The organism is Zooshikella sp. RANM57, assembly GCF_050749885.1.
Taxonomy (GTDB): Bacteria; Pseudomonadota; Gammaproteobacteria; order Pseudomonadales; family Zooshikellaceae; genus Zooshikella.
This window is the reverse complement of the sequence record NZ_JBOIUB010000012.1, coordinates 1-57,671: the sequence shown is the minus strand read 5'-3', so window position 1 is coordinate 57,671 and position 57,671 is coordinate 1. Positions and strand designations below refer to the sequence as shown.

The 57,671-nt window shown below is 38.4% G+C and carries 48 protein-coding genes (1 of these 48 running past the window's edge); 25 read left to right on the top strand and 23 right to left on the bottom strand.

Annotation, left to right across the window (positions count from 1 at the left end; genetic code table 11):
* Positions 1-246, bottom strand: partial view of a CBS domain-containing protein gene (locus ACQ96U_RS21120; protein ID WP_431723255.1) — the start only. 300 nt of this gene lie to the left of the window's left edge; the window shows 246 of its 546 coding nt (coding positions 1-246); its start codon is at positions 244-246; the stop codon falls past the left edge of the window.
* A gap of 307 nt (positions 247-553) precedes the next feature.
* Between ACQ96U_RS21120 and ACQ96U_RS21115 the strand changes: the two genes are divergently transcribed.
* From ACQ96U_RS21115 to ACQ96U_RS21095, 5 genes are all read left to right on the top strand, one after another.
* Positions 554-2,407: an ATP-binding protein gene (locus ACQ96U_RS21115; RefSeq protein WP_431723254.1), complete on the top strand. Its 1,854-nt coding sequence runs from the start codon at positions 554-556 to the stop codon at positions 2,405-2,407.
* A gap of 105 nt (positions 2,408-2,512) precedes the next feature.
* Entirely contained in the window at positions 2,513-3,913 is a 1,401-nt protein-coding gene (locus ACQ96U_RS21110; RefSeq protein ID WP_431723253.1) for a sigma-54-dependent transcriptional regulator, read from the top strand.
* A gap of 354 nt (positions 3,914-4,267) precedes the next feature.
* Positions 4,268-5,254, top strand: a complete 987-nt coding sequence (locus ACQ96U_RS21105) for a TRAP transporter substrate-binding protein (RefSeq protein WP_431723252.1) — start codon at positions 4,268-4,270, stop codon at positions 5,252-5,254.
* A 201-nt stretch (positions 5,255-5,455) separates the two neighbouring features.
* Complete coding sequence (locus tag ACQ96U_RS21100) at positions 5,456-6,064, top strand: TRAP transporter small permease (protein ID WP_431723251.1); 609 nt, start codon at positions 5,456-5,458, stop codon at positions 6,062-6,064.
* Positions 6,061-7,443, top strand: coding sequence for a TRAP transporter large permease (locus tag ACQ96U_RS21095; RefSeq protein ID WP_431723250.1), 1,383 nt, complete (start codon positions 6,061-6,063; stop codon positions 7,441-7,443). Before ACQ96U_RS21100 ends, ACQ96U_RS21095 begins: the two co-directional genes overlap by 4 nt.
* A gap of 96 nt (positions 7,444-7,539) precedes the next feature.
* Here ACQ96U_RS21095 and ACQ96U_RS21090 read toward each other — a convergent pair whose 3' ends face one another.
* Entirely contained in the window at positions 7,540-7,890 is a 351-nt protein-coding gene (locus tag ACQ96U_RS21090; RefSeq protein ID WP_431723249.1) for a hypothetical protein, read from the bottom strand.
* Between the two features lie 187 nt (positions 7,891-8,077).
* On the opposite strand from ACQ96U_RS21090, the gene ACQ96U_RS21085 reads away from it, so the two are divergent.
* Positions 8,078-9,238: a phage tail protein gene (locus tag ACQ96U_RS21085; protein ID WP_431723248.1), complete on the top strand. Its 1,161-nt coding sequence runs from the start codon at positions 8,078-8,080 to the stop codon at positions 9,236-9,238.
* A gap of 81 nt (positions 9,239-9,319) precedes the next feature.
* Here the strand turns inward: ACQ96U_RS21085 and ACQ96U_RS21080 are convergent, their stop codons facing one another.
* The 3 genes from ACQ96U_RS21080 to ACQ96U_RS21070 form a co-directional block, all read right to left on the bottom strand.
* Positions 9,320-9,979 carry a VOC family protein gene (locus tag ACQ96U_RS21080; protein WP_431723247.1) on the bottom strand — a complete coding sequence of 220 codons (660 nt, stop codon included), beginning with the start codon at positions 9,977-9,979 and terminating at the stop codon, positions 9,320-9,322.
* A gap of 223 nt (positions 9,980-10,202) precedes the next feature.
* Positions 10,203-10,376 carry a hypothetical protein gene (locus ACQ96U_RS21075; protein ID WP_431723246.1) on the bottom strand — a complete coding sequence of 58 codons (174 nt, stop codon included), beginning with the start codon at positions 10,374-10,376 and terminating at the stop codon, positions 10,203-10,205.
* Positions 10,377-10,427: 51 nt separating this feature from the next.
* Positions 10,428-10,643, bottom strand: a complete 216-nt coding sequence (locus tag ACQ96U_RS21070; protein WP_431723245.1) for a hypothetical protein — start codon at positions 10,641-10,643, stop codon at positions 10,428-10,430.
* A 178-nt stretch (positions 10,644-10,821) separates the two neighbouring features.
* Between ACQ96U_RS21070 and ACQ96U_RS21065 the strand changes: the two genes are divergently transcribed.
* Positions 10,822-11,187, top strand: coding sequence for a VOC family protein (locus ACQ96U_RS21065; RefSeq protein WP_431723244.1), 366 nt, complete (start codon positions 10,822-10,824; stop codon positions 11,185-11,187).
* A 216-nt stretch (positions 11,188-11,403) separates the two neighbouring features.
* Here the strand turns inward: ACQ96U_RS21065 and ACQ96U_RS21060 are convergent, their stop codons facing one another.
* The gene (locus ACQ96U_RS21060) at positions 11,404-12,213 is read right to left on the bottom strand and encodes a pentapeptide repeat-containing protein (RefSeq protein ID WP_431723243.1); all 810 of its coding nucleotides are present in this window, start codon (positions 12,211-12,213) and stop codon (positions 11,404-11,406) included.
* A gap of 623 nt (positions 12,214-12,836) precedes the next feature.
* Entirely contained in the window at positions 12,837-13,175 is a 339-nt protein-coding gene (locus ACQ96U_RS21055; RefSeq protein WP_431723242.1) for a PEGA domain-containing protein, read from the bottom strand.
* A 738-nt stretch (positions 13,176-13,913) separates the two neighbouring features.
* Between ACQ96U_RS21055 and ACQ96U_RS21050 the strand changes: the two genes are divergently transcribed.
* Positions 13,914-15,248: an RCC1 domain-containing protein gene (locus tag ACQ96U_RS21050; RefSeq protein ID WP_431723241.1), complete on the top strand. Its 1,335-nt coding sequence runs from the start codon at positions 13,914-13,916 to the stop codon at positions 15,246-15,248.
* A 123-nt stretch (positions 15,249-15,371) separates the two neighbouring features.
* Here the strand turns inward: ACQ96U_RS21050 and ACQ96U_RS21045 are convergent, their stop codons facing one another.
* A complete protein-coding gene (locus ACQ96U_RS21045) occupies positions 15,372-16,292 on the bottom strand; it encodes a diguanylate cyclase domain-containing protein (RefSeq protein ID WP_431723240.1) in 921 nt (306 codons plus the stop codon).
* 986 nt (positions 16,293-17,278) lie between these two features.
* On the opposite strand from ACQ96U_RS21045, the gene ACQ96U_RS21040 reads away from it, so the two are divergent.
* The 4 genes from ACQ96U_RS21040 (at position 17,279) to ACQ96U_RS21025 (ending at position 21,879) form a co-directional block, all read left to right on the top strand.
* The gene (locus ACQ96U_RS21040; RefSeq protein WP_431723239.1) at positions 17,279-18,223 is read left to right on the top strand and encodes an ABC transporter ATP-binding protein; all 945 of its coding nucleotides are present in this window, start codon (positions 17,279-17,281) and stop codon (positions 18,221-18,223) included.
* Positions 18,223-18,957 carry an ABC transporter permease subunit gene (locus ACQ96U_RS21035; protein WP_431723238.1) on the top strand — a complete coding sequence of 245 codons (735 nt, stop codon included), beginning with the start codon at positions 18,223-18,225 and terminating at the stop codon, positions 18,955-18,957. The genes ACQ96U_RS21040 and ACQ96U_RS21035 overlap by 1 nt, the downstream gene beginning before the upstream one ends.
* A gap of 11 nt (positions 18,958-18,968) precedes the next feature.
* Positions 18,969-21,044, top strand: a complete 2,076-nt coding sequence (locus ACQ96U_RS21030) for a Gldg family protein (protein ID WP_431723237.1) — start codon at positions 18,969-18,971, stop codon at positions 21,042-21,044.
* 100 nt (positions 21,045-21,144) lie between these two features.
* The gene (locus ACQ96U_RS21025; RefSeq protein ID WP_431723236.1) at positions 21,145-21,879 is read left to right on the top strand and encodes a substrate-binding periplasmic protein; all 735 of its coding nucleotides are present in this window, start codon (positions 21,145-21,147) and stop codon (positions 21,877-21,879) included.
* A 61-nt stretch (positions 21,880-21,940) separates the two neighbouring features.
* On the opposite strand, the gene ACQ96U_RS21020 is transcribed toward ACQ96U_RS21025, so the two are convergent.
* A complete protein-coding gene (locus ACQ96U_RS21020; protein ID WP_431723235.1) occupies positions 21,941-22,207 on the bottom strand; it encodes a hypothetical protein in 267 nt (88 codons plus the stop codon).
* A gap of 240 nt (positions 22,208-22,447) precedes the next feature.
* On the bottom strand, positions 22,448-23,776 hold the full coding sequence (gene brnQ / locus ACQ96U_RS21015; RefSeq protein WP_431723234.1) for a branched-chain amino acid transport system II carrier protein: 1,329 nt from the start codon (positions 23,774-23,776) through the stop codon (positions 22,448-22,450).
* Positions 23,777-24,861: 1,085 nt separating this feature from the next.
* On the opposite strand from brnQ, the gene ACQ96U_RS21010 reads away from it, so the two are divergent.
* A complete protein-coding gene (locus ACQ96U_RS21010) occupies positions 24,862-26,256 on the top strand; it encodes a cellulase family glycosylhydrolase (protein WP_431723233.1) in 1,395 nt (464 codons plus the stop codon).
* 131 nt (positions 26,257-26,387) lie between these two features.
* On the opposite strand, the gene ACQ96U_RS21005 is transcribed toward ACQ96U_RS21010, so the two are convergent.
* The 5 genes from ACQ96U_RS21005 to ACQ96U_RS20985 form a co-directional block, all read right to left on the bottom strand.
* Positions 26,388-26,867 (bottom strand): hypothetical protein, encoded by a 480-nt coding sequence (locus ACQ96U_RS21005; RefSeq protein ID WP_431723232.1) that lies wholly within the window; start codon positions 26,865-26,867, stop codon positions 26,388-26,390.
* A gap of 205 nt (positions 26,868-27,072) precedes the next feature.
* Positions 27,073-27,447 carry a class I ribonucleotide reductase maintenance protein YfaE gene (gene yfaE, locus ACQ96U_RS21000; protein WP_431723231.1) on the bottom strand — a complete coding sequence of 125 codons (375 nt, stop codon included), beginning with the start codon at positions 27,445-27,447 and terminating at the stop codon, positions 27,073-27,075.
* Between the two features lie 77 nt (positions 27,448-27,524).
* Positions 27,525-28,655 carry a class Ia ribonucleoside-diphosphate reductase subunit beta gene (gene nrdB, locus ACQ96U_RS20995; protein ID WP_431723230.1) on the bottom strand — a complete coding sequence of 377 codons (1,131 nt, stop codon included), beginning with the start codon at positions 28,653-28,655 and terminating at the stop codon, positions 27,525-27,527.
* A gap of 150 nt (positions 28,656-28,805) precedes the next feature.
* Positions 28,806-31,076, bottom strand: a complete 2,271-nt coding sequence (gene nrdA / locus ACQ96U_RS20990) for a class 1a ribonucleoside-diphosphate reductase subunit alpha (protein WP_431723229.1) — start codon at positions 31,074-31,076, stop codon at positions 28,806-28,808.
* Entirely contained in the window at positions 31,045-31,254 is a 210-nt protein-coding gene (locus ACQ96U_RS20985; protein ID WP_431723228.1) for a hypothetical protein, read from the bottom strand. Before ACQ96U_RS20985 ends, nrdA begins: the two co-directional genes overlap by 32 nt.
* 525 nt (positions 31,255-31,779) lie before the next feature.
* On the opposite strand from ACQ96U_RS20985, the gene ACQ96U_RS20980 reads away from it, so the two are divergent.
* A complete protein-coding gene (locus ACQ96U_RS20980; RefSeq protein ID WP_431723227.1) occupies positions 31,780-32,514 on the top strand; it encodes a response regulator in 735 nt (244 codons plus the stop codon).
* Between the two features lie 414 nt (positions 32,515-32,928).
* A complete protein-coding gene (locus ACQ96U_RS20975; protein WP_431723226.1) occupies positions 32,929-34,533 on the top strand; it encodes an ATP-binding protein in 1,605 nt (534 codons plus the stop codon).
* 365 nt (positions 34,534-34,898) lie between these two features.
* On the opposite strand, the gene ACQ96U_RS20970 is transcribed toward ACQ96U_RS20975, so the two are convergent.
* Positions 34,899-35,816, bottom strand: a complete 918-nt coding sequence (locus ACQ96U_RS20970) for a LysR family transcriptional regulator (RefSeq protein ID WP_431723225.1) — start codon at positions 35,814-35,816, stop codon at positions 34,899-34,901.
* Between the two features lie 147 nt (positions 35,817-35,963).
* Between ACQ96U_RS20970 and metE the strand changes: the two genes are divergently transcribed.
* The 4 genes from metE to ACQ96U_RS20950 all read left to right on the top strand — a co-directional run bounded on the left by metE (position 35,964) and on the right by ACQ96U_RS20950 (position 40,445).
* Positions 35,964-38,270 carry a 5-methyltetrahydropteroyltriglutamate--homocysteine S-methyltransferase gene (gene metE, locus ACQ96U_RS20965; RefSeq protein WP_431723224.1) on the top strand — a complete coding sequence of 769 codons (2,307 nt, stop codon included), beginning with the start codon at positions 35,964-35,966 and terminating at the stop codon, positions 38,268-38,270.
* Positions 38,271-38,389: 119 nt separating this feature from the next.
* A complete protein-coding gene (locus ACQ96U_RS20960) occupies positions 38,390-38,605 on the top strand; it encodes a hypothetical protein (RefSeq protein ID WP_431723223.1) in 216 nt (71 codons plus the stop codon).
* A 141-nt stretch (positions 38,606-38,746) separates the two neighbouring features.
* Positions 38,747-39,820: an oxidoreductase gene (locus ACQ96U_RS20955; RefSeq protein WP_431723222.1), complete on the top strand. Its 1,074-nt coding sequence runs from the start codon at positions 38,747-38,749 to the stop codon at positions 39,818-39,820.
* A 109-nt stretch (positions 39,821-39,929) separates the two neighbouring features.
* Positions 39,930-40,445, top strand: a complete 516-nt coding sequence (locus ACQ96U_RS20950) for a GNAT family N-acetyltransferase (protein ID WP_431723221.1) — start codon at positions 39,930-39,932, stop codon at positions 40,443-40,445.
* 165 nt (positions 40,446-40,610) lie between these two features.
* Here ACQ96U_RS20950 and ACQ96U_RS20945 read toward each other — a convergent pair whose 3' ends face one another.
* The 4 genes from ACQ96U_RS20945 to ACQ96U_RS20930 form a co-directional block, all read right to left on the bottom strand.
* A complete protein-coding gene (locus ACQ96U_RS20945; RefSeq protein WP_431723220.1) occupies positions 40,611-42,062 on the bottom strand; it encodes a PhoPQ-activated protein PqaA family protein in 1,452 nt (483 codons plus the stop codon).
* 219 nt (positions 42,063-42,281) lie between these two features.
* A complete protein-coding gene (locus ACQ96U_RS20940) occupies positions 42,282-42,803 on the bottom strand; it encodes an exonuclease domain-containing protein (RefSeq protein ID WP_431723219.1) in 522 nt (173 codons plus the stop codon).
* Positions 42,804-42,824: 21 nt separating this feature from the next.
* On the bottom strand, positions 42,825-43,310 hold the full coding sequence (locus ACQ96U_RS20935) for an N-acetyltransferase family protein (protein ID WP_431723218.1): 486 nt from the start codon (positions 43,308-43,310) through the stop codon (positions 42,825-42,827).
* 178 nt (positions 43,311-43,488) lie between these two features.
* Complete coding sequence (locus ACQ96U_RS20930; protein WP_431723217.1) at positions 43,489-44,001, bottom strand: hypothetical protein; 513 nt, start codon at positions 43,999-44,001, stop codon at positions 43,489-43,491.
* 570 nt (positions 44,002-44,571) lie between these two features.
* Between ACQ96U_RS20930 and ACQ96U_RS20925 the strand changes: the two genes are divergently transcribed.
* From ACQ96U_RS20925 to ACQ96U_RS20915, 3 genes are all read left to right on the top strand, one after another.
* Positions 44,572-45,933 carry a beta-propeller fold lactonase family protein gene (locus tag ACQ96U_RS20925; RefSeq protein WP_431723216.1) on the top strand — a complete coding sequence of 454 codons (1,362 nt, stop codon included), beginning with the start codon at positions 44,572-44,574 and terminating at the stop codon, positions 45,931-45,933.
* A gap of 1,102 nt (positions 45,934-47,035) precedes the next feature.
* On the top strand, positions 47,036-50,542 hold the full coding sequence (locus ACQ96U_RS20920) for an alpha/beta fold hydrolase (RefSeq protein ID WP_431723215.1): 3,507 nt from the start codon (positions 47,036-47,038) through the stop codon (positions 50,540-50,542).
* A 12-nt stretch (positions 50,543-50,554) separates the two neighbouring features.
* Positions 50,555-51,763, top strand: a complete 1,209-nt coding sequence (locus ACQ96U_RS20915; RefSeq protein ID WP_431723214.1) for a metallophosphoesterase family protein — start codon at positions 50,555-50,557, stop codon at positions 51,761-51,763.
* An 80-nt stretch (positions 51,764-51,843) separates the two neighbouring features.
* On the opposite strand, the gene ACQ96U_RS20910 is transcribed toward ACQ96U_RS20915, so the two are convergent.
* The 3 genes from ACQ96U_RS20910 to ACQ96U_RS20900 form a co-directional block, all read right to left on the bottom strand.
* Positions 51,844-52,371, bottom strand: coding sequence for a GNAT family N-acetyltransferase (locus ACQ96U_RS20910; RefSeq protein WP_431723213.1), 528 nt, complete (start codon positions 52,369-52,371; stop codon positions 51,844-51,846).
* Between the two features lie 209 nt (positions 52,372-52,580).
* Positions 52,581-53,144: an NADPH-dependent FMN reductase gene (locus ACQ96U_RS20905; RefSeq protein WP_431723212.1), complete on the bottom strand. Its 564-nt coding sequence runs from the start codon at positions 53,142-53,144 to the stop codon at positions 52,581-52,583.
* Between the two features lie 65 nt (positions 53,145-53,209).
* Positions 53,210-53,626, bottom strand: a complete 417-nt coding sequence (locus ACQ96U_RS20900) for a VOC family protein (RefSeq protein ID WP_431723211.1) — start codon at positions 53,624-53,626, stop codon at positions 53,210-53,212.
* Positions 53,627-53,817: 191 nt separating this feature from the next.
* On the opposite strand from ACQ96U_RS20900, the gene soxR reads away from it, so the two are divergent.
* The 3 genes from soxR to ACQ96U_RS20885 all read left to right on the top strand — a co-directional run.
* Positions 53,818-54,258: a redox-sensitive transcriptional activator SoxR gene (soxR, locus tag ACQ96U_RS20895; RefSeq protein ID WP_431723210.1), complete on the top strand. Its 441-nt coding sequence runs from the start codon at positions 53,818-53,820 to the stop codon at positions 54,256-54,258.
* 1,078 nt (positions 54,259-55,336) lie between these two features.
* The gene (locus ACQ96U_RS20890) at positions 55,337-56,833 is read left to right on the top strand and encodes a M4 family metallopeptidase (protein WP_431723209.1); all 1,497 of its coding nucleotides are present in this window, start codon (positions 55,337-55,339) and stop codon (positions 56,831-56,833) included.
* A 664-nt stretch (positions 56,834-57,497) separates the two neighbouring features.
* A partial coding sequence (locus tag ACQ96U_RS20885) for a transposase (RefSeq protein ID WP_431723357.1) occupies positions 57,498-57,671 on the top strand: 174 nt, incomplete at its 3' end.

Genomic DNA, 57,671 nt, shown 5'->3' with positions numbered 1-57,671 from the left:
TAATGCCGGTATATATTCATGGCGAATGATATCGGACATAGTGACAACACCACATATCTTTCCTTGTTGATTTAATACGGGTGCCCCAGAGATATGGTGGCGTGCAAAAAAGTTAGCAAGAACTGCGAGAGACCAATGTTCCGACACTGTCAGCACCTTACAAGTCATAATATCTTGAGCTTTAAGTGACGTGTCAGAATGTACTGTTGATGCACGAAGTGCTTCAATAGTGAAATTGCTGCTCATTGTTCCTTTCCTGATTTTGTTAACCGCAATTATGTGACTGACCTTTCCCTGGCCACATTGAACAGCTGTAATCTCAATAAGTGGCAGCTCAATAATATACTCTCTTTAGAACGATCGTTGCAAAGTAATTGTGCAGGTCTTGTACAAATTTGTGGTGGTCAGCAAACAGTAGTTGTTTTAAGTGTAAAAGGTATTCATTTTGCTTGTTTGGGTTGTCTATGGCTGGTTAAACTGTTCCTGATAATAATGAGCGTAAAAATTAACAAAAAGCTTGATGATGAGCGTGCTAGAAGCAGGAAGTACTGGCATGAAGGGGTTAACGAGTAAAGTTGGTTGGTTGTGGGTGTTACTAGTATGGTCGGCAGGTTTAGTGGGATTATTAGCCTGGCAAGAACCTGTTGTTCGACAACAGGTACTGGCAACCTCTGCAAGTGAAATGCAAGGGGAACTCTATCGGTTTAGAGCAACCCTACGAGGCATGCTGTCGACGTATGAAAATTTACCAGAGCTGTTAGCACAACAGCCAATAGTGACTGAATTTTTGAGTAGTTCCAGACAAAAAGCTGAGTTACAGCCTATCAATCGTTATCTAGAACACACTAATAGCATAATGGGGGCAGCAGATATTTATTTATTGGATCAGCAGGGAACAACTATTGCTGCCAGTAACTGGAAAAAGCCACAAAGTTTTTTAGGCCGCAACTTTAGTTTTCGTCCTTATTATCACAAGGCCAAAGAGGGGGATGCAGGACGTTATTTTGCGCTTGGTACAACCTCCTTACAACGAGGCTATTATTTTTCTTATCCGGTGTTTCAGCGTAATAAATTGCTGGGCATTGTTGTAGTTAAAGTGGATTTGGCTAATATTGAACAATCATGGCAAAGTGCTTTTCGCCATGGTGCTGCTCGATTATTGGTAACCGATACGATGGGAGTCGTCTTTATCAGCAGTGAAAAACAATGGTTATTTCATTCTCTGGGTAAACTGACAGCTGAGCAGCACAATCAATTAAAGCAGGAACAACGTTATGCACGACGTACAATTTCTACCTTTGTACAACAAGTGATTCCTATTGGTGAAGATTCTGCATCTGTGTTTGCAGAACTTCATAAAATTACCCTTATAGGTGAATTTGCTGAGCCTCATTCTTCGTACTTGCAACAACAATTAATAATGCCTGAAGCAGGTTGGGTATTACATATTTGGTATAACTGGGATGAGATCCAGCAGCGAGTGAATGAAACACTGTTAGTGTATGGATTAATTGCTTGGGTACTATTGCTTGTTGGGTTATTTATTTGGCAACGTTATCGAACGGAACGTCAGCTTCGTGTGGCTAGAGACCGGCTTGAAACACGGGTATTAATGCGTACACAAGACCTAATGAAAACAAACAGACGGCTTGAGCAGGAGATAGAAGAACGACAATATACTGAAGCACAATTGAGACAAGCTCAAGAAGAGCTTATCCAAGCCGCAAAACTGGCCGTTTTAGGACAAATGTCAGCCAGTATTAATCATGAGCTGAACCAGCCCATTACTGCGATAAAAGGTCTGACAGAAAATAGTATAGTATTCCTTGAAAATCAGCAGACGCAATTAGTTGCTGGAAATCTTCAGCGAATTAACCGACTGTGTGAACGTATGGGATATATTGTTGCTCAGTTTAAAGTGTTTGCACGAAAAACGCCTGGAGAATTAGCAACGATAAATGCTGTTACTGCGATTCAAAGTGCAATTGATTTACTTAATCAGCAGTTAGAGAAGCAGCACATCAGTGTCATAAGTCAGTTGCCAGAGAATGGACTATGGGTTAAAGGGGATAGTGTCTGGCTAGAACAAGTGGTGGTGAACTTATTGATGAATGCAATGCATGCGTTAATTAACCAAACAAATGGTGTCATTAATGTAAGTCTTGTACGAGTTCAAGAAGAAATAAAATTAGAGGTTCATGATAATGGCCCTGGCATACCAGAACATTTATTGGATAAAGTGTTTACACCATTTTATACAACGAAAGGTAATGGTCAAGGATTAGGGTTAGGGTTGGCCATTTCCCAACGTATTATTGAGTCTACTGGTGGGTGTATTACTGTAAGAAATCATGCTCAAGGTGGCGCTGTGTTTAGTGTTTGTATTCCTGCTGTAAAGAATGGGTAAGGTGAAAATTAAAACCGTTTTAAAAACAGTGAGATTTAGAAGTCGTATTCCTGAGGAAGCAAACTGTTGTAAAAAAATAAGTGAAATGTAGTAGAGAATTATTATATGGAAAGTAGTCTGACCCATAATTACTCCACATCGCCAAGCGATATGCTTAATCAGATTTTTTTTATTGATGATGATGAAGATATTCGTGTTGTTGTCGAGCAAACTTTAACCTTAGCGGATATAAATGTAAGGTGTTTTGCAACCGCTCAAGAGTGTTTATCATTAGTTCACGAAAACTGGCATGGGGTAATAGTCACGGATTTGCACATGCCAGACATGGATGGTATGACGGTATTTAGGAAGTTAAATCAGTTAGATTCTGAATTGCCTGTTATCCTATTGACTGGACATGGAGATATCAGTACAGCCATTGAAGCCATTCGGGCTGGAGTATACGATTATATAGAAAAGCCATTTACTCAAACACATTTTGTTGAAGTCATCCGTAGAGCTGTAGAAAAGCGCAGTCTGACTCTGGAAAACAGGGCATTAAGGGAAGAAATATCTGCGCAGGGTGGCCCAGGTCCTCGTATTCTGGGTAATACACCTGCAATCAAGCAACTTCGTCGCTTAGTACAACAAGTGCTTGATGCACCAGCTGATATTTTACTACAAGGTGAAACAGGAGGTGGTAAAGAACTTATTGCCCGCTTTTTACATGAACATAGTATCAGGCAGACCTGTCCTTTTGTTGCGATTAACTGTGGGGCGTTACCAGAAGCGTTAATTGAAAGTGAGTTATTTGGCCATATTCAAGGTGCATTTACGGGGGCAAACAAAAGTCGAAAAGGAAAATTTGAATATGCAAATGGTGGTACTTTATTTTTAGATGAAATTGAAAGCATGCCAGTTAACTTACAAGTGAAACTTTTGCGTGTTTTAGAAGAGCGGCATGTTGAACGGCTAGGTACCAATGAGTTAATACCTGTTGATATACGTGTGATTGCGGCAACTAAAGATGACTTAAAAAAACGATCAGAAGAAGGCTCATTCCGGCTTGATTTATATTATCGTCTGAATGTCGTAACAATCAATATCCCTCCCTTAAGAGACCGAAAAGAAGATATTTTACTACTGTTCCAACATTTTTCTTCGATTGCTAGTGCACGTTTTGGTCACGAGGTTATCCCTCTTTCACTTGCTCAGCGACAAGCGTTATTAAATCATGATTGGCCAGGTAATGTTCGGGAATTAAGGAATATTGCTGAGCGCTACGTATTATTAGGTGAAAGTGGCGAATTTGATATTAATGGATGGAGCACCGTATCATCTAATTTAATGGATTCAGAAAAGTTATCTACGAAGGTAGAGGCTTATGAACGGGCATTATTAGAGGATGCCTTGATTCGCCATCAAGGACGCCTTAAAACCGTTATGGATGAATTGGGGCTAGCGCGTAAGACGCTTTATGATAAATTAAAAAAATATAGCTTGAATCGCGCTGACTACTCGCTATAAAACTAAAAGCATCCAATATTTAATTTGTGTAGTAAATAACTCATGTTTAGTAAGCATATATCCACAGGGAAGGGTATAGTGAGTTGCGGTAAACGAAGACAGAAATAAATGGGTGGAACTCCACCCATTGACATGTCTTTGATGTGTCATTTTCCATGCATTATCTCTCCTCTTTATTTTTAACTATCTGATATTAAAGGATTTATTATTTTGGCGCGAGGTTTGCCTATTCAATACGTTGTCATGTGAATAAGGCATGATAACCCCATGCAATAAGATGTACTTTAGTACATGGATATCATGGTGAGTAAGCTTATGAGCAATAAACTTAGATAATAATAAAGAGGGAGTAACATGCGTAAACTAATAACAACAATGTGCTTTATCTTTTCTATCGTTGCTGGTGCATTGAGTGCAGCCCCAATTGAAATTAAATTCTCTCATGTCGTTGCAGAAAATACGCCTAAGGGAAAGATGGCCATTCGTTTTAAAAAACTCGTTGAACAACGTTTACCTGGAAAAGTTAAGGTAAGTGTCTTTCCTAATGCTCAATTATTCAATGATGATAGAGTATTGGAAGCAATAATCTTAGGGGATGTGCAACTCGCAGCACCTTCTTTATCCAAACTAGAAACGTATACAAAAAAATTTCAAATATTTGATTTGCCTTTTTTGTTTGATGATATGCAGGCTGTAGATCGTTTTCAACAGAGCAAAGAGGGCCAAAAACTACTGGCTAGTCTAGAAAGTAAAGGATTAACGGGTTTAGGGTATTTACATAATGGTATGAAACAATTGTCGGCTAATGATCCACTTTTTGCACCTGCTGATGCCAAAGGAAAGAAATTCCGAATAATGGCATCTGACGTGTTAGCAGCACAATTTCAGGTGGTTAATGCACACCCTGTGAAAAAACCTTTTTCAGAAGTATTTACTTTATTACAGACAAAAGCCATTGATGGGCAGGAAAATACTTGGTCGAATATTTATTCGAAAAAGTTTTTTGAAGTACAGTCGCACATAACAGAAACAGATCATGGTGTGCTTGACTATATTGTTGTTACATCAAAAGAATTCTGGTCAGGATTACCCGATGAAATTCGTCCTATTGTCGAAAAAAGCCTGCAAGAAGCGATTGACTATGGAAATAAAGTTGCTTTGGAAAAAGATGAGCAAGATAAGCTAGCGATTATTACCAGTAAAAAATCAAAAGTCATAGAACTCTCATCTGCTCAGCGTCAACAATGGAAACAGGCAATGGCACCCGTATGGAAGGAATTTCAAGATGAAATTGGTGCAGACCTGATTAAAGCAGCCCAAGAAGCGAACCAAGTTAATTAATACTAAATATTTAAACGTACTAGTGGTACATGTGTAATGTAGGATTGCTCATGGGCCACTAGGGAAAATGTATATTAAATAATTGTTACCTAAAATAGTAAAAAATACTCACAGCGAACGCTATTTTAACGTTAGCGTGTCATAAATAGTGTGGCTAACAAATAAATACATTCGTGAAAGGTAGATAAAAGGGGAAATAGCATGTTTGGGCATTACCTTGCTATTGTTGAGGCAGCCATTATTCGACTGTTATTAGTGAGTATGACACTTCTGGTTTTTTTAGAAGTCATTCTTCGTTTTGTGTTTAATACTGGTTGGTTATGGATGGAAGAAGTGACCTTATATTTAGGGGCATGGTTTGTATTGTTTGGGGTTTCCTATGGTTTAAAAGTAGGAGCCCATATTGGTGTAGATGCATTAGTACGCCTATTTCCCAGTGCAGTACGTCGCTGGATTTCAGTGTTAGCTGTGATAGGGTGTTTGTTTTACTGCGGTGTTTTATTATACGGCAGTTGGATTTACTTGGGTAAATTAAAATTAATCGGTCTGACCATGGAAGATATTCCACTTCCCAAGTGGCAGGCGATGAGTATTTTATTTGGTGGTTTTGTACTATTAGCACTTAGGTTAATGTCATTACTATGGATGTTGCTTACCCGTCAAGTTGACAGTTTTGAGTTACTAGATGAAGCTGAAGAAAGCTTGGCATTAGCACAAGAACAAGAACAAGAAGAATCCAAATCTGATCAGACAAAGTCCCCTGGAGTCATGGTGACATCACACGTTTCATCTGTGGGGAATAGATTATGACTACTGCAACTTTATTTTTGGTACTTTTACTATGTATGTTGACAGGAATGCCAATTGCATTGGCATTAGGGATTGCGAGTGTTTCAACGATATTATTATTTTCTAATGACTCCTTAGCATCGATTGCACTTAAGATATTTGAGTCAACTTCTAGCCATTATACGTTGCTAGCCATTCCATTTTTTATTTTATCATCCGTTTTTTTATCTACGGGTGGTGTTGCTAAACGACTTATTAATTTTGCCGTAGCGGGTGTGGGTCATGTTCGTGGTGGTTTGGCTATGGCATCGGTGGTTGCTTGTATGCTATTTGCGGCCGTTTCCGGCTCATCACCTGCTACAGTAGCAGCAATTGGTAGTATTGTTATTGCAGGTATGGTTCGCTCTGGGTATTCGCAATCCTTTGCCGCTGGTGTTATTGCGAATGCTGGCACTTTAGGTATATTAATTCCACCTTCTATTGTTATGCTGGTATATGCTGCTGCAACGGAGGTATCTGCAACACGGATGTTTATGGCAGGATTGATACCAGGTTTGCTTATGGGTGGAATATTATTAGTTGCAATTTATTTGTTTGCTCGAAAACGTCGTTATCCTTCACAACCTTTCCCTGGTTGGCGGACACTTGCTAAAACCGGCTTAGTGGCCACAGGAGGTTTATTTCTTATTGTGTTGGTATTAGGCGTTATCTATGGTGGTGTAGCCAGTCCAACTGAAGCTGCCGCTGTAGCTGCTGTGTATGCTTTTTTGATTGCGGTCATTGGTTATCGTGATATGGGCCCATTAAGAAATACACCATGGCGTTATCAAGACGAAAAAATAGTTCGTGCTGTGGTCAGAAATACTTGGCAAATTACCTGGGCAATACCACGTTCATTTTTTGATCGTGAAGTGAATAATGTGGTTATGGATGCTGCAAAAGTAAGTTTGATGCTGTTGTTTATTATTGCTAACGCAATGTTGTTTGCACATGTATTGACGACTGAACGCATTCCGCATGCTATTGCAGAAACAATAGTGAGTATGGGGCTTCCTCCATGGGCTTTTTTACTGGTGGTTAACTTATTACTACTTGCTGCGGGTAATTTTATGGAGCCTTCAGCTATAGTATTGATTATGGCACCAATCCTGTTTCCAATTGCCACCCAGTTAGGTATCGACCCCATTCACTTAGGCATTATTATGGTAGTGAACATGGAAATAGGCATGTTAACGCCTCCCGTTGGGCTAAACTTATTTGTGACTGCTGGTATTACTCAACAAAGTATAGGTTGGGTTATCAAGGCTGCATTACCGTGGCTAGGGCTATTGTTGTTATTTTTAGGATTGGTAACCTATATTCCTGCTATTTCATTATTTTTGCCTGAGTTACTAAACTAAAGTATTTTTAACACAATGTGTTTAAGGAAGTCTGGCTGCTGAAGAAAACCAGCAGTCAGAAGAAGATGAACATGGTATTGCGCATAAGCTTTATACTTAATTATTTACCCATTTAACATTTGTATTTTTAAGACCTAAGCCCTGTTTGAATTTTGCAGGGAACTCTAATGAAGGCTTTCCTGCCCATCCACGTTCAAGGTATAAATTATAGCCATCACCTGACTTTTCGTAACGCACTGCTGAAAGCCATATACCATCCCAGTCGCCAAGAAACTCAAGCTCTTTAAGGGTTGTAGGGTATACTCCGTTTCTTAACTTATGTAACTCAATAATTGAGATAGCTGATACAAAATTTTGTTTACCAAAAGCCGCATCAGCACCTGGAACCTCAAAATCACAGCCTGACAGCACAAAAATGACAAGTATCGCAAGTATTTTTTTTAGCAAAACAACCTCTATTTGTAGTAACTAATATATTCTGATCGTTAATTATGTACTTAAAACGTGTTGTAAATATACTAAGGTGTATATTATTTGCACAAAAAAAGATGAAAAATTTCACCTGATGCCCTTTTTTGAAAAAGGAGATAATCATTTTAACGAATAATTTTGTATGATAATTTTATAGTAAACCATGATGAAACAATATTACAACTTACTCACAAAGACAGGTAAAGCAAAATTAACCAATGCCGCATTACTTGGTGGTACCTTAAAGCTCACTAAAATAAAAGTAGGTGATGGTGATGCTGATGAAGGCAAAGAAACATTTCCAAGTGAGTCAGCAACGGACTTAGTAAGGGAACGTTGGTCTGGTAACTTAACAAACCTCTATATTGATCCTCATAATAAAAATTGGGTTGTTGCTGAGGCTATTATTCCTGTGGATGTTGGCGGTTTTTATGTAACAGAATTTGGGTTGTATGATGATCAAGGAGATCTGATTTGTATTGGTAAATACCCAAGTACTTATAAGCCATTAATTCCACAAGGTAATGGTACAGCAAATAGCTTATTTTTAAAAGTTATACTACAAGTGGCAAATGCCGGCAATATTGATTTGAAAGTAGATCTGTCCATTGCGATGGCATCACGAGAGTATGTTGATGAAAATTTTGTATCCAAATCTGGTGGTATATTTAATGGGGATATTGGTGTTGCAGGTGAAATTTATACAGGGATAAATCATGATAAACGTGTTTACCATGAAGGCCATAAGCCAACCAAGTTTGATGTTGGGTTAGGTAACTTACCAAATGTTAAATCTGATGCAATAAGTGATAATAGTTCTGATAAGCTGGCAACGGTTAAAGCTGTCAAGACTATTAATGATAAAATTAACAAACATCAAAATACAGTAGACCCTCACTCACAATACTTAAATAAGTCTGATCAAGCTACGGATGAAGAACTCGTTATTGGAGAGGTAGATGGAAAATATATTTCTCCAAGAAAACTGAGGTTTGGTTTTAGTGTTTCATTAAAACAGAATGGGTTTATCACCTTTCCATCTTGGCTAGGAGGAATAATTTTTCAATGGGGAAAATTAGATTTTATTGTTAAAGATAACACATATCTTGCTACAACCAAATTTCCAATTACATTTCCCAAAGAAGTATTTACTGTTGTTGCGACAGGTTGTAATGTAGATACAATGAGTGAGGGAGTGGAGATGAATATAGGAATTAAATTTTATAATACTGAATTAGTCAATTTCTTTATGAGTCGAGTCAGAGGAACAAACTCTAGTGGCCATGAAAAATCATCACTAAGGTATATTAGTATTGGCCACTAAGTTTTAAGTATATTGGTGGATTTTTAGGCCTATTTATGAATTGTTACTGTGTTGTATTACCCTTGTTATAATACATTGATTTTACCATTTAAAAATAAGGGGAAGGGTGGGCATAAAATTATGTGACTTCTTACAAGTTTCCTTATCAAACCCAATTTCAATTAGATGCTTATCCGCTTTTATAATTTCAATTCCATTAGTATTATTTGCGTGAGTAGCGGGATCGGAATACGTTTCGGCTGGAATATAAATGCGCATTGAAGTTATTTCTTTAAAACCAACAGAATGTTCCATTGGTTGACGCTTTGTATCAAACTGTTGGTCAGGCCTTGAGGAAAAGGATAAGAAAAACCACATAGGCTCAGTGATTGGAGCCACTCCAATATCAACTTTTAATGTTTCAGGTAGGTATGTTGGTCTATATTCCCAGCTTTTAAAAGGAACTGCTTTGTTGGTAGTGTTAGATTCCGGCCTAAAACAAATACCAAAAGGAGAGGCTGTTGATTTGTGACTAACAAACCTTTCGGAGAGTTGTGTAGGTTTAGTTATATCATTATTAATTTCATTAGGGTTATCTAAATATAAAAACTCAATAAAGGCATTATGGAAAAAGAACCTGCGATTGGCTGTTCCTTGACCTGGGTGTTTATTCGATGTGCCTTCTGTTAAACCAAAGACTTTTAGTTTCTCAGCCTCTGGTGCTCGAGAACTAACACAGATAAAAATATGATCAAACTCCATATTACGCCCTTAATTAGATAATAGGTATACACTCTATCTGAAGTGTAGCAATTTAGCTAGATTGGTTAACAAATCTATGAGTAATTATATTTTCTGAGTATCAGATCAAATCTTTACTTCTAGATTTGACATTGATTCTTATCGCGGGGTTATTACGATTAGAGACTAGATGATTTTATAAACGCATTAAGTAGAATTCTTTAAGGATTATTTAATTACATTGCTACTCAATAGGAATACCAAACAAAGCTCTAATCAGCAGCCATAGAATATCAATAATACTTCCTACTATTTTAACAAAAAAATCAGCGATATATAGGAAGAGTGCTATTGTCGCTACTAAAACAACAAAAATAACGACACCTACCCAAATCCAGATTCTATGTTTCTTGTCCATGCGGACTAGCCTGTTTTACATTAATTTGCTGAAAACTCGGTGAGGTAGAAATTATTCTAAATTTTTTATCACAAGTTGACTGACACTTAAGTGAGGAAATTTCTTACGAATCATAGCAACAGCTTCTTTAAAAGCAATTTCTGCATAAACAGTCCACTGACCTGACTCATCAATAATCTCTACATCATAAAAGGTTTCGTGAAGAAATCCATCGATGGCTTTATACTCCTCTTTTGCATTTGCAAGCTCGACATCGAATAAAGCCATCTTTTACCTCTTCAAGTACAATCTTTACTAGGAAGTATAGCTAAGTTAGCAAAAATGGCACCAATTTGACTGAAGTAGTGCTTTTTGATTGCAGTTTAGAAAAAATTTGATATGAAGGTTAGGTTAGTACCTAGCAGCTTCTGATAAAAAGTTAGACAAACAAAATGTTGGAGAAGTCATGATTGATTACTTTGAAATCAAAATCAGGAATTTTGAGCAATGTGTAGAGTTTTACCGTTGTGTACTTGATCCTCTTGATATTGAGCCTAAATGGTCAAGTGAGTCAGCTGCTGGATATGGACAAATTAATGATGATGAGCGTATTTTATTCTTGATTGAGAAAGACTCTCCTTCTTCCAACCTCCATATTGCCTTCAAGGCGGCCAATGAGTCAAAAGTAAAAGCGTTCCATAATGTAGGGTATAAAAATGGCTACCAATGCAATGGTAAGCCAGGATTACGACTTAAGTATGTTCCAGGCTACTATGCTGCTTTTCTTTATGATCCTGATGGGAATAACATTGAAGCTGTTTATCGCCAATAGGTCTTTTGATGTATTAATATCAAAACTAAAAAAAGGGTAAGCCTCATAAGAAGCTTACCTATAAACTGCGTGATTGCGTCATTAGGATCAAGACGTTAGCACTATAAATTATTTATCTATACAAACCTGTTAAGAGTCAGTAGCAGTGTTTTGAAAGTTATCTTAGCACTATTAGACAAATATCTTTCTAAAGTGAAATATAAGGCTACTTAGGCCCTAGTTACACTCCCCAGGATTTGAGCCTTCTTTTAGACAAAAGCCAATTGATCCCTCATAGCATAGCTCTCCATCCACCCAGGTTGCACCACAAAAGTTTGCCTGGTCTAGATTAGCACCTTCAAGGTTGGCTGATGTTAAATTGGCACCACGAAAATCAGCTTCAGATAAATTAGCACTTGATAGATTTGCATAGCTAAAATCTGAATTTATCAACTGGGCGTGCCATAGATTGGCATTACTGAAATTTGCATAGCTGTAATTTGATGAGCCTGCTTCAGCTCCCTCAACCGAAGCATGACTAAAGTTTGCATATTTGAAATCAGTTTCAGCCATCATTGTATAGCTTAAGTTTGCGTTTTGTAAGTTCGCAGCAGAAAAGTCAGCAAAAAATAAGGAGGCACCAGTTAAATCGCTATTTGATAGATTTGTTTGAATTAATTTAGCGCTAGAAAGGTTTACTACATTCAATGTTGAGTTTTCTAAATTAGCAAAAGAAAAATTGGTGTCTTGAGCTTCTACATAATATAGAGTTATCCCCTTCATGTTGGCAAATCTAAGATCAGCATTATTTAGATAAACGCCATACATATTAGCATTAGTGAGGTTAGCATGAGTTAATGTCACGTTATTGAAATCTTTTCGAGGAATACTGCTTCCTTGCGTTAAGTCTGCGTCACTAAGGTCACATTTTGAAAGATTTTTAACACTGTTTATGGCACTTTCGTAGCATATTGGGTCAAAAGCATTTGCAAATGATGATAAGCCTAACAAACTAAAAAAGGCTAAAGCTGATTTATTAATTAACATAATCCTTGTCCTCCGAGATCCATCAAGAAAACATCATAGGTTGATATTTCCCACACCTATGAAGGATGAGTCTTTAAATTTGACTTGAGAAAACTTAGCAGACCCATTAGACATGAAATAGAGTGTTTGCTGCAAGCCCTAAAATCAATATGGAAAAGTCAAAAATATTATGGGGGAACCCCTATCGAAAATTGGTCTATTTTTAACCGATAAAAATGAGAGGGGCGACTATTTTTGTTGAAGAATGATAATGTTTATTAGGTCAGGCATTGGTAAAAAAACTGCTATGGAGTTTCTATCGATGTCACAGGTTATAGGGCTTTTGATTCATATTTATATGCTAATTATTTATGATTGATGAAAAAGATAAGATGCGAAAGAATTTGCTTGTTAGTATTGTTAAATTAATAAATCTGTGGTGAGACGAAAAAAATTAGTATAGGGTTAGCTGATGAATAGAAAGTACCAATTTTCTTATGAAAGTTGGGCTTGCTTTGAATATTTGTTATTCATTGAAGAGTAGAAAAAGCAACTGTTCTCAATATGGTATTTAATTTGACTGGAGAAGAAAATTTTTCATGAAGGCATTAGGAGTGAACATCCATGTTATATTATTTATTTTGTTATAAATCTTTGGATTCCATTTCAAATGTATAGTTGTCTGGGTAACCTAAAGACCAAAGAAATGGTGCTAATAAAAAGAAACCTCCTATAATAGGTCCTACTTGGGCTTCCTCTTTACTTATTTTTACATGTTTATCTTTATAGCCATCCTTTTTCAGTGTTACACTTTTAGTTGTGCCTGCAATACTTTTATCTCCATAGTTAAGAGGTGTATTTCCTACATAACTGCCATCCACATAAACTTTTGCTTTAGATGGGTTTGTATCAATCGTAGTATAGCTTGAGCATCCGGTTACAAAAAAGCTTAAAAGTAATATTGTTGATATAACTTTGTTCATTTCTTTTCCTTTTGTGTTGCTAATTAAATCCTTGAATAATAATTCAAGGATGGTTGGTCGAGTTTTACTTTTTTGTTTGAATAAATTATTTGGCTTGTAGATTAAAAAAATATAATGATCTAAATAATTAGATGTCTAAAGTGGTTTGATTGATTTTGGTATGTCAAGGTGTAATGTCTATGTTTTTGTTCGTTTCTAAAAATATGGGAGCAAAATATTGAACTTTAATTTGGTGGTGTTATTTATAGTTAATTTGATTTGTTTAAGCAATAACTTGAATGCATTAAAATGTAACAGGTTGGACAATATTTGGTGCAGTTGTGTAAGGGGGAGTAAAGTGTTGTTTAATCTGGTTTTAATGTTGGATTTTTTGTAATACATTGAAATGGTTGCATTTTTTGTGGTTTTTGAGTTGGTTTTTAAAGGGGGTGTTGTATCTTTTGATGCTATAAAAAGACTTTTATAGTAACCAGTATTCTTTAATGTATCCGTTTGGTAATGTATTAGATAAAATATATGTTTTATGGGTTATGAGTTTTTAAATTTATTAAAATATTAGTTGGTTTTTTAAGGTTTGAAAAGAACGAGTGTTCTAGTGAAGAGATTTTTTCTATCTTTTAAGTAGAACTAACTATGTTTTTAGTATGGAAATCTATTATATAAATTAGGATTAAAAGTCCATGCCAGTGCTAAACAATAGTTGCTGGCTTTATAAAAATTTATCGTGAAGTGAGTAAAATGCGTATGAGGAAAGGATTGATTTTAAGTGCATTGTTTTTATCTATAAGTCAAGGTGTTAATGCAAGTGCCTTTTATGAAAATCAAAGTGTTGAAGAGCATAAGGCTAAATCGTCATCTTTAGCTGGAACTAAGTTAATTTTTTCAAATAATTATGCTTTTGCTGTTCTTAAAAAGGATGGAACAGTCTTGACTTGGGGAGATGCTAAGTTTGGTGGCGATGCAAGTCAGGTACAAGACCAATTAAATGAAGTCAGCTCAATTTATTCTAACCTAAATGGTTTTGCTGCTATCAAAGTTGATGGCAGTGTAGTTACTTGGGGCAATGGTTTGGCAGTAGAGACGTCTAATGTTCAAGCTATAAAAACAACTGCAAGGGCGTTTGCTGCCTTAAAAAATGATGGAACTGTTGTAACTTGGGGAAGTGCTTATAGCGGAGGTGACACAGAATTAGTTCAAAATCAACTGACTCAAGTAAAGTCAATTAGTGCTACGGATAGTGCTTTCGCCGCTTTAAGACAAGATGGAACTGTTGTCACTTGGGAATCGCCTATCGGCAGGCAGAACTATGGTGGTGACTCTAGCCAGGTTCAAGATCAGTTGCACTCAGTTCAATCGATTGCATCAACAGAAGGAGCCTTTGCTGCACTTAGGCAAGATGGGACAGTTGTAACATGGGGTAATAAACAGCATGGAGCTGATTCAAGCCAAGTTGGTGGCGAGCTTAATAATGTTAAGTCATTGTATTCCACTGGGTATACCTTTGCTGCCTTAAAATATGACGGAACGGTAGTCACTTGGGGAAGAAATAAATATCAAGGACGGAATGCATATGGTGGAGATTCCAGTGATGTGCAATACATGCTAAATCAAGTTGAATCTATTTACACTACTGAATATGCATTTGCTGCACTAAGAAAAGATGGAACAGTTGTGAGTTGGGGAGAGAATAGCACTTACGATTTAAGTGATATTCATCAACAGTTGAATCAGGTACAACAAGTTATTTCGTCTAGACATGCATTTGCAGCACTTAAAAAAGATGGAAGCGTTGTTACTTGGGGGAGTTATAATTTCGGCGGTACTTCTGATTATGTTCAAGGTAACCTTAAACAGATTCAATCTCTATATGCAACCAAGAATGCTTTTGCAGCGATTAAAAGTGATGGTGAATTAATCATTTGGGGAGGGGGATATCGGGATGAAAATAAACTGATTATTAACAATGTAGAAAAGGTTGCTTCATCTGAAGAAGGCTTTGCAATCACAAAACGTGATGGCTCTGTATTTGTTGCAAAATGTAACGAATATGTGTGTACTACTTTTAACCCATAACTGATTTTAAGTGATGAGACAACCCCAGTTTAAAGCTGGGGTTTTGGGTTAGTTTCTTCTGGAATTACAATAAAAATTCACTGACAGTGCTTTCATAAAATGAGTCAATCATTGTGAGAATAACTATGATAACTTGTTAGGTAGTACTTTGCTGTAGTTGAGTTCGTGATGCCTATTTATATTCACACATTGAATTTGATAACTTAATTTATAATCACTTTTTAAGTTAAACTCAGCTGTTAAGGTTGATACTTTGTATAAATAGCGACTAATACTATTAGGCTGTAAACTGGAAATAAGTACTCCAAATATATTGCCTGAAAGTCTTCCGATGGCATAAACATTATGAGAACAATTTAGTAATAAATTCGAAAAGCTAACTAAGGCTTTATCCCCTTCATTGTAGCCGTAACGTTGGTTGATTTCGCTTAATGAAGATAGAGTAAATAAAATAAGTTGAATATTTGAACTATTCTGTTCAAGGTTTGTTACAAGGAAAGCTAGTTTATCAAAACCACTTAAATTTGAAATTCCTGTGAGTTCATCTGTATCTTGAAACTGTGGTGACGAAAGCTCCTTCTCAACGATATCTCCTAATAACGTTAGAAGCTTTGTATTTGATTGACAAAAGGATCGTGGGGTTTGGTCAATAATGCAGAGTGTACCTATTCGATATCCATTAGGCATTTCTAATGGTACTCCGGCATAAAAGCGAATGAATGGTTTAGAGGTTACTAAAGGATTATCATAAAAACGCTTATCTTCATGGGTATCAGGTACTATGAGAAGTTTATCTGTAAGAATGCAGTGAGCACAAAAAGAAATAATTCTGTTAGTTTCTTTTATTGATAAGCCAACTTTGGATTTAAACCACTGTCTTTTTTCATCAACAAGCGTAACAAGGGCGATAGGTACATTAAAAATTAAACTTGCAAATCTGGTATAGCGATCAATTCGTTCTTCTGCTTTGCTATCTAAGATGTTCAAAGCATAAAGCGTTGCAAGTCTGTCTTTTTCGTCAAAAGGAAAAGGTGGTGAAATCATTTCACTCCTTGGAGGTTGTTTAAACTAATATAAACAAAAAATTGCTCTTTATTTAAAAATAATTTGTGTGCACCCGTAGATTATTAATCTGTGTTAAAATAAATATAAACTCTTTTTGAGATTATATAGTCTTTTTTAAGGTTTTTTATTTAATAAGATACAGGGTGTGTAATCGCCATTTTTATGGGAATTGTTTCATCCATAATCTTCCTGTATTTTGGTCTCATATCGCTAGAGATACTTCTTTATCATGAATATAAAAGCCTCTTTGAAAAAAATTGGTCATCTTCTTTATCGGCATGCTTGACCCAAACAATATATACAATAAAAGTTCTACCAGGGACTCCTCATTTAATAGCTTGCCTACCTCATGAAGGTAATGTTGCTATCACTAGTCTTAACAGGTCATGCTATCCCAACCGCTATTCTAACTTCACTACAAAACCTTCTTATGGATAGATGTTCATATTATTGTCATTATTATCCGCTTGTTGGATGAACCGATAGTGGGTTATCTATTTTAGTCTTGGCTAGCATCTAATTAAAACCTTACAAGGTATATGAGAGATTTCTAATGTGTGGTTTGTTTTTTTGTAAGCGGATATATGACATTTATGAGGGAGAAATCTAAAATGTTAACGGTCTATACTGGAGCATTCATGAGACCAGTGTTGGGACGCTTTTGTTAAAATGTCACTATTTGACCGGTAAAGTGTTTGTCTCATTAGCGCTTTGAGGCTTAATCTTTCAGTAAAGAGAAGGAAAGCTCTTTATGTTCTCTAGTCTTCTATACCACTAGTGAAGGGTATACAAAGGCTATAACTTCTTCTCTGCTGTGGCCTCCTACAGGTTGTGACATGCATGAAATCACGGTAAGTGTTACTTTTGTGAACAGTATGAGTTACTTGAAAAATTCATCTTAGCCAACATATTAGGTTCCGTCTTTAAGGAATCGAACTGTTTATTACAAGACAAGTTGCAAGCTTATGATCAAGATCGAGCACCTTAGCAAAAACTTTGACTACTTTGAGGCAGTCAAAGATATTTCATTCTCAGTAACCCCTGGTGAAGTATTGGGCTTTTTGGGACCCAATGGTGCAGGGAAGTCGACGACCATGAAAATGATTTGCGGTTTTTTAACGCCCACAAAAGGCGCTATATCCGTCTTTGAACATGATGTAGTTAAAGACCCACTAGCCGCTAAGCAATTAATTGGCTACTTGCCTGAGGGGGCACCGGCTTATGCTGATATGACGACACTACAATTCTTGAGATTTATTGGTGAAATTCGCGGGTTTAAAGGTAAGGAGCTTCAGCAGCGTATTGAAAAAGTTGTTGAAGAATTAGCTTTACACAGTGTGCTTACCCGTCGTATTGAAAACTTATCCAAAGGCTTTAAGCGTAGAGTTGGTATTGCTCAGGCGATACTGCATGATCCAAAAGTGTTGATTTTAGACGAGCCTACTGATGGTCTGGACCCAAACCAAAAGCATCAGGTTCGTAATCTGATTCGCAATTTATCCAAAGATAAGATTGTAATTATTTCAACACATATCTTGGAAGAGGTGAGTGCTGTATGTAACCGGGCCATTATTATTGCCAAAGGTGAGCTGGTTGCAGATGGTAAGCCCGCTGAGTTGGAAGCCCGTTCACGCTATCACCATGCTGTCACACTGCAGGTGGATACTGCTAATGATGTATTAAATGATCTGGCTGCATTAGATGCGGTAGCAGAAGTTGAGGTCAGTCCTGAGAGCACCAGGCGATTCACGCTGATTCCTAAGTCAGGTGCTGAAGTTTTCCCAGGTGTAAATAAACTAATTCAAGATAAAGATTGGGTGGTTGAACAACTCTTTGTTGAACGTGGTCGGCTTGATGATGTCTTTCGCAATGTCACCATGAAAGAGTCACAGGCAGAGGAGGTTGCCTGATGGGCAAAGTAGGCATTATTTTTAGACGTGAATTGGGCAGTTATTTTGCCACGCCATTGGCGTATATTTTTATTGTGATTTTTTTATTGCTCACCAGTGTTTTTACCTTTTACATTGGTGGTTTTTATGAGCGACGACAAGCCGACTTGTTGCCTTTTTTTGATTTCCACCCGTGGTTGTATTTATTTTTAATACCCGCTATTGCTATGCGTTTATGGGCAGAAGAACGTAAGTCAGGCACATTGGAGTTGTTATTAACGTTGCCTATAACCTTGAGGGATGCCGTACTCTCTAAGTTTTTAGCAGCATGGGCGTTTACCGGCATTGCCTTGGTACTGACATTTCCTATTTGGATCACTGTGAACGTGCTGGGTAATCCTGATAATGGTGTCATTATTGCCAGCTATTTAGGTAGTTGGTTGATGGCGGGTGCTTTCCTGGCGATTGGCTCCTGTATGTCTGCATTGACGAGTAATCAGGTCATTGCTTTTATTCTCACCGTTGTCGTGTGTTTTATCTTTGTGGTAGCAGGTTCTGCTTTAGTACTGGACTTTTTCCAGTCTTGGGCGCCAACAGTATTGCTTGATACGATTGCTTCTTTAAGCTTTCTGACGCACTTTACTGCAATTAGTAAAGGTGTGCTCGATTTACGTGACTTGTTGTATTTCCTGATTATGATTGCCGCCTGGTTATTTGCAACCGCAGTCATTATTGATATGAAAAAAGCAGATTAAGGAGTGGAAAAATGACCAGGAAACTCTTTTCTCGTGCAGGTTTATTGATTTTGGCAATATCAGTATTACTGTTGGTATTGTTGATAAATAATGTGATCAAAAACTGGCGGGCAGATTTAACCGAAGACAATTTATATACGCTATCTGATGGTACCCATAATATGCTGCGTAATTTGCAGCAGCCTGTTAAGTTGGAATTATTTTTCTCTAATAAGCTGACTAAGGACTTGCCACGACTACGTAGTTACGCCAAGCGAGTGCGTGAATTATTGGAAGAATATTCGCTTATCGCTGGTGATAATCTTAACTTTGAAATTATCGATCCTGAACCTTTTTCTGAAGCTGAAGATAAAGCGGCAGAATATGGGTTACAAGCAATACCAACCAGTGCTGGCGGTCCTGAAGTTTATTTTGGTTTAGCGGCGACAGGTGATTCCGGTAATCAGGAAGTGATTGAATTTTTCCAGCTGGATAAAGAAGAATTTCTTGAGTACGACATCAGTAAACTGATTTATGCGGCGAGCCAAAAAGAAAAACCAAAACTGGCTCTGGTCGCAGGTCTTCAGGTAGACGGTGGGTTTAACCCCATGACACGCCAGCCTTCACAACCTTGGGTCGCTGTTTCCCAGTTAGATATGTTATTTAACGTTGAACGATTGGGACTCGATTTTAATAAAATCGGTGATGATGTTGATTTATTGATTGTTATCCACCCGAAGGATATTTCTGATGATGCGCAATATGCTATTGATCAGTATGTATTGGCTGGTGGTAATGCGTTGATATTTGTTGACCCTGTTGCCAGCCAGGATACTGGTGGGGGCGGTATGATGGCTTTTGGTCCTAAAGCCTCTAACCTGGAAGCTTTATTTAAGGCATGGGGATTAATCATGACCAAAGATAAAGTCATAGGGGATGCTAAACATGCGCTATCAATCAGTCAAGGTCAAGGTCAGCGTCCTGCACGTCATTTAGGTATTGTTGGTTATGGCAAAGAGAATTTCGCTAAAGACGAAGTGGTTATGGCTGATTTGGAAGTCATTAACTTTGCTACCGCTGGCGCTTTAGAGCCTATTGAAGGTGCAACAACAACATTTACACCCTTGATCCAATCCAGTGATCAGGCCATGTTGATTGATGCAAGTAAGTTTGCCTTTTTGCAGAATCCAAGCACGTTGTTTAATGACTTTAAACCAACGGGTGAGCATTATACTGTGGCTGCACGTATTCAAGGCCCGGTCAAAACAGCGTTTCCTGATGGACCTCCAGAGAAAAAAGAAGAGCAGGATGAGGCGGACAATGCTGATGCAACGGGTGATGCAGAAAGTGAAACAATGGCTAAGGCAGATGATAAGGCGGCAGCTGAAAATACGTCTATTGATGAAGCTGCCAAAGCCGATAAGCAAAAAACTGAAGAAGTGGCTGCTGCTGGCGTAAATGCTAAGGCCAATACAACAGATGAAGCTAAAGAGCAGAATGAAGCAGAAGACAAAGAGGAAGAAGTATTATTCCCGGATCCATTAACAGCTTCAAAAGATGATATTAACGTGGTGGTTATTGCTGATACGGATGTATTAGGTGATCCATTATGGGTAAGTGTTCGCCAGTTTTTTGGACAAACATTTGCGCAGCCTTTTGCGGGTAATGGCGATCTGTTTATTAACTCAGTAGATAATATGCTTGGTAATGCAGACTTAATCAGTATCCGTGGCCGTGGACAGTTCTCTCGTCCATTTGATCTGGTTGATGCCATTGAGCGTGAAGCGGAAGATAAATTCCGTGAAAAAGAACGTGAGTTGCAGAAACAACTGGAAGAAACAGAAAGTAAATTATCTGAGTTACAATCTTCAAAGGATGGAGAAGAAAAGCTCACCTTAAGCCCAGAGCAAAAGCAGGCGTTAGAACAGTTCCAAGCTGAGAAGTTACGTATCCGTAAAGACTTACGAGAAGTGCAACATCAGCTAGGGCAGGATATTGAAGAATTGGGCACTTTGATCAAGCTGCTTAATATCCTATCTATACCACTATTGCTCACACTACTGTTATTGGGTAATCACTATATCCAACGTCGTCGACACATGGCTTAGCGTATACTTATAGAAGACCATTTAATTTTGCGAGTTTAAACCCAGCCATTGTGCTGGGTTTTTTATAGTTGAGTTTAAGACTTCTAAGATAGGTATCGTCATGTTTAAGATGGAACGATGGCAGATCGTTTTCCTGTGTTTTTTTGTGATACTCATAAATGAGGCACTAGCTGCAGAACCATTGGTGTTGGTGACATTGGATGATCAGGATAAAAATCATGTACGTTTAATGAAGCAAGTATTAGTGGATGCCTATGCTGAACTTGATATGGAGATCGATTTGAGGCTGCTCCCTAATAAACGTTCACTTGAAGCGGTTAACTCAGGGTTAGCTGATGGTGAAGGAGGCCGTATTGCAGGTATGGAAAAAGTTTATCCAAATCTAGTAATGGTGCCTGAGCCTTTGTTTAGTTTGAAAGTGCTTGTTTATACAAAAATGCTTGAGTTTAAAGTAAAGGGGTGGAATAGCTTAAAACCCTATCGGATAGGTGTGTTAAGAGGAGCAAAATACGCAGAGCATGGCACGGAAGGTATGGATCGTGTGTTGTTAGGCTCATACGGTACACAACTATTTAAAGCACTTGATGCTGGTAGAATTGATGTGGTCGCAATGCATGAATCGAATAATTTAGCGCTTTCTGGTGTTAAAGGCGTAAAAATACTTCAACCACCTCTACAGGAAATCATTCTTTTTCACTACTTAAATAAAAAACATCAGAAATTAATACCTGCATTAGCGTGTGCAATCAAAAAAGTAAAAAAAACAATTAATAAAAAAGTTGAGGGTAATTTAGACGAAAACTGTCAGGGAATGATGGGTGAAAATGAAAAGTAAGTTTGTTTTTTGAAAATAGATCCTGAGGGGGGAGGCGCAAAGGCCTCTTTATAGGGATTATTTATGGGGTAAGCCCTTTGCTGCTTTTTAATGTGACTTTGTCATCGACAAACTTAATGCTGATTTGTTTTTTATTATCACCCCAAAAGCAGTTTTTAAATAGGGATAGCGATTCACAATTGTCAGGTTCACCAAGAATCGCAGTGACTTCACTATAAGCCATGGCAACTTCAATCTTTTCAAAGTTTTCTTGGGTGACTTTGGTACATCCCGCAAGCAGTAACAAGGTGAATACTGCCAAGCTAATTGATTTTATGTGGTTCATCATTTTGTTCATCTTTAAAAAATCTCATTTAAACTAGATTCAGTCGTGGATTATAGCGAACCCTTCAGTGTTGCCATGTGCGTCAGTTCATTTAAAAAACAATAGATATAGCAGAAGATAATAACAAAGTGGTGACTGATTGAGTGATGGGAAGTGTTTAGTGGATTGTGTTGTGATATTTGTAGGTGAGATCTGGCAATCAAGCAACATGCTTGATTGCCAGAAATGTATTACGAGATGAAATTATGCAGCAGCAGCTTCAGCTTGCTCATCAGATCTCATAAGGTGGCTAATAATAAAGCCTATCAGTAATCCCGCAACACCTGGTACGACCCAAGCTAATCCGTGAGCATGGAATGGTAGAGAGGTGTATATATCCATCATAGGGTTGATCAAATTAGCATCAGCAGCCTTTATACCTTCAAACAAGCTGACAGGCAGAATTGCCAATAGCGTGCAGCTGAATACGATACGAGGACGGTTAAAGCGTGGACGCATCAAGCATAAGAAGATAATGGCAATAGCCAATGGATAAATGAAAAACAATACAGGGATAGAGAGTGAGATTAACTGGCTTAAGCCGACATTGGCAATAACACCACTTAAAGCAGTAAACAGTATGACATACGTGCGATAAGACAGTTGTGGGAATGTTTTGTGGAAGTATTCACCACAGGCTGTCATCAAACCAACGGCAGTACTTAAACAAGCCAGGGTAATTGTTAAGCCAAGGATTAAGTTTCCAGCATCACCGTATATAGCATTGGTGTAAATTTGAATAATTTCACCGCCACTGGTTACATTACTTGCAATTAACTGGCTGGTTGCACCCAGGTAACCTAGAGAGATATAGACCAGTGATAGTCCTAAGGCTGCAATCAAGCCAGCATAGATAGTGTAGCGTGTCAGGTAACGACGCTCAGAAACACCTTTATCTCGAAGGGCTGTGATAATAACGATACCAAAGGCTAATCCACCTAATGCATCCATGGTCAAATAGCCTTCTTTAAAACCATGGGAAAAGGGGGCTGTTAGTGTTTCACTGGGGGTGCCTAGTGGGCCTTGTGGCGCAAACACAGTACCAAGTGCAATAGCGGCAATCACCAGTACCAGTAGTGGGGTGATGATTTTACCAATGGAGTCTACCAGTTTGCCTGGAAATAGTGCTAAGGCTAAGGTGGCACCAAAATAGACAAAAGAGTAAATAGGGAGTGCAGCACTACTATCTGAAATACTTTTTACACTCATTTCAAACGCAACAACTGCTGTTCTAGGTGAGGCAAAGAAGGGGCCAATGATTAGGTATATGGCTAAGCCTAAGGCTACAGAGACTTTGAAAGGCAGGTCTTGAGTAAGCTCTGTCAGACCTCCGTTCATCCGTGCAGCAGCGACGAGTCCTAAGAGGGGTAACCCAACACCGGTCAGGAGAAAGCCAAAGATTGCTATGGCTAAATCTGTACCGGCCATTTGTCCCAGAGAAGGGGGGAAGATTAAATTACCTGCCCCCAGGAACAGGGCAAATGTCATTAAACCGACAGCAATGATGTCGAAACTTTTTAACTTACTATTCACGGATGAACCCTATCAATCTATGTTCAGTTTCTAATGGACTACTTGCTCTTGGGCTATCAGCTAAATACCCTACGTTCATACTTTGTGTATTTACACAACAATGACGTTTGATAATCACACCAACTATGCCCGATTGACTGATCCATGACTGAGGATTACGAAACAGAGTACTGAATATGCTGGGTAACGCCACACTCAATTACTACTTAGCCTGTGGGTTGTTCAGGCTGTTTCTGCGAGTCACTTGGGTAAAGCAACATAGCTAACGCAAACCCCAGTGCATTCTGTTCGTAAACTTCTTGTCATGCTGGTTGCTGAGCCTCTCTGTTTGATGCTCAACCCCCTTCGTAATGAATAAGTCATCACATGAAGCTAAACGACCCGTCTGCACAAGCTGTATCTATTGTACCTGCTGGATTTTCCACCAGGATAGGCAAGTAGTAAATAAAAACAATGGTGGAATCTGCCTATTTTTGCGGCGATAGGGGTAGAGGTCAGTGTAAGGCACTGTTTTAAGCGTAGTAAAGCCTTGTAGTTGATAATCTTTATCATTTCTTAATCCCTGTTATTCTCGTATAGGCTCATCCCAAAACAGTTTTCGCAAGAGGTTGGTATTGGCACATGAGGAAACCCAGTATTTCATGAGTGCTAGCACAGGGTGCAATACTACCAATGTGAAAAGTCTGCACTTTAAAGAATGCCCTAATCTTATTGTTATTATGGGAGGCTTATTTTAGCCCCTTTTTAGTTTACTAATACCTGCTATCTTACAGTTAATCAGCATTATTTTTAAAATGCCAGCACTATTTATGACTATGAAAGGCTTATGACGGAATAATTTCCAGTTAGTCTCGAGTGATTTAGATAGCTAATTATTAAAAGTAAATAGCAATAAAACTAAATTAAACAGTGCTACTTTAAATCATTCATTTAATTATCATCTCACTTTGCGACAGTAAACAGTGTTTATTGAAGGGTAAATCTTAGTTAAAAAAACTTTTTTATCTCCCTTATTTCTATTTATCCAGTAGTAGGGGGAGGTATTGTGGACAGATAATAAAAATAATATTTACAAGGAGTATAGCATGCGAGCGTTGCACTCAGTTTTGTTATTGAGCCTAATTTTTATCTTATCAGCATGTAAAATTGTGGCGGAAAAACCACGTTATATAACAGATGACCAAGGACGGGCACTTATTTTACATGGATTAAATACCAGTAGTAGCGCAAAGCAGCACCCTCAGCGATTACCTTGGATTCAACCTGAAGATATTGAAAGAGAAGCTTCTCAATGGGGGTTTAATTTCGTACGGTTGCTGATCTTTTGGGATGCGATAGAGCCATCCCCTGGGGTTTATGATGAACATTACTTGGATTTAGTGGCTGAGCGTATCCGTTGGTATCAGCAACAGAAGATGTATGTTTTACTGGATATGCATCAAGATTTGTATGCTGTACAGTTTGGTGGGGATGGTGCTCCTGGCTGGGCGGTTATTACAGATGGTTTATCTGCTCAACCCCGTTCTCCTTGGTGGCTTACTTACCTTGAGCCTGGTGTAACTCGCTCTTTTGACAATTTTTGGCGTTATGATGGTAGCCATAGTTACTTACAGGATCACTATGCCGCTACATGGCAACATGTTGCTCAACGCTTTAAAGATGAACCAAATGTAATTGGTTATGATGTGATGAATGAGCCTTATGGGGGAAGCCTTGCCTGGCCACTGTTTGAACCCGCTTGGTTAAAGCCTTTTTATGAGCGTGTCATACGGCAGATTCGAACTGTTGATAATGATACTTGGATTTTTGTTGAACCTCAGGCTTTGGGTGTTAATTTTGGTGTTGCATCTGCCTTACCCGTTATTAATGACAGTCGTCAAGGAGAGAAAAGACTTGTTTATGCGCCACACTTTTATCCTCCTTTATTGCATGAAGGTGGAGATTATAACGGTGACTTAACTATTTTTAAGTCCTGGGCATCGGCACGCGCCAGGGAGCTGGATAATCAACAAATGCCTTTAGTGGTTGGTGAATTTGGTATAAACCCTCAACAGAAAGGATCTACCCAGTTTATACGTGATGTCACGCAGTTTGCTGATCATATGCAAGCGGGCTGGGCGCTTTGGTCAAATGATCCTGGGAGTTGGTCGCCCACAGACCAGCAAGGGAATGAAACAGCTTTAGTGGATGAGTTGGTGCGGATTTACCCAAGAGCAATAGCAGGTAAGCCTAAGACGTATCTTTATGATGCTAATACACGACATTTTACTTTGGAGTTCACGACGAGAAAGGGAATTACGGGGCCTACTGAAATTTATATTCCTGCTCGTAGGCATTTTCCTGAAGGATGGACCCTTACCATTAATGTACCTAAACAGTTTTGGCAACAACGTTGGGATGAGGAACGAGAGATTTTATCCCTTTATACTAAAGGCGACGACCTTCGCTACCGGGTTGAAATTCGCCCAACACGAAAGTAAGTTGTTTAAGAGGTAAAACTTACCCTCTGCTTATATCAATGTGAGTGTCGAAGGATGAGTCCAGCATACTATTTGCTGGTTCAGCTGTTTTTCGACATGTTTTAAAAATAAGAGAGGGTAAGGTCAATTAATTAGTTAACTTTAACCAGTTTAGGCAAATCTTCAGGTGCTACAGTATCAAGTGTCATAATACTGAGTTGATTTGCATTTGGTGTCATGTCTGAGTTGATTTCAGGAGGCAGTTTGTACATTGCGCCTGTCGCAGGATCTACGATTAGCATACCAATTAAACCGCCAAAAAAAAGATTTCCCCAATACCAGCCATCAACAGTACTTTCTAAATTAATGGTTAAGTCGTTATATCCTTCACGGCTAAAAGTAACGGTATAGTCGGCTCCTGAAAAGTAACCATTGCCAGCATTTAAAGACACTGTTTCTGGTGTCGTACCTTGGTGAATGGTTTTACCTTCTTCGTTTCGGATAATAAAGGTGCTTGATGCTGGCGTACTATTGATCGCAACAGGGTAAACATCTTCACTGACAATACTGGCACAACCAGAAATAAACGATGTAGAGATAATAGCAGCTACGGCAAGTGTTTTTTTAAACACAATTAAATCCCCCACTTACTTCTTAATAGTAAGGTATGTGTTGATAAAAAATATGCGGCCGCATGTGAGGCTTGTCTTGCCAGTTTGGGACTGACTTGCAAGTTCTAGAGTTGAGGGATTCTATTTATTTGTGTGATTCAAGTAAAGTTTTTTGTACGGTAGAACTATTAAATTATTGATGAGAGACAAGTTACTGTCGTATTGATTATTCGCGTTCGTTATCAATAGGCGTGGCTGGATAAGGTAGCTCAATAGTGATGTCTGTTTTTGCTTTACAACAGCAGGGGAGTATTTTGCCTTTACCAATAAAGGCTATGGGGTCCTCTAAATAATCAACCTCACCATCTAATAACGTAACCTGGCAAACACCACAAAATCCTTGGCGACACTGATATTCTGTTGCAATATTTTGTGCTTCTAATGCTTCAAGTATTGTATGCTCACTACGGGAAATAAAGCTGAATTCGTCTTGTATTTTTATGATTTTTGCCATGGTGACATTAGGGGTGTATAGACTGTTTTGGTTTATATGTTGGGGTGATAGCATACTATTCTTGAAACAGGATAAGGGCATGGTCATAAAATACCCTTATCCACTAGGTTTTTCTTTTATCGTTATACACCTAGTTTGTTATTAGCTTATGGAAGTGTTTAAGGCTATAAGTCAAAATCAGAAAAGTCGCTGTTGTCGACCTCATTATCAATAGCACCAACTAAATAAGAACTAATTTCAGCTTCTTGGGGAGCTACTTGAACATTATCACTGACTAGCCATGAGTTCATCCAAGGCAGTGGGTTTTGTTTGGTCTCAAAAGGTGCACTAAAACCAATGGCCTGCATACGTTGGTTAGTGATGTACTCGATATATTGACTCAGTATGTCTTTATTTAAACCAATCATCGATCCATCACGAAACAAATAGCCAGCCCATTCTTTTTCCTGGGTTGCAGCATCAGTAAAGATTTTTTCGGCAAGTGGACGCACTTCTTTGGCTATTTCTGCCATTTCAGGGTCATCATCGCCTGATGCCATGATTTGCAGCATGTGCTGTGTGCCTGTCAGGTGCAAAGCTTCATCGCGTGCGATGAGCTTGATAATTTTGGCGTTGCCTTCCATTTTTGCGCGCTCAGCAAAAGCGAAACTACAAGCGAAACTCACATAAAAGCGGATAGCCTCAAGGACATTCACAGCAACGAGCGTTAAATAAAGCTTACGTTTTATATCGCGTAGTGAAATGTTAATCGTTTGACCATTAATGGTGTGCTGGCCAGGACCAAGCTGTAAATAGTGATTGGTGCTGGCAATGAGGTCATCATAGTAACGGGTAATATCTGTGGCCCGTTTACCAATAGCTTCATTGACGACAATATCATCAAAAATTTGTGCTGGCTGAGGCAATACATTGCGGATAATGTGGGTGTAACTACGGCTATGAATTGTTTCACTGAATGACCAGGTTTCAATCCAGGTTTCAAGTTCAGGGATTGATACCAGTGGTAGAAATGCTACGTTAGGAGACCGGCCTTGTATTGAATCCAGTAAAGTTTGATATTTTAGATTACTGATAAAAATATGCTGCTCATGTTCAGGCAAGCTCATAAAGTCCCGGCGGTCCATTGAGAGATCAACTTCTTCAGGGCGCCAAAAAAATGAAAGCTGCTTTTCGATGAGCTTTTCAAAAATAGGGTAGCGTTGTTGATCATAACGAGAGACATTGACTGGCTTACCAAAAAACATGGGTTCTTTGGTGGCATCAAACTGTTCGCGATTAAAAGTAGTGTATTTCATAGAAGTCATCAGGCCTGTTATCAAGCGAACCCAATTTATACCCTGTACGAAAGACTTTTTAGAAAAGACCCATGCCTAAGCATATTCCTAAAAAATCATTCGCAATGGTTTACTTTTAGGGAGTGGGGTAAGGCAATATGCCTTACCTCATCAGATTTTACAGGCACCTCCTGCGCAACCATCATCCAGGTCATCTTGAGCGTCTTTTGCACCATCACGTGTGTTATGATAGTAAAGCGTTTTTACACCAAGTTTATAGGCTGTTAATAGGTCTTTTAGCAGCAGTTTCATTGGCACTTTACTGCCTTCAAAACGATTGGGATCATAGTTGGTATTGGCAGAGATCGTTTGATCAATGAATTTCTGCATAATCGCAACTAACTGTAAGTAGCCATCATTACTGGGGATATCCCAGAGTAATTCGTAATTTTCTTGCAGATTTTGATAGTCAGGAACGACCTGTTTCAAAATACCATCTTTACTGGCTTTAATACTGATATAGCCGCGAGGAGGCTCTATACCATTAGTGGCATTGCTGATTTGAGAAGATGTTTCAGAGGGCATTAATGCGCTCAATGTGCTGTTACGCAAGCCATTTTCTCGAATTTCCTGACGTAATGTTTCCCAATCTAAATGGAGTGGTTCACTACAAATGCTATCAACATCATTTTTATAGGTATCAATAGGTAAGATACCCTTTGCATAAGTTGTTTCATTAAATTTGGGGCATGCACCAAACTCTTTGGCGAGTTTGTTCGATGCTTTCAGCAAGTAGTATTGAATCGCTTCAAAGGTGCGATGGGTCAGTGGGTTTGCAGAGCCATCAGAGTATTTCACACCATGCTTAGCTAAGTAATAAGCAAAGTTAATAACACCCACACCTAAGGTCCGACGATTTAAACTGGAGTTTTGTGCCGCAGGTACGGGGTAATCCTGATACGAAAGTAAACTATCCAGTGCTCTTACAATAAGATCAGCGAGTGGTTCTAGCTCATTGAGATCTTCAATGGTGCCAAGGTTAAATGCAGCCAGTGTACACAGCGCAATTTCACCTTCTGGATCATCAATACGGGTCAGCGGTTTAGTGGGTAGTGCAATTTCCAGGCACAGATTACTTTGGCGAATAGGGGCCTGCTTAGGATCAAATGGACTGTGTGTGTTGCAGTGGTCAACATTTTGTAGATAAATTCGACCCGTACTAGCTCGCTCTGCTGCAAACAGTGAAAAGAGTTCTACTGCTTTTACCGTACGTTTTCGAATATTTTCATCATTTTCATACTGTACATACAGTTGTTCAAATTTTTCTTGATCTTCGAAAAAAGCGTCGTATAAACCTGGTACATCTGAAGGACTAAATAGTGTGATGTGTTCACCTTTAATAAGGCGCTGGTACATCAGTCGGTTGAACTGGACACCATAGTCAAGATGACGTACACGGTTTTCTTCAACACCACGGTTATTTTTTAGTACCAGTAAAGACTCAACTTCAAGGTGCCAAACTGGATAAAACAAGGTTGCAGCACCGCCACGAACACCACCCTGAGAGCAGCTTTTAACCGCGGTTTGAAAGTGCTTATAAAAAGGAATACAACCTGTGTGGTAAGCTTCTCCACTACGAATCGCACTTCCTAGTGCTCGAATACGTCCTGCATTCACTCCAATACCAGCACGTTGACTGACGTATTTTACAATGGCACTGGCCGTTGCATTAATAGAGTCTAACGAATCATCACACTCAATCAGTACACATGAGCTAAATTGACGTGTAGGTGTGCGAACACCTGCCATAATAGGTGTTGGTAGTGATAGTTTAAATAAAGAAACAGCATCATAAAAACGTTGAATATAGTCCAGCCGTGTTTCTTTTGGATAACCACTAAATAGGCAGGCCCCTATTAAGATATACAGAAACTGAGGGCTTTCGTAGTATTCGCCTGTAATTCTGTTTTGTACAAGGTACTTGCCTTCTAACTGTTTAACAGCAGCATAGCTGAAGTTCATATCTCGCTGATGCTGGATAAAGCTATCCATCTGATCAAATTCTTCTTTGCTGTAATCAGACAGCAGGTGGCGATCATATTTACCAAGATCAACAACACGACAAACATGCTGATAAAGAGTAGGAGGTTCAAATTGTCCGTAGGCTTTTTTACGCAAATGATAAATGGCTAAACGTGCAGCCAAATACTGATAATCAGGAGCCTCTGTTGAGATCAAGTCTGCTGCAGATTTGATGAGCGTCTCATGAATGTCTGAGGTTTTTATACCATCGAAAAACTGAATGTGAGACTTAAGCTCAACCTGTGATACAGAGACATTATTTAAGCCCTCAGCAGCCCAGGTAATAACCCGGTGAATTTTTTCAAGATCAAGTGGGTCTTTACGCCCATCACGTTTGGTAACCAGAAGGTTGTTGTTCATGTAGCCAATTACCTAATAAAGCAGTACCAGGTCGATAAAAAATCCACAAAACAACGCCTTGACTACAAATGTAAGTCAATTGATCAGTAAGGTGACAGAAATTCCGTGTCAGTTGACAACAAAGAGGGGAGAAAACCTCTAAGACTGCTGGATAATGCTTGGCTGCATTATCAAACAAGATATTCTACTTAATGATTTGTTGTGCTAGGCGCTGATGTGTGCTCAGTAAAGTTTGTTACATCGTGTAAAGTGATTAAAAACTAGATATTGGGTTTTTCAATCTACTAAACACAAGATAATGCGGTTTTGCGTTTAATGCAAGTTTAATATCCTGGGGAGAGCTTGTGTATAAAGTGTGAGTAAACTGTGAGGTAAGTGGCTACATACTCTGAAAATGGCCTATGAAACAGTTAATAAAAATTGCAATACTGCTATTACCAAACATGAATATTGTTTATCCTTGAGAGTCATAGATTAGTTAGTACCATCGTAAAGGGGATACTCAATAACGTATTCTGATTTGATTAATTCGGTCAAAACAAACATGTGCTAATTGTCTTATTAAGGTAATGACGATACCTTTGTGAATAAATTAGGCTTTTTTTTTGTTGAGTGCGTCATAAAGTAGTTATATAACGCAATAGTGATCTATTTTTAGTGTCAGTAAAATGACGGCTCATCGGCGAAGGATGGAAGAGTTACTGTGGAACATTCAGAAACGGGTCGAGTATTGATCGTCGAAGATGACGAACGCTTAGCCACACTTACCAAGGAATACCTAGAAAGTAATGGTATGAGTGTTGCTGTTGAAAGTGATGGTGCTAAAGCTGTTGACCGTATATTAAGTGAAACACCCGACCTTGTGGTGTTGGACCTTATGTTACCTGGAGAAGATGGCGTTTCTATATGCCGTCGACTAAGACCAGCGTATAAAGGTCCTATTTTAATGCTGACTGCAAGAACAGATGACCTGGACCAAGTGTTAGGGCTGGAAATGGGGGCGGACGATTATGTTGCTAAGCCTGTACGGCCTCGGGTGCTCTTGGCACGGATTCGAGCATTGTTGCGACGCTCACCCATTGAATTGGTAGAAAGTGTAGCACCAAGTGATTCTACGACACGCTTGGTATTTGGACCTTTAGTCATTGATAATGCTATGCGTGAAGCTTGGCTAAGGGACGAAAGTATTGAGCTGACAAGTGCTGAGTTTGATTTGCTTTGGTTGCTTGCCAGTAATTCTGGACGGGTACTTAGTAGGGAAGAAATCTTTCTTGCTTTACGTGGTATAGAATACGATGGTCAAGATCGTTCTATTGATGTACGTGTTTCTCGCATTCGTCCTAAAATAGGTGATGATCCGATACACCCTCGACTAATAAAGACAGTTCGAAGTAAGGGCTATCTATTTGTTAAAGATGCAGGTGTGATCAACGCTTAATTGAGTGAAGGTGTTTGCACTTTCTGATAAGCATGATGAGTACATATGCTTTATACAATAAAACCAGACAAATTTTATCGTTTTGTCTGGTTTTTGTTTATTTAGGTAAAGTAATTTTTTTCTTTATTATTGCTCAATAATACGTGTTTTTCATTACGGCTTGTTCTGTCTTATTTTAAGGCATGATGGGGTAACTAAAAAACAACGTATATACACCTGCATAAGTGAGATCATAGCACAGCGTAATCATTAAAAGCTGAGTATACTTCGGTGAATAAACTCTTATTGAGTAAGATTATTCTCGCCGATATGGGTATATCCTTAATGAGGGTAAACAGTCTGCGTTTGTTTTTGCTTTGAATTCATTTTCTCTGTTCATTTGTTGATTACCCTTGATTCCTTTTAGGAGTGCTTGTGACCAGTATTTTTTTACGTATTTATGGTGGGTTGTTATTTACACTGGTTCTGGTCGCAGTGTTATCAGGGTTAGCCGTCACCATTATTAATAGTTTTCGCTTACAGGATTACCAGGAGTCTGTCGCTCAAGGTACATTTAATCTTGTGGCAATGCAGTTATCAGGAAAACCTGAGGATTTACAGCTATTGCTGCTACAACAAGCAGAACATTTATTAGGTATTCCTTTAGTGCTTGTTGAGGCTGAACGGACAACATTAAGTCAAGCTGAGTTAGATCGATTAAAGGAAAAAGAAGTTGTTGTAAGTCAGCTAACACCTGATAAGGCACACGTATATAGCATGGTTGATGAACATACGTTATTACGTGGCAGAGTGACCAGTATTTCAGAGCAGCTGGCCTACGGCTCTGTGATGTTAATTAAGCAACACTTGATCAGTATGCCTTTTCACCATCGTCAAGCACAGGTTGCAGAATTACAACATGTGTTTTCTTATCCACTGTCGTATCACCGGGCCGCTGATAGTGGTTTATCCGCACAAAATTTACAGCGTTTACGTGATGGTCACATGGTCATGCTGTTAGGACCTGATGCACGTTCAATCAGGTTATTTGTAGGTCTTGAAGGGGGAAGTAATGTTGGGTTGGATGAAACTCAACAAGTGCTAGAAGTAGGACCCATTCGCTTTTTAGAAATGTACCCTTTTAAGTTAGTTTTTACGATTAGCCTCTTTGCATTTTCCTCTATTAGTCTAGCGATTTATATCTTGGTTCGTGGGCTGGAAAAACGTTTGCGTAAAATGGAGCGGGCTGCCACAAAAATCTCACGAGGTGACCTGGATGCTCGGGTTAATGTTCGAGGTTCTGACTCTGTGGGTAGGCTGGCGAGAGCATTTAATGGTATGGCCTCACATATACAACGCTTGTTGAGTATTCAGCAAGAAATGATTCGCGGGGTTTCTCATGAGTTAAGAACACCTGTGGCCCGATTGAGATTTGGCTTGCAAATGGTTGAGGATGCGCAATCGGCAGATGAGCGTGAAAATTATTTAGGTGGTATGGATAACGATATTCAAGAGCTGGATCATCTTGTTGATGAGATTTTAACGTATGCCAGTTTGGAACAGGGATCACCTGTTTTACATTTTAAGCGAGTTGATGTGGATGAAATTGTTGCCCAGGTGATTAAAGAACACTTGGCATTAGCGAATGGTATAGCGCTGGAGCATATCCCTTGCCCTGCGTCTGAGCCTAAACGACGAGCAGAAGTTGAGCGACGTTATATGCAGCGTGCTATACAAAATCTGGTGGGTAATGCACTACGTTATGCAAAAACAAAAGTGACAGTACGTTATACCGTGACCTCTGAAACGTGTCGAGTTGATGTTGAAGATGATGGACCAGGCATTCCCGAAAATGAGTGGGATCGTGTTTTCACCGCATTTGCACGTTTGGATGATAGTCGTACTCGAGCTTCAGGTGGGTATGGGCTGGGTTTATCCATCGTACGACGCATCGTGTATTGGCATAATGGACGCGCATTAGTGGGACATAGTGAAATGGGGGGGGCACGTTTTAGTATTGTGTGGCCTCGTCGTCAGTAGCGAAATAATAACGTTTTTCTTGAACAGTAATGTATTGCACGACTTATGTTGCATTTATGTTAAAAATGACTGATTTTTAATGTATAAAATAGTACGTTAATTTCAACTTGTTGATTTAATTACAGATTGTTTCCAACATTTACAAAGCTATCATAGAAGTGAACAGTGAATTTTGTGACAATGAGATTACATTCTATAGGTAATGCCGAGATCGGCAGTGAATAACCATTTGCTGTGGATATTTACCCTATATGAGTGAAAGTGAGGTTGTAGTTAGAACTTTCTCTTTTATCTCCTTGTTAGAGTAAGAGCTCTTTGATAGAGCTCTTTTTTTTTTATATACCCTTCGCGAATCAATTTTATTTCTATTTCAGCAAGGTAATGCCTTGTAGTGTTTCTACACAGGTATCTTTGGCGGTTAGAATAAAATCCTGCATATAGGGTGCATTGAGTTGGTCATCTCTTGCTGCAAAATAGAGTGTTGACCATACGCCTTCTTTGCCCAAAGGTTTTGCTGTGATATAGGCTTTTTCTAAATATTCTGTTAAAGCCCAATTGGGTAAAGCACAGACACCTCTGCCACTGGCAATTAATTGAATCATCATAAGTGTTAATTCTGATGTACGAATTGCTTTGGGTTCAACGCCAGCTAAGTCTAAAAACTGCTTAAAAATATCCAGTCGCCCTTGTTCTACCGGATAAATAATTAATGTTTCATTTGCCAAGTCTTGTGGTTCAATAAAACGTTTTTTGGTGAGTGGATGTTCTTTGGGTAACGCCAGCAAACTTTCATATCGAAATAATGGAATGTAGCTAATACCATCTAATGGTTCGGGATCTGCCGTAACAACCAAATCCAGATCTGCACGACAGAGGGCGGGTAATGGCGCGAAATTAAACCCGCTGGCTAAATCTAATTCTACATCAGGCCAATGCTGGCGATATTGATTAAGTGTGGGCATCAGCCACTGATAACAGCTATGACATTCAATCGCGATGTGGAGCCGTCCTGTTTCACCTGTAGCCAGTCGTCCCAATTCGCGTTCTACGGCTTTTACTTGTGGCACAACTTCCTGAGCAAGATGCAGTAATTTGTAGCCAGCAGTGGTCAGGCGGAGTGGACGACTTTTGCGAACAAAAAGTGATCCGCTGATTTTATCTTCCAGATCTTTAATTTGATGAGATAGAGCTGATTGCGTCACATGTAATCGCTCTGCTGCAGCCACTAAACTTCCACACTCATATAAGGCTAACAAGGTCTTCAGGTGACGGAGTTCAAGCATATTTATTAGAAATTCTCATGTTAAAGATAAAAAAAATGAGATTGTTTCAAGTTTATCTCTGACTGACACTAATGTCTATGGATGCCGCAATCTACGGAAAGCACGGCGTGTAGGCCATCATCTTTTGGACAATGAGAAGAGAACATCATGAGTGTACATAACCTGGGATTTCCCCGTATAGGTAAGCGTCGGGAGTTAAAAAAGCATGTCGAAGCCTTTTGGCGAGGTGATATTGATGAGCAAACACTTCAGACTGAAGGTAAAACATTAAGAAAACAGGCATGGCAGCAACAAGCAGAAGCAGGTGTAACGTTGATGCCAGTGGGTGACTTTGCCTGGTATGACCATGTTCTTAATATGTCCAATTGGTTGGGGGTGATTCCTCAGCGTTTTCGCCACTTACCTCAGGGACTTACGCAATATTTTGCGATGGCTCGGGGATACCAGCAGCAAGGAGAAACGCTGGCGGCGTGTAAGATGACAAAGTGGTTTGATACTAATTACCACTACATTGTGCCTGAGCTTGAAGAAAGTCAGGGGTTTCAGTTGCAGGTTGATGACTTATTAGCTCAGGTCAAAGAAGCACAACAGTTTGGTCATCAAGTGAAGCCAGTGCTGGTTGGTCCTGTTACTTACTTGTGGTTGAGTGAAGTATCTGGGCAAGGGGATAAATTACGCTTGTTGCCTGCGCTGTTGGAAGCGTATGGACAACTGTTGCAGCATTTAGCTGACTTGGGCATAGCGTGGGTGCAATTAGATGAACCTGCATTGACCTTGGATCTTCCTGTTGCATGGCGTCAGGCGTATGAGCAAACCTATCACCATTTACAAACAGCTTCCGTTAAAATTTTATTAGCAACCTATTTTGCAGGGTTAGGGGATAACTTGACCTGTGCGGTTAATTTACCTGTGGCGGGCTTACATATTGACGCGGTTCGCGCTCCAGAACAGTTAATCAGTGTGGTAGATCGTTTACCCCGTTACAAAGTACTTTCCGTGGGTATTATTAATGGACGCAGTGTCTGGCGTGCCGATTTACGTCAGTTGTTGCAGACGTTAACACCTGTTTATCAGGCTTTTGGTGATAATTTATGGTTAGCCCCTAGTTGTTCATTATTACATGTACCCGTTGATTTAGAGCTGGAAACACAGTTGGATACAAAGGTTAAACCTGGACTTGCCTTTGCCATTCAAAAGTTACATGAATTATCTGCATTATCTTTTGGTTTGCGTGAGGGCGAAGCAAAAATTGCAGAGCAGCTTGAGATCTCAGACCAAGGCGTTCAAGCTAGAAAGCTTGCTGTACGACCTGTAGTGCAAAAACGTTTAGCAGAATTAACGGCTCAAGCTGAGCAGCGTTCACAACCGTATACTGAGCGAGCAAAAGTACAGCGAGCGTTGCTGCAATTGCCATTGTTACCAACAACCACTATTGGCTCATTTCCCCAAACTTCTGCTATACGTCAGTTGCGGGCAAAATTCCGTAAAGGGGATATCGATTTAACGCAGTATCACCAGTCATTACAAAAAGAAATTCAGTTTGTTATTCAAAAACAGGAAGCGCTGGATCTTGATGTCTTAGTGCATGGCGAGCCAGAACGAACAGACATGGTGGAATATTTTGCTGAGCAATTAGCAGGGTTTGTAACCACGCAATATGGTTGGGTGCAAAGTTACGGCTCGCGTTGTGTACGTCCGCCAATTGTCATTGGGGATGTGGAGCGGCAACAACCGATGACGGTAGGTTGGAGTGCATATGCTCAGTCCCTATCCAATAAACCTGTGAAAGGCATGTTGACAGGACCTGTGACCATTCTTCAGTGGTCTTATCCTCGTGATGATGTAGCGCCAGAAGTCAGTGCCTTTCAGATTGCCCTTGCTTTGCGTGATGAAGTGGCTGATCTGGAAAAAGCAGGTATTCACATTGTACAAATTGATGAACCTGCATTTAGAGAGGGAGTGCCTTTACAAAAAGCGGCACAAGCCCATTATTTACATTGGGCGACACGTGCTTTCCGTATTGCTTCTGCGGGTGCGAAACCGACCACTCAAATTCACACTCATATGTGTTATAGCGACTTCAACAGTATTATTGAGCATATCGCAGCGATGGATGCGGATGTGATTACTATTGAAAGTACACGCGCAAAAATGCAACTACTGGCGGCCTTTGAAGCCTTTAGTTATCCCAATGAGATTGGGCCTGGCGTTTATGACATACACTCACCCAGTGTGCCTACCGTTGATGATGTTGTTAAGCTCCTACAGGCAGCAATTAAATATATTCCCGTTGAACGGCTATGGGTGAATCCAGACTGTGGACTCAAAACACGTAATTGGGGCGAGTGTGAGCGTGCATTGGCTGCTATGGTGAATGCGGCGAAACAATTACGTCAATCCCTTACCTCAGGACAAGCTGAACGGCAGGCTGATTTGGCATCTTCAACTGTATAAGGGGATATCCATACCACGTATATCCACTATAAAGAGTATATAGACGGTTCTGGTTGTATATGTAGGGTAGACTCGATAAAATAGCTGTATCTATATACAGTAAGGAGTGTGTCTACCCTATGCATCAACTTTGGCAAGATATTTCCTGTGCGTTGCCTCCTCCATCCAGCCGGGTTGACCTTGTTGTTGATCCGGCTTTTTCATGTTCAGTTGTTCGTGGTTATTTTAAAACAGATGGTGAATTTTATGTATTTGATGGGTTAAAAATTACTCATTATGTACTGAAGTGGCGGTTGATAGAGGAAGGTTTGCAGTTACAGCAGATGGCATCCTAAGCATTCATTAGGAAGAGAGTAGGACTTTAGTATAGAATCTGTCATATTTAAAACAAATAAATGAGTGGATTTATGTAAGCCCTTGTTGTAATGGTGTGCTTAAGTAAGTCCACATATAGTAAGTCAATTGTGGATGAAGATATGACGATTAAAACGGCAGTTGTCGGCTATGGTTATTCTGCAAAAACATTTCATATTCCCTTTCTGATAAATAGTGATCAATTTGATCTGATTGCAATTAAGAGCAGTAAGCCTGATGAAGTAAACAAAGATCTACCTGCCGTTAAAGTCTATACCGACATGAGTGAACTGCTGAAAAATTCAGCGGTAGAGCTGGTGATTATTACTGCACCAAGTCAGTACCACTTTGAACTGGCAACATCGTGTCTTCAGGCCAAAAAACATGTCATTATTGAAAAGCCTATGGTATCGGATTGTGCACAAGCGCGTGCGTTAGTAGCACTTGCTAAGCAACAAGGTGTCATTTGTTCTGTTTACCATAATCGACGTTGGGATGGTGATTTTCTCACGGTTAAGAAGCTGATTAACAGTGGTAAGTTAGGTACGGTTCGCTATGTTGAATCACATTTTGATCGCTTTCGTCCGGTGGTGAGAGACCGTTGGCGCGAACAGGCTGGACCAGGAACAGGTATTTGGTTTGACTTGGGATCACACTTGCTGGACCAGGCGTTGTGTTTATTTGGTCTGCCCCAAGCCATAACAGGGCGTTGTATTCCTCTTCGAGATAACTCTACGACAACCGACTTCTTTCATGTGTTATTGCACTATCCTCAATTAGAAATGGTATTACATGGCAGTCCTTATTGTGCAGCGCCTAATATTCGCTTTCAAATTCAGGGAACCAAAGGTTCCTTTATTAAATTCGGTTTAGACCCTCAGGAAGACCAACTTAAAGCAGAGGTAAAACCACTGGAAAATACAGGGGTTGTGACTCCTAAATGGGGTAAGGATAGGGCTGAACAATACGGTATGCTGTATACTGAAGAACAACAAGAAGTTATAGCGACTGAAGATGGGTGTTACCAAAATTATTATCTGGAAATTGCTGATGCTATTTTAAAAGGTCACAATGTACCTGTTACTGCAGAAGACGGACTAAAGGTCATTAAACTGTTGGAGTTGGCTATTTTAAGCAGTGATAAAGGTAAAACACTATCAGTCGATGATTATTGGGAAATGGATCATTACGAATAAGAATATAACTAAGAAAATATTTAAAGGTACTCTTATGTACATGCCAGGGAGAGGCTAGCAACATCAAGCAAATAAAAATTAAATTTTTGGGGGGATAAGTAGCAGTAATATGATTTATACGGATCGATTAGTTTTAAAGAAAGTAACTCTGGATGATATTGATATATTTACCGAAATTTTAAGTGACCCTGCTTTAACACGATATTTACCTAAAGGTGAGCCTTATACACAAGAAGAAATTCAAAGCAGTGTTCAGAGTCGTTGTGAACACTGGCAAAAAGGATTTGGAACTTATGTGATTCTCCAAAAAAAATACCCATCAGTAAAAATTGGCTATGTAGGTATTGAAACAGTAGCGACTACTTATTTTCGTGATATTCGATACAGTATTGCTAAATCTTTTGCTGGGCAAGGGATCGCATTTGAAGCAGCTAGAAGCTGTTTGGATAATTACTTTGCTGATGGCTTGGGTGAACGTGTTTTTGGTGCTGCTGTGGATCAAAATAAAGCATCGATTCGTGTAATGGAAAAGCTGGGTATGCAAAAAGAAAGTGATATAAAATTATATGATCGAGATGATATGGTGTATTTTTCGATGAAAGTAAAAACGAAAGCCAGTAGCTAATTAATAATATCAGTCAGTAGGTAAAGGGTTACTTTTAAATAACAAATTAAAAATAAACCTTATTATGGGCGCACAATTTTCGATCATGATTTTATTCGTATCGATCAATAACTTGGGACAAAGACTTATTGGAGAAGCGCTGTTTAAAACACTTCTCCAAATAAGCTATTTATAGGTGTTGGGTGTGATGAATGCGGGGGATGTTACTGTCAAACTGTGCTCTCCTTGCTGGTAACTAAACTCCAAAAAACTGGATGTATATCCTTCTTTCTGTTCTTTGGGTAAATGGTATGCACAGCGTTCTTTTTGGCACTTTCCTTGAATGTTAAAAGATTTATATTTTATGTTTGAAGTAATCCTAAAATCACGTTTATTGGGGTTATGAGCTTTCCATAATTTCACTGACTTTGGCTCAAACATCGTAGTGATTTCTACAGTTTGATGATCATTACTCGCATTCCATTGAATAACAGGGCGAGGAGCATCAGTTACTATCATTTTGTAGTAATCTTTTAAAGCCTTACCTGCAACGTTAAAGTCAATATAATGCCGTTGGTTAGCAGTGATTCTGATAGTATTTTCCCCTGGCAGCTGTTCTATATACTGGTTCAACGAATCAGGTACAAAAAAATCATCAGATGACGCATTAATGATATATTTGGGTATTGATAATCTTGATTTAAACTGTTTGTCAGACATGTAGCTTAGAGGGTCTTCTATTTCCATTAGTTTACTAAAGGCTGGCGTTTCAATTCGGTCTGTTACGCCTTGTTTGACATAATCTCTAAATGCTGCAGGCCACTCTTCTAAGCTTTTATAAATATGAGTAAGGTTTTGTTTGGTATTTAATATATCAATAACAATAGGAACGATACCATTGACACGGTCATCAACCAATGTTGTTAACCATGCAGCCCAGCCTCTTTTGCTTGCACCTGCAAGAACAAACTGTTGAGGAATGGGAAAAGAATGAACTTTTGCAACATTCTGTATGGCATCCATTGCTTTAACCGTCGCTTTGACCATAGGTAAATGGCCAGGCCAATAGGCATTATCTTTGGGATCATCCATATATTTGTTCCAAGTATAAGCCATAATGCCATCTTCTCGTCTGGCTACACCATCATCCAAACGAAGATATTGGTTTGGAACATCTTGGAGGTCTGCAACAACTGTCTTTGTTTCCGTTGCAATACTTTCAAAGTCTACCTTATGAGGTTTGGGTAAGTACTGCTGTCCTTCTGTATATGAGGTGCCACCATTTATAAAGAGCAATGATTGCTGGCTTAGTACTTCATTAGGCACGTAGATTGTCAGTTTATGCTGCCAATTGCGTCCTGCATTACTGATACTGGGATCAGGCCAGAATTGGCTGATAAGTTCATAGGTATATATGTGTAAGCTGCCTATGTTGTTTGAATCTTTTAATTTCCAACTTGCAGGTGTTGAGGAGTTATTTTTGATAAAACAGGGAAGCACTGATTGAGGCGTTGATACTAGCTTCTCATGAGTACAACTGCTTATAGCTAATGAAGCTGGACTAGCAAAAGCACAGCTTGAAAGAAAAAAACTCAAGAAACCACCAAATAATGCTTTACTTAAGATATTTTTTTTCACTTGAAAGATCATAACTTATTACCGCTTGTCCTTGTGATATTACCAGTATGATTTCTCTGGATTATACTACAAGAGTCTTAAAATGATAGAGTGTCTATAGTGTTGAATAAATTAGCCGTTAGCTAACATCACAAGTAATTGATACAATGATCATGTCCGAAGTTAATACTCTTAGCTATGGTAAAGAGAGAAGTTGGTTCAGAAACTCAAGGCAGCTTCTTATTTTAAGCTGATTTTAAGTCCCATCATGTTTTTCATATGTAGCAAAGCTTCCGCATTACCCATAGCGTCATCAACAGGATTATGGGTATGTTTAGTTTTTCTAAGGTGTTTAAAATTTTTAAACATATCAGAGACCATGCCTTTATAAAGTGATCCAATATTATTAGAACTAAATCCAAAAGGGTTGTTACCCGTAAAATAATGAAAATACCAGTTAATAAATTGCCAATCGAAACCATTATTATCACTAAAAAATAGTGGTCGTGATTTTGAATGTGTGGCAATCCAGGAGGAGAAGTCTTCCATGACTTTTGTGGGTTCTTCAAAAGTCATGGTTTCTTCCCTGGAAAAGCCGGAGACTGCAAGTGCTTCTGGAATCCACTTGTTACTTATCGGCTTTAACTTACCGTAGAATGTTTTAGTCAAATCGTTATCTACGATAACCGCACCAAAAGAAATCATTGAATATTCGTAAGGTATTGGGCCATCAGTTTCAACATCAACAACAATGACAGTCATGTGTTTTTATTCCTAAATTGGTTATAGTATTACTTGCCAGTATCCCACATCAAACCATTGGTTAAATTTGAATCCAACTTGCTTAAAATGACCTACTTTTTGCATACCAAACTTCTCATGAAGGGCAATACTGGCTTGATTGGGTAATGTAATAACCGCTATAGCCGTATGCTTTGGAAGCCCTTTAAGTTGTTCAAACAACATAGTATAAAGTGCTGTACCCCAACCATGGGAAATAATATCATGTTTTAAATATATTGAAATTTCAACGGTGTTTCTGTAAGCACTCCTTGAGTTCCATAATGATGCATAAGCATAGCCTATGGTTCGACTTTGGTCTTTTGCTACAAGCCAAGGTAGCCCTGCTTCTTTAATATTATTTATACGATGTAGAATGTCACTTGTTGAAACGACATCCTCTTCAAATGTTGCTGCTGTATTTTGTATATAGTAATTATAGATAGCAGTAACTTCATCAAGGTCTTCTTCTTGAATATGCGCAATCATGAGTACTTTGCTCTACATAATAAAATATGATAAGGGGTCAAGTCACTTTTCTAATAGTAGTTTGTGAGTTTGGGTTATTGTATAATACAACAATTGTGCTATATGGTTGGTTTAGTTCACTTTGAGCACACTGTGAATTCATGTGCTGCATTGGCGCAATGTGTTGTGACAAGTAGTGTTAATCAACAGACTTGACCTCTTTATTGCAACTTAAATAATTACTTTTTTGATAGACTGATAATATGAGCCTCTCATGATCAAATCGGTTGATAAACTGCTCAGCCCGTTCAATGGGATTGAGGAAGTACTGATCAGGGCCTAGCATTTTCCGTTGATTTAGGCTAGCTGTATTGAGCAACGAAAAGTCGACTACTTCTATACGGGCTTTCCATCCAGGATAACGCTCAGACCAACCTTTCCAAAAGTGAGTAACTAATTGGCTTTTAAGTGAATATCCATGAAAGTCAAAAGCAACGATCCCATCAGTAACAAAAATGTGGTTCCCATAAAACCCTGCTTTAGGTAAAACTCTCAAAGCATAAAAGCCCTTATCTGAGAATTTTTCGAGGTAGACACCTGCTAAAATATGACATGCCCCAAAGCCAAAAAAAATACGGTCTGGTTGGTTCCACCTTTTTTCAGGGTGTTTTTTTATTCCTGGTTTTGGAAAGTACAATGTAATCTCTCTCATGGTAATCAAAGGTCGTTATTGGTCTCTATGATACAACAATGTTGGCATTCATAGTGCCACTAAAAACTGGTAAGTCACAAATAAGACCGGCTTGCATTGAAAGATGTTTAAGCATCAAGGCTGGAAGGATATTTATAAACAAATGATTGCTTTGCTGTTTAATTAAAGAAGGTATTACTACGAAATAATTTTTTTATGAAATTGTCGTGTTGTTTTTGTTACATCAATCAATCGTGTGCAGTCTATTTAAGCTGTTGCTCATTAATTATATGTAGTGGTTATAGTAATAAAAAGTATAACGAATGAGTGTCGTATAAAAATAAAGGTTAATATGTTTATATATTAATAGCTTCTGTCCGAGATCATAATAAAACTATGAGTGTGTTAGCAGTATGTTGATAAAGTTTTGATGGGGTATCAGAATAAACGCTAAAGATAATACTTAAAAAATAATCGAAAAAATAATTTATCCATCTCTTAGAGTGTGCAATATTAAAGTTTGCCAGCTAAAATTAGTGATAGAAAAAATTAAAAAATAGACTGTTTGGTGGGTGAGGTTATTAATTATGTATGCTAATTCTTCAAAAAAAAATACTACCTTGTTTTGCTAAAGGATTGCTGTTTTTTATTTTGTATGTTATATCTAACGTCACCCTTTCAGATCCATTTGCGTATATTAGCAATAGGAATTCAAACTCTGTTTCTGTTATTGATACAGAAAATGATCTTGTAATCTCAACAATTCCAGTAGGAACAGCACCACAATTTATTGAGGTCACGCCTAATGGAAAATTCATCTATGTTGGAAATGCAGCGTCCAATAATATATCTGTAATAGAGACTGATACAAATACTGTAGCTACAACTATTCCTGTCGGACGAATTCCACATGCAATAGCTTTCACTCCAGAAGGAGACTTTGCTTATGTAACAAACAAAGACGACGATAATGTGTCAGTAATTGATACCTCTAATTACACAATTATAAAGACGATTCCTGTGGGCTATCGCCCTGCTGGGATAGATATCACTCCTTCAGGTAAATATGCTTATGTGGCAAATGAATTAGATCATGAAATTTCTATTATAGATATTGCCACCAATATGACTATTGGAGTTCCAATTCCGGTGCCAAACAATCCCGCTTGGCTAGCCATAAGTCCAAATGGAAATTTTGTTTACATTCCTCAACTTTCTTCAAACACCGTAGCTGTTCTAGATACAGCCACCAACAAATTAGCTTATAGTATAACCGTTGGCCCGGTTGGATCTCATCCTGGATGGGTTATTTTCAGCCCAGATGGTACACATGCTTATGTAAGTAATAATAGCTCTGGAACAATCTCTGTTATTGATACAACCTTACCTCCCCATGTTGTTACCACTATTCCAGTTGGACCAGGGCCTGTGAGACCTGCAGTGACACCTGATGGTACACTTCTTTATGTACCAATCAGCGGAAACAACACCGTATCCATTGTTGATACAACAACTAACGCTGTTATTAATACAGTGCCAATAGGCTTAGTTCCTTGGGGGGCAGTTGTTACTCCAATTATATATACTTGTGATGGATTCCAATCTCCAATGAATAAAGGCTCAGTAAAGGTCAAAAAAAATCGAGCGTTACCACTTAAAGCAAAACTTATTAATAGTAAACAACAGTTGGTAACGGATGCAAATATATCGGCAGCACCAATCATCCAAGTAAACTATTTGAGTTATAATGAGGATGCTGTTGATGTATCGGATGAATCGATACCTGTCGGATTAGGTACAGATGGGAATCAATTTGAGTTCAAAATTGATACATGGCAGTACAATTTGTCAACAAAAAACTTCACAGCGCCAGGTACATACATTGTTAAGATGGTTTCTGGAAATAATTACTTGATTGATTCAACCTGTGAAGCTAGCTTTGTTGTTGAATAAATATTAGTTGAATATTTAGAATAAAATAAATTTTCACACTACGTTATTCCCTAAACTTAACTTTAAACTAATGCCTGAGTAGATTATATCTACTCAGGTTTATTTATATATGCTTCAATATTTATAATATATACTAAGAGTCATTAATTTTTAAGTGTAAAAAATGACAAGGGGACAAGTTAAATACTCCTCGGCAATTTCTTAATGCTTATCATTTTACATAAAATGGCATCCCCCCCCCTTTCTTAGTGATCAAGAAGGCGGTTGTCGAAGCCAACTAATGTGTTAGGAATATATTCGAACCACTTAGGTGTCTCGTCAGGGGTAGAGAGCATAAAATATTTCCACTAGTGATATATAAATTTACTAATATTTTTTAATCAACCTTTATAAGCTGAATTTTTAAATTTTTATTCCATTGTTACATAAGGACAGTGACATTCCAGGTAATAATCTTATTGAAGTGTTTATGGAAGGAAAAACTTAACTTGAACTATCGCAGATTGATTTATGAGAGGGAAGGATAGCAGGTAACTGTCTTATCTGATAAAAAGATAGGATTAGAAGGGCTTACACTTTGCATCAAGATATATTCACAAAGTTTCAATGTTGTTAAAAAATAAGGTGTCCTTTAATGCTTGACTAAGAAAACCAATCAATATCAGGAAAATGTATGCAGTAGTTTATGAACTAATAGCATTAAAGAACACCAAAATAGAGTAAAGCCCCTGAATGCTTTGCTAGTAATTTTCTTTCAAATATATTACCGCTGTTTGCCTCTTTTCTTCAAAGGGTATACCTATAAAGTAGTAGATTTCTCTGTTGCTGGCTAGTAAAGAATTTTTAAACTGGCTATTACAGGAATTACTACAATATGAACTCTCAATAATTACTGTTTTTTTGTATCCAATAAGCTTTTGAAAAAGAACCAAAGTTTATTTTTATAAGCCAGTCTAAGCATTAGACTCATTTGATTTTGTTTGTTTTACAGAATTATATAAAAAATACTGCTTTTCTCGATATCAAATTGCATGCCGTGCAATCACTGCAAAACAAGCTACCCTCAAGGAGAAAAAACAAAAATAACGCCTATGAGAGAGTCATGATGAACAGAATATCCTTAGATGTTGAATTAATTAAAGAATATTATGATGTGGTGGTTATTGGGTCTGGATATGGTGGTGGTATAAGTGCTTCTAGGTTAGCGAGAGCAGGAAAGAATGTATGTCTGCTAGAGCGTGGGCGAGAAATTTTACCTGGTGAATATCCAAATACTGAGGACGAAGCACTTAAAGATCTACAATTTCATACACCTGATGGTCACATTGGTTCTAAAACAGGATTATATGATATTCATGTTAATAAAGAACAAAATGTAGTTATTGGATGTGGTTTAGGAGGTACTTCTCTTATAAATGCAAATGTTTCTTTGGAGCCTGAACCAAAAGTCTTTGAAGATAAACGCTGGCCACAAAAAATACGAGAACATCAAGATACTTTACTGAAAGAAGGGTTTCAAAGAGCCAGAGATATGTTGAAACCTATGCCTTATCCCGAAACATCCGCTATATTACCTAAGCTAGAAGCTAATAAAAAATCTGCTGCAGCAATGAGACAAAACTTTTATCGCCCACCAATTAATGTCACCTTTGAAGATCCAGAAAATGGCATTAATCACGTAGGTGTTCCTCAAGCAGCTTGTACTAACTGTGGTGATTGCGTTTCAGGCTGTAATTATGGTGCTAAAAACACTACGTTGATGAATTATCTGCCAGATGCCTGGAACCACGGGGCAGAAATATTCTGTAATGTATTAGTAAAATATATAGAAAAGGATGATGATGGCTGGTTAATACATTATCAACCTATTGATGAGGGTAGAGAAAAGTTTGGTGCACCTACCCTTTTTATTAAGGCCAGTTTAGTGGTTATTTCAGCTGGTACGTTAGGTTCTACAGAAATTTTGCTACGTTCAAAAGAAAAAGGTCTCAATTTATCGAACCAACTTGGACAAAATTTCAGTGGAAACGGTGATATTCTAGGGTTTGGATATAACTGTGATCAAACAATTAATGGTATTGGCTTTGGTCACTTGCCAGTAGGTGAAATTAAACCTGTGGGTCCGTGTATTACCAGCATAATTGACATGCGAAATGAAGACAACTGGCGTAGTAGAATGGTGATTGAGGAAGGTTCAATTCCTGGCGCAATCGGTAAATTAATGCCTGCTTCATTATCTGTGGCTGCAGAGGCGGTTGGCCAAGATACAGATACAGGTTTTATTGACAAAATAAAAGAAAAAGCTCGTACGGCTGACAGTCTAATTCGTGGCCCTTATCATGGTGCAATAAATAACACTCAAACCTATTTAATTATGAGCCATGATAATGGTGAAGGTGTTATGAAATTAGAAAACGACCAATTACGGATAAACTGGCCTGGTGTCGGTGAGCAAGTTAATTTTGAATTGGGTAACAAACGGCTTAAACAAGCGACGGCTGCATTGGGGGGAGACTATGTTGAAAATCCTATATGGACAAAACTGTTTAACCATAGTCTGATTACAGTGCATCCTCTCGGTGGGGCTGTGATGGGTGAAAATGCAGAACAAGGTGTTGTCAATCATAAAGGTCAGGTATTTAGTAGTACTAGTGGTACAGCTGTTTATTCGGATCTTTATGTGACTGATGGTTCTGTAATACCAACTTCACTGGCGGTGAACCCATTACTTACTATTTCTGCTATATCAGAACGGTGTTGTACGTTAATTGCTCAGGATAGGGGATGGTCGATTAATTATGATTTACCCTCAAAGCCTACTAAAGAACGATTAGCTGATATCAGTAAAGCAAAAACAGTTGGAATCACTTTCACTGAAACTATGAAAGGCTATTATTCTACACAGTTTGCAGCTGGGGGCTCGCTAAATACTTATCGTGATGCAGAAAAGATGGCTAAAGTGGCTAATTCTACAATGGAATTTACGCTGACTATCAGTTCTAATAATTTAGATGAAATGCTAAAAACACCTGAACATGCGGCTCAAATTATTGGGACATTGAATGCGCCTGCACTCTCGGATCAACCACTCTTGGTTAATAATGGTATATTTAATTTATTTGAGTTATACCCAGAAACACCTAATACTCGCCACATGAATTATAAAATGCATTTAATGACAGAAAATAATGAGCAGTTTTATTTTAGTGGCTACAAAGTAATTAAAGATGACCCTGATGTGTTTGACATATGGCCTGATACATCCACGCTGTATGTGACCATATATCACGGAAATAATGATCAAGGAGGCATTGTCGGTAAAGGTATTTTACATATTGAGCCTGAAGACTTCCTTAAGCAAATGACTACGATGAAGGCAACTAACACAACGAGTGCAGTTGAAAAACTGAGTGCTGAAGCGCGTTTTGGAAAATATTTTGCAGGTGTTCTTTGGGAAACTTATGGTGGTATCTTTTACAGTGAGTCGCGTTTTAACCCTGATGCCCCTCCTCGTAAAAAGCGTCCACTCCGTGTTGGTGCGCCTGTCATTCATCCTTTTAAAACGGAAGATGGCGTTAACTTACGTCTGACCCGTTATCAAGGAGGCGATAAAGGTCCTGTAATGTTAGTGCATGGTTTAGGTGTTTCTTCAGCCATTTTTTCTACTGACACAATCCAGACTAATTTACTGGAGTACTTGTATGCACATGGTTATGATGTTTGGTTGTTGGATTTTAGAGTCAGTATTGCTTTACCCGCGGCTAAGCAACAGTCTACGGGTGACCAAGTTGCAAAATATGATTTTCCCGTAGCCATTGATGTCATTCGACGTAAAACGGGTTGTGATACTATTCAAGCTGTGGTGCATTGTTACGGCGCGACTACTTTTTTTATGTCAATGTTGGCGGGTTTAAAGCATGTACGCTCTATTGTATGTTCTCAAATTGCTACGAATATTGTGGTGCCTACTGCAACAAAACTAAAAACAGGCGTTCATTTACCCAGCTTTTTAGACATGCTGGGTGTCGAGTCATTAACGGCTTATGTTGATAATCATGAAAGTTGGGTTGGCCGCCTTTATGATAAAGCCTTGGATATTTACGCAATGAAAGAAGCACAAGGACAATGTGATAACCCCGTTTGTCATCGAATCACATTTCTTTATGCTTCTCTTTATCGGCATGCACAACTTAATAATTTGTTGCACAGCAATCTCCATGAATTGTTTGCTGAGGCAAATATTACTACGTTTGAGCACTTGGCTGAGATTTGTCGAAAAGGCATAGTGGTTAATTTTGAAGGGCAAGATATTTATATGCCTAATATCGATAGATTAAATTTACCCATTTGTTTTATTTCTGGTGCTGAAAACCAGTGCTATTTACCAGAAAGTACGAAAATTACATATAATATATTACGCGAAAAATTTCCATTACAGCAATATAGTAGAAAAGTTATTCCAGAATATGGGCATATTGACTGTATATTTGGTGCTCATGCAGTAGAAGATATTTACCCAGAAATTTTAGCGCATTTGGGACAAACAGCAAAAACCAAAAAAATAAAACATATACCCCAAGGAAAGGGTATAAAACAGCCTGTTGAGTAAGGAGAAAACAACATGCCTTTCGAAAAACACCTTATTAATAGCATTGAAAATGCCTATGAATCGTTTAAAAATAGAGTGGATAAAAATACCCATGATTCACTGCTGGCAACATTTGAGAAAATACATAGAAATATTGACAGTCTTATAAAAGGAGAAGATGTATCGAGTGATGGCTCTGAATTCGCACATGCTTTAGCTTTACTGGATAAAGTTCCTGATGATTTAAAAGAGCTTCCGCATGAGGCAGAAGAATTAACCACCAGAGTACGTCCTGATGGAGAGCTATTAGGAGTAGGAAAATGGGAATTACTTGATCCTGACTGGGCAGAAGCCATTGAACAATTACTGCTGCATTTTGACCATAAAGCACCTTTTAACACAAGTCCCGTTTGCCAGAAAATTCCTGATACGGTAAGTATTGCTGTTGCTGGTGATTGGGGAACGGGAAACTGGCGTGATAAATCGCCTAGTGCTCTGGTTGGCAAACAAATGGCTAAACTTAATCCTGATTACACGATACACCTTGGTGATGTCTATTATGCCGGTACTCAAGAGCAAGAAATAAATAATTTGGTTGAGTTATGGCCAATGGGCTCTAAAGGTGCATTTACCTTAAACTCAAACCATGAAATGTACAGTGGTGCTATTCCTTATTTTGAGCAGGCTTTAGCCAAACGATTTATTAAGCAAAATGGATGTAGTTATTTTGCTTTAGAAAACAGTAACTGGTTGATTGTAGGATTAGATACGGCGTATCACGCAAGTGCCAAAGACCTTTATTTAAAAGGAAAACTTGATGATACACAAATTAATTGGCTAAAAACCTTGCCTACTCATAAACGGATTATCGTGCTTTCACATCATGAGGGATATGATATCAAAGGTGTAAACAAAGGTGCAGTCTATAATAGTGTGATTGAAGGTCTTGGTCGTGAACCTGATTTTTGGTACTGGGGACATTTACATAATGCAATAGCTTACAAACCAAAAGGAAAATTTTATGGTCGTTGTATTGGCCACGGATCTATTCCTTATGGAGACGCTACTTTGTTAAAAGGAGAGGATACAGTCGCTTGGTATGAAAATAAGTCTGCCAATGATCCTGATATTCCACTACGTGTACTTAATGGTTTTGCCTATATTACTTTGAATGAGCAATTACTGAGTGAAAAGCTAATTGCTGAAAATGGTGATGTGAGGTTTGAAAATCAGGGATTATGATAGTCTAACCCTGCGAAGGGTATATCACTCAATGCTATATTGTTGGATATACTCTTTGCTGAGGGTAGTGTTAACAGACCCTAAGCTAGCTTAAGTTTTGATAGATCATTGATTATGTTTGTTTCAACAATAAACTCATAAAACCCCTCAGTTTCTGGAGGATCAATTTGTCTTACAGACTTAAAAGGGAGTTTTGCAAACGCATGTTTCCAGAAATCAAAGGCTTTTCGGTCTTGTTGGCATACTGCAATATGCCAGGTTTCAGGAGACCGAAACATAAGTTGCCGAAGCACAATATACGATAACCCTTTACCTCTATACTTAGGCAAAATAAATATATCAGCTAGCTCTGGCATCTCAATTCTATCAATAACTGTAGGTTCAACCATAACAAACCCACAAAGCGTATCGTTAAAATATAATAAGTTGGCTTCACAATTTTCATATTCCCTGACAATATCAAAAAGGTATTCCTCATCAATATCGAATTTTCCCTCTGAATCTAGGTCTTCACCAGAAAAACTTGAATTATTATATTCATAAAATTGCCAAAGCCTTTTGAAGGCTGCAAAGTACTCTGTTGTTAATTTTTTTAGGACAAGCGACATTTGTGATTTTAACTCTTAATAAGTTATATCTCGATGGGGATTGTACAAATACTGTGCATTAATTAGTTTATTCTACCCGAAGTAGGGTTGGCTTAAGATTCTACCAAAACCTTGGTTCTTAAGCCATACAAAATGCAGCTTAATGAATTTGCCACCTCAGTTATACTGGTCAGCAGAGGTATAGGCTTTTTTTCGATGGAACATACTTTCTACTGAACCTGAGTTATTATTGGCGTAGCTACGGCGGTATTAACCAGCTGGCTTACAGCTAATTTTATTTTAGTTTCAAATATTGGGTTCATAAAACGGTTATTTTCAATATCAAAATTATCAAAGAAGCTTGGTATGGAAACAATACCTTTAAGATTAGCCCCCATAAATGCAGCTGAATTTTTAGCTGTGGCTAAAACACTTTTGGCGCCACTAGAACCTGGTGATGTAGCAAGAAAAAGTGTAGGTTTATGACCAAATACTGCTTTATTAATCCGAGAGGTCCAATCGTATAGGTTTTTGAACGCTGCGGTATAAGTTCCGTTGTGTTCAGCAAAAGAGACGATAATAGCATCTGTTGCAGCAAGTTTGTTAAAAAAGATTTTTGCTTTTGGGGGGATACCTAGTTGTTTTTCTCTTTCTTCACTGAATAGTGGCATTTCGTAGTCATTAATATCCAGTGTTTCTACTGTCGCATTTTTGACTAGGCTAGCGGTATACAATGCTAACTGTCGATTAATAGAGTTTTTACTGTTACTTGCGGCAAATGCTAAAACTTTCATAAGTACACCATTTTTTCTCAGGTTTTGTTTGTGGTGCATATATAGTAATGCACCATAAACAAACACTATCTTGTCAGGTTTCTTTGTTCTGGTATGTCGCTAAGGTATTCAACAAACTCTACTTCGTATCCTGCAGGGTCGATGAAGTACACATTTTTTCGATAAGGCTCTTCAGCACCTGCTTTAGCGATTTCAAAACCTGCATTTTTAAGGCGGGAAATTGTGGCTTCAATATTATTAGTCACATAGGCAAAGTGGGCGAGGCCAACTTGATGACCTTCTAAATTTCTGTTTTTTCCCTCACCATGATCACTAAATGCGATATAGTGGTAATCATCTCCAAAATGTAGCCAGTTTCGAGGTTTGCCGTTCCAATGACCACTACCTTCTGTACGAATTTTCCAGTGAGGAAAGGCTGCTTGATAAAAAGTTAATATTTCTGGGATATCAGATACGACCAGGTTTACATGCTCAAGATACATATTGTTTTCTCCTTGCGGTAAATGAAACGTATTGTTTATGCACTATGTGGCTGGATAGGTAACACGAATACATCCAGATGAGTGCTTTTTGACATTTATGTCATCGCTTGTGTAGTCTAATCATAGAACCTCAAGTTAACTTGAGGTAAAGTGTTTTTTTCACTATTCTTCAAAAAAACTTTGGAGGGTTTATGGAGCAAGCAGCTTGGAGTGTTGGCAGAGTTGCCAAGCGATGTGGGATCAAGGTAAGTACCTTGCATTTTTATGAAGAGAAGGGATTAATTCGTAGTTGGCGTAATGCAGGTAATCAAAGACGTTACAAGCGTGATGTTTTGCGGAGAATATCGGTGATAAAGGCTGCACAAAAAATGGGGATTAGTTTAGCTGAGATAAAAAATGCATTTGCTGCTTTACCTGATAGTCGAACGCCAACAACGGAAGACTGGCAGTTGTTATCAGCCAGGTGGCGGGATGATATCAATGCGCGTATTGCCTATCTTGAGCGACTACGGGACTCTTTGACTAGTTGTATTGGTTGTGGGTGTTTATCGATGGAAAAATGTCCAATCTATAATGAGGATGACAAACTGGCTGTGAAAGGTACTGGGCCAGTGATTCTGGATAGGACGTAAGAAAACTGCAGAGATTTTTGTTGTACAAAGGTAATGTATACGTATTCAGCTACACCTGTATTGAATAGGTTAATTAAAGCTGATTTGGTAATAGTTTAAGTAAGGAAAGACTTTTATGTAAATATGAGTATTTAATATGTTTAGTATAGGTAGGAGGCTACATATATGATAGCTTGCACAATAAAGCACACTATAGATACAACAAACCATTGCTTATATGATTTGTTATTTAGTTTCTTAGCAATACCTATGGTTAGTGTGATAAATCCTAGAATAGCAGGACCAAAAGTCATAAGAAATAAAATTAAAATCATCTCACTAGAGAGTCCATGAGCATATACTACAGCAGGTAGAAGGGCTACCAGGAATAAGATTAAATGTTTATATGTATTTTCTCTCATCACGATATCTTATAGATTAACTTAAGAAGCTAAACAACGGTAAACAAACGCTAGTATTTATATCAAATATGATTATTATTTATTCAAAAAGCAATCAGTCTGTTGAACATTACCTGAAGGCTAGAATCTTCTGAGTTAGACATCAAGATAAATAGGGAAATAAGTTCTAAAGCGTTTCATTGAACTTGAGTTAGCAAAACATCTCATTTTGTTGTTAGCGTATGGGTCTGGTGGAACCTCGGCAAGCGTACGAGTTAAAAAATTTGCTTTCAGGTATGTTCACCGAGAGGACACATCTTATTAGTGCCAACTTGCTGAAATGTTATGAGAGTTTTACAACTACAAAATGTAATCTTCTCAAAAGATGCTCAAAACTAGTCTGTTTTGGGTATACCTATAAGGCACTATCCATAAGGTGGTGCATTAAACACCAGTTGCTTATGTGTATAATGTAGCGCTAGCCGTTTATCAAAACTCATAGTGGCCATAAAACGACAATAGTGTTCACAAGGGCGAGAAAGCTTTGCGCTAGAATCATACTGGTCACTGGTATACGCGTTGTAATAGTGTGTAATCTTTTAACACATAACTTTCAAAAGGACACGCTATAGTGTCTATATCAGTAAACTTAAGTGCTATAGAGTGAAGGTGATTTTAATCAAGGAAAGGACGGTATAATGGAATATAGAAATAAAAAGTTACCATTTATATTATGTTTTACATTACTTTTAAACCAATCAATATCAAATGTCTATGCTGCAAAAGAGGCCATAGCAAACAGCAGGGAATATACACAGAATCAGGAAAACTCCTTAAAACCCTTTTTGTCATCTATATCCCCTTATCAACTTAAACCCATGGCTCAATTCAAAAATAAAGAAGGTATCATTAAATCTAAACTACAGATGTATTATATGGGTGTTCCAATTTATGGGAAATATATTGTCGCAAGTAAATTACAAAATGATGACTATCAAAATTACATCGGTGAACTAGTATTTACTAAAATTACTAATAAGGATCTAAAAACTGTTACTACCAAGCTTTCACCACAACAGGCATTGTATATTGTCCAGCAGCATTCAGGTGATACTTCAAGTAATATATCCGAAAAAAACTACCAGAATATTCGGGTAGAAAAATATATTCATTTCATCAACAACCAAATCAAGCTTATTTACCTTGTATCTTTTTATAAAGCAAACCCACAGCCAACACGCCCTTTTTACATGGTTGATGCAAATACTGGTAAAGTGTTAGATTCCTGGGAAGGGTTAAACTCTGTAGATGCGTATGGTCCAGGAGGTAATAAAATATTCGGTTATTATGAGTACGGGATCGACTATGGACCACTTGATGTAACTGCTATCGACGATACTTGTTTTATGGAAAATGAATATGTTATCACTCAAGATTTGAAAAGCAGCCACAGTAGTAAGATTGTTAAATTTCCTTGCCCTCGCCAGTTAGATTTAATAGCTAACGATGCTCATTATTTTGCTACTCAAACATTCAATGTGTTCCAGCAGTGGGTAGGCCATTTTCCTCTCCGTTTCAAAATAATAATGAAGGTTCATGCCTCAATTTTTGACGGTATTATTTGGGATGGGCAATCTATAACAATTAGTGATGACTATGACAACTACGAGCAAATAATTACAATGGATATTATTGCTCATGAGATAAGCCATGGATTTACTGAGCAATACTCTGGGCTTCAATATCGCTATCAATCTGGAGGAATTAATGAATCTTTTTCAGATATAGCAGGTGAAACAGCTGAGTTTTATATAAAAGGCCATAATGATTGGCAAGTAGGTTATTATCCCATATTAAGAGGGGGGATTCGCTATTTCGATAAACCTAGCAAAGACGGTCGCTCTATTGAGCATGCATCAGACTATTATGATGGCTTGGATGTCCATTATAGTAGTGGTGTTTTTAATAAAGCTTTCTATTTAATAGCGACATCACCTGACTGGAATATACTGAAAGCTTTTAAAGTATTCTCAGTAGCTAATATTATTTACTGGACGCCTACCAGCAATTATGATCAAGCAGGATCTGGTGTTATATGTGCGGCAGAAGACCTAAACTTTAATGTTGGTAATATTATCAAAGCATTTGAGCAAGTAGGTGTTGATGCTAGCTGTGAATCTCTGAGCAAGTTCTGACCCAACTTCGCGTGCCATTAACCCCACTTCCAAATAGATCGTATAGAATCAGGAAAAATGTAGGAGAACGATACTATGAAAAGGAAGTGGGGTTAATTAACAGGATCTTTAAACTGCTTGAGTGTAAGCCTAATTTTGTTGGTATTTTTATGCTTATTTCTGGGTGCGTTGGGGGAATGGTCGATGGTGAGAGTGTGGCTATTCAGCAATGCTGATGATCTCATTATTAATGATAATGATCTATTACTAAAGGAAGACTACCTTTCAAAAAAGGAGAACCATCTAAAATAAACAAAAGTACCTTTGGAGATGAGTGGATTTATATTACTAGAGATAGTGTATGGTGTGGGACTACATTGTTTTTAATTGTGCCAATTCTATTACTACTTCCTATGTGTGAAGAAAGTGAAAGCATTTTATTTGATTCTGAGTATAAAGTGAATTGAGTTACTAAAAACTCAGTGAAAGAGGCTTTATTTGTTCCCCGCTCTTTCCTGCTTTTGGGCATTGGGTAGGTCAACATAGTGATGTATGTTTTTGTGAATCTAGTGGCATGGTTCAAAAATAGGTGTCTTAAGTGAACACTAGGCAAGATTATGTACTGGTCTAATGCCATCGGACACTTAATTTTGAGACAATACTGTCAATGAGTTAAGAGGTCTATATGAGTCTGAAAAAATCCCATAAAAGCTATCCCCAGTCATTTAAAGGTGAAGCTGTTTTGATGGTGCTAGAGCAAGGCTACAGTGTTGCTGATGCAGCAAAGTCACTCGGAGTCGCTACTAGCCTGCTTTACAAGTGGAAAGAAAAATACGAAGCTCAGCAGAAAGGCATTGCC

What these genes read in the sequence shown, in the direction of transcription:
- ACQ96U_RS21115 (WP_431723254.1), top strand. Translation starts at nt 554, where the DNA reads ATGAAGGGGTTAACGAGTAAAGTTGGTTGGTTGTGGGTGTTACTAGTA.
- ACQ96U_RS21110 (WP_431723253.1), top strand. Translation starts at nt 2,513, where the DNA reads ATGGAAAGTAGTCTGACCCATAATTACTCCACATCGCCAAGCGATATG.
- ACQ96U_RS21105 (WP_431723252.1), top strand. Translation starts at nt 4,268, where the DNA reads ATGCGTAAACTAATAACAACAATGTGCTTTATCTTTTCTATCGTTGCT.
- ACQ96U_RS21100 (WP_431723251.1), top strand. Translation starts at nt 5,456, where the DNA reads ATGTTTGGGCATTACCTTGCTATTGTTGAGGCAGCCATTATTCGACTG.
- ACQ96U_RS21095 (WP_431723250.1), top strand. Translation starts at nt 6,061, where the DNA reads ATGACTACTGCAACTTTATTTTTGGTACTTTTACTATGTATGTTGACA.
- ACQ96U_RS21085 (WP_431723248.1), top strand. Translation starts at nt 8,078, where the DNA reads ATGATGAAACAATATTACAACTTACTCACAAAGACAGGTAAAGCAAAA.
- ACQ96U_RS21080 (WP_431723247.1), bottom strand. Translation starts at nt 9,979, where the DNA reads ATGGAGTTTGATCATATTTTTATCTGTGTTAGTTCTCGAGCACCAGAG.
- ACQ96U_RS21075 (WP_431723246.1), bottom strand. Translation starts at nt 10,376, where the DNA reads ATGGACAAGAAACATAGAATCTGGATTTGGGTAGGTGTCGTTATTTTT.
- ACQ96U_RS21070 (WP_431723245.1), bottom strand. Translation starts at nt 10,643, where the DNA reads ATGGCTTTATTCGATGTCGAGCTTGCAAATGCAAAAGAGGAGTATAAA.
- ACQ96U_RS21065 (WP_431723244.1), top strand. Translation starts at nt 10,822, where the DNA reads ATGATTGATTACTTTGAAATCAAAATCAGGAATTTTGAGCAATGTGTA.
- ACQ96U_RS21060 (WP_431723243.1), bottom strand. Translation starts at nt 12,213, where the DNA reads ATGTTAATTAATAAATCAGCTTTAGCCTTTTTTAGTTTGTTAGGCTTA.
- ACQ96U_RS21055 (WP_431723242.1), bottom strand. Translation starts at nt 13,175, where the DNA reads ATGAACAAAGTTATATCAACAATATTACTTTTAAGCTTTTTTGTAACC.
- ACQ96U_RS21050 (WP_431723241.1), top strand. Translation starts at nt 13,914, where the DNA reads ATGCGTATGAGGAAAGGATTGATTTTAAGTGCATTGTTTTTATCTATA.
- ACQ96U_RS21045 (WP_431723240.1), bottom strand. Translation starts at nt 16,292, where the DNA reads ATGATTTCACCACCTTTTCCTTTTGACGAAAAAGACAGACTTGCAACG.
- ACQ96U_RS21040 (WP_431723239.1), top strand. Translation starts at nt 17,279, where the DNA reads ATGATCAAGATCGAGCACCTTAGCAAAAACTTTGACTACTTTGAGGCA.
- ACQ96U_RS21035 (WP_431723238.1), top strand. Translation starts at nt 18,223, where the DNA reads ATGGGCAAAGTAGGCATTATTTTTAGACGTGAATTGGGCAGTTATTTT.
- ACQ96U_RS21030 (WP_431723237.1), top strand. Translation starts at nt 18,969, where the DNA reads ATGACCAGGAAACTCTTTTCTCGTGCAGGTTTATTGATTTTGGCAATA.
- ACQ96U_RS21025 (WP_431723236.1), top strand. Translation starts at nt 21,145, where the DNA reads ATGTTTAAGATGGAACGATGGCAGATCGTTTTCCTGTGTTTTTTTGTG.
- ACQ96U_RS21020 (WP_431723235.1), bottom strand. Translation starts at nt 22,207, where the DNA reads ATGATGAACCACATAAAATCAATTAGCTTGGCAGTATTCACCTTGTTA.
- ACQ96U_RS21010 (WP_431723233.1), top strand. Translation starts at nt 24,862, where the DNA reads ATGCGAGCGTTGCACTCAGTTTTGTTATTGAGCCTAATTTTTATCTTA.
- yfaE (WP_431723231.1), bottom strand. Translation starts at nt 27,447, where the DNA reads ATGACCATGCCCTTATCCTGTTTCAAGAATAGTATGCTATCACCCCAA.
- nrdB (WP_431723230.1), bottom strand. Translation starts at nt 28,655, where the DNA reads ATGAAATACACTACTTTTAATCGCGAACAGTTTGATGCCACCAAAGAA.
- nrdA (WP_431723229.1), bottom strand. Translation starts at nt 31,076, where the DNA reads ATGAACAACAACCTTCTGGTTACCAAACGTGATGGGCGTAAAGACCCA.
- ACQ96U_RS20970 (WP_431723225.1), bottom strand. Translation starts at nt 35,816, where the DNA reads ATGCTTGAACTCCGTCACCTGAAGACCTTGTTAGCCTTATATGAGTGT.
- metE (WP_431723224.1), top strand. Translation starts at nt 35,964, where the DNA reads ATGAGTGTACATAACCTGGGATTTCCCCGTATAGGTAAGCGTCGGGAG.
- ACQ96U_RS20960 (WP_431723223.1), top strand. Translation starts at nt 38,390, where the DNA reads ATGCATCAACTTTGGCAAGATATTTCCTGTGCGTTGCCTCCTCCATCC.
- ACQ96U_RS20955 (WP_431723222.1), top strand. Translation starts at nt 38,747, where the DNA reads ATGACGATTAAAACGGCAGTTGTCGGCTATGGTTATTCTGCAAAAACA.
- ACQ96U_RS20950 (WP_431723221.1), top strand. Translation starts at nt 39,930, where the DNA reads ATGATTTATACGGATCGATTAGTTTTAAAGAAAGTAACTCTGGATGAT.
- ACQ96U_RS20940 (WP_431723219.1), bottom strand. Translation starts at nt 42,803, where the DNA reads ATGACTGTCATTGTTGTTGATGTTGAAACTGATGGCCCAATACCTTAC.
- ACQ96U_RS20935 (WP_431723218.1), bottom strand. Translation starts at nt 43,310, where the DNA reads ATGATTGCGCATATTCAAGAAGAAGACCTTGATGAAGTTACTGCTATC.
- ACQ96U_RS20930 (WP_431723217.1), bottom strand. Translation starts at nt 44,001, where the DNA reads ATGAGAGAGATTACATTGTACTTTCCAAAACCAGGAATAAAAAAACAC.
- ACQ96U_RS20925 (WP_431723216.1), top strand. Translation starts at nt 44,572, where the DNA reads ATGCTAATTCTTCAAAAAAAAATACTACCTTGTTTTGCTAAAGGATTG.
- ACQ96U_RS20920 (WP_431723215.1), top strand. Translation starts at nt 47,036, where the DNA reads ATGATGAACAGAATATCCTTAGATGTTGAATTAATTAAAGAATATTAT.
- ACQ96U_RS20915 (WP_431723214.1), top strand. Translation starts at nt 50,555, where the DNA reads ATGCCTTTCGAAAAACACCTTATTAATAGCATTGAAAATGCCTATGAA.
- ACQ96U_RS20910 (WP_431723213.1), bottom strand. Translation starts at nt 52,371, where the DNA reads ATGTCGCTTGTCCTAAAAAAATTAACAACAGAGTACTTTGCAGCCTTC.
- ACQ96U_RS20905 (WP_431723212.1), bottom strand. Translation starts at nt 53,144, where the DNA reads ATGAAAGTTTTAGCATTTGCCGCAAGTAACAGTAAAAACTCTATTAAT.
- ACQ96U_RS20900 (WP_431723211.1), bottom strand. Translation starts at nt 53,626, where the DNA reads ATGTATCTTGAGCATGTAAACCTGGTCGTATCTGATATCCCAGAAATA.
- soxR (WP_431723210.1), top strand. Translation starts at nt 53,818, where the DNA reads ATGGAGCAAGCAGCTTGGAGTGTTGGCAGAGTTGCCAAGCGATGTGGG.
- ACQ96U_RS20890 (WP_431723209.1), top strand. Translation starts at nt 55,337, where the DNA reads ATGGAATATAGAAATAAAAAGTTACCATTTATATTATGTTTTACATTA.